At 68.9% G+C, this 54897-nt stretch carries 57 protein-coding genes and 1 tRNA gene (2 of these 58 only partly in view); 34 read left to right on the top strand and 24 right to left on the bottom strand.

Annotated features, from left to right (window positions below; genetic code table 11):
- On the top strand, positions 1 to 571 hold the 3' portion of the coding sequence (locus AB7E03_RS15075) for a glutamine amidotransferase (protein WP_489942155.1). 131 nt of this gene lie to the left of the window's left edge; only the last 571 of its 702 coding nucleotides appear in the window; its start codon lies off the left edge, out of view; its stop codon occupies positions 569 to 571.
- 28 nt (positions 572 to 599) lie between these two features.
- Here the strand turns inward: AB7E03_RS15075 and tadA are convergent, their stop codons facing one another.
- A complete protein-coding gene (tadA, locus tag AB7E03_RS15070; RefSeq protein ID WP_489942154.1) occupies positions 600 to 1067 on the bottom strand; it encodes a tRNA adenosine(34) deaminase TadA in 468 nt (155 codons plus the stop codon).
- A gap of 62 nt (positions 1068 to 1129) precedes the next feature.
- Here tadA and upp point away from each other — a divergent pair, with 62 nt between their 5' ends.
- Together upp and AB7E03_RS15060 are read left to right on the top strand one after the other, a co-directional pair.
- Entirely contained in the window at positions 1130 to 1762 is a 633-nt protein-coding gene (upp, locus tag AB7E03_RS15065) for a uracil phosphoribosyltransferase (protein ID WP_489942153.1), read from the top strand.
- Positions 1763 to 2139: 377 nt separating this feature from the next.
- The gene (locus AB7E03_RS15060) at positions 2140 to 2892 is read left to right on the top strand and encodes a winged helix-turn-helix domain-containing protein (RefSeq protein WP_489942152.1); all 753 of its coding nucleotides are present in this window, start codon (positions 2140 to 2142) and stop codon (positions 2890 to 2892) included.
- A gap of 125 nt (positions 2893 to 3017) precedes the next feature.
- Here AB7E03_RS15060 and AB7E03_RS15055 read toward each other — a convergent pair whose 3' ends face one another.
- The 4 genes from AB7E03_RS15055 to AB7E03_RS15040 form a co-directional block, all read right to left on the bottom strand.
- A complete protein-coding gene (locus AB7E03_RS15055) occupies positions 3018 to 3842 on the bottom strand; it encodes an ABC transporter permease (protein ID WP_489942151.1) in 825 nt (274 codons plus the stop codon).
- Positions 3839 to 4852 carry an ABC transporter ATP-binding protein gene (locus AB7E03_RS15050; protein WP_489942150.1) on the bottom strand — a complete coding sequence of 338 codons (1014 nt, stop codon included), beginning with the start codon at positions 4850 to 4852 and terminating at the stop codon, positions 3839 to 3841. The genes AB7E03_RS15055 and AB7E03_RS15050 overlap by 4 nt, the downstream gene beginning before the upstream one ends.
- Before the next feature lie 174 nt (positions 4853 to 5026).
- The gene (locus AB7E03_RS15045) at positions 5027 to 5701 is read right to left on the bottom strand and encodes a PadR family transcriptional regulator (RefSeq protein ID WP_489942149.1); all 675 of its coding nucleotides are present in this window, start codon (positions 5699 to 5701) and stop codon (positions 5027 to 5029) included.
- 105 nt (positions 5702 to 5806) lie between these two features.
- A complete protein-coding gene (locus AB7E03_RS15040) occupies positions 5807 to 6256 on the bottom strand; it encodes a MarR family winged helix-turn-helix transcriptional regulator (RefSeq protein WP_489942148.1) in 450 nt (149 codons plus the stop codon).
- An 80-nt stretch (positions 6257 to 6336) separates the two neighbouring features.
- On the opposite strand from AB7E03_RS15040, the gene AB7E03_RS15035 reads away from it, so the two are divergent.
- The 4 genes from AB7E03_RS15035 to AB7E03_RS15020 all read left to right on the top strand — a co-directional run bounded on the left by AB7E03_RS15035 (position 6337) and on the right by AB7E03_RS15020 (position 10999).
- On the top strand, positions 6337 to 7086 hold the full coding sequence (locus AB7E03_RS15035) for an SDR family NAD(P)-dependent oxidoreductase (protein ID WP_489942147.1): 750 nt from the start codon (positions 6337 to 6339) through the stop codon (positions 7084 to 7086).
- A 356-nt stretch (positions 7087 to 7442) separates the two neighbouring features.
- A complete protein-coding gene (locus AB7E03_RS15030) occupies positions 7443 to 7913 on the top strand; it encodes a MarR family winged helix-turn-helix transcriptional regulator (RefSeq protein ID WP_441783222.1) in 471 nt (156 codons plus the stop codon).
- A 130-nt stretch (positions 7914 to 8043) separates the two neighbouring features.
- The gene (locus AB7E03_RS15025; RefSeq protein WP_489942146.1) at positions 8044 to 10329 is read left to right on the top strand and encodes a transglycosylase domain-containing protein; all 2286 of its coding nucleotides are present in this window, start codon (positions 8044 to 8046) and stop codon (positions 10327 to 10329) included.
- A gap of 85 nt (positions 10330 to 10414) precedes the next feature.
- Positions 10415 to 10999, top strand: a complete 585-nt coding sequence (locus AB7E03_RS15020; protein ID WP_489942145.1) for a TetR/AcrR family transcriptional regulator — start codon at positions 10415 to 10417, stop codon at positions 10997 to 10999.
- A gap of 28 nt (positions 11000 to 11027) precedes the next feature.
- Here AB7E03_RS15020 and AB7E03_RS15015 read toward each other — a convergent pair whose 3' ends face one another.
- Genes AB7E03_RS15015 through AB7E03_RS15000 form a run of 4 tightly spaced genes read right to left on the bottom strand, consistent with a single transcriptional unit; the run spans position 11028 to position 15363 of the window.
- Positions 11028 to 11504: an SRPBCC family protein gene (locus tag AB7E03_RS15015; protein WP_489942144.1), complete on the bottom strand. Its 477-nt coding sequence runs from the start codon at positions 11502 to 11504 to the stop codon at positions 11028 to 11030.
- A 41-nt stretch (positions 11505 to 11545) separates the two neighbouring features.
- On the bottom strand, positions 11546 to 13249 hold the full coding sequence (locus AB7E03_RS15010) for an alpha-glucosidase (RefSeq protein WP_489942143.1): 1704 nt from the start codon (positions 13247 to 13249) through the stop codon (positions 11546 to 11548).
- A 9-nt stretch (positions 13250 to 13258) separates the two neighbouring features.
- Positions 13259 to 14179 carry a Gfo/Idh/MocA family protein gene (locus AB7E03_RS15005; RefSeq protein WP_489942142.1) on the bottom strand — a complete coding sequence of 307 codons (921 nt, stop codon included), beginning with the start codon at positions 14177 to 14179 and terminating at the stop codon, positions 13259 to 13261.
- The gene (locus AB7E03_RS15000) at positions 14176 to 15363 is read right to left on the bottom strand and encodes an ROK family transcriptional regulator (protein ID WP_489942141.1); all 1188 of its coding nucleotides are present in this window, start codon (positions 15361 to 15363) and stop codon (positions 14176 to 14178) included. The genes AB7E03_RS15005 and AB7E03_RS15000 overlap by 4 nt, the downstream gene beginning before the upstream one ends.
- A gap of 162 nt (positions 15364 to 15525) precedes the next feature.
- On the opposite strand from AB7E03_RS15000, the gene AB7E03_RS14995 reads away from it, so the two are divergent.
- From AB7E03_RS14995 to AB7E03_RS14935, 13 genes are all read left to right on the top strand, one after another.
- Positions 15526 to 16278 (top strand): amino acid ABC transporter ATP-binding protein, encoded by a 753-nt coding sequence (locus AB7E03_RS14995; RefSeq protein ID WP_489942140.1) that lies wholly within the window; start codon positions 15526 to 15528, stop codon positions 16276 to 16278.
- Between the two features lie 94 nt (positions 16279 to 16372).
- A complete protein-coding gene (locus tag AB7E03_RS14990) occupies positions 16373 to 17311 on the top strand; it encodes a glutamate ABC transporter substrate-binding protein (protein WP_441783214.1) in 939 nt (312 codons plus the stop codon).
- Between the two features lie 115 nt (positions 17312 to 17426).
- Positions 17427 to 18071, top strand: coding sequence for an amino acid ABC transporter permease (locus tag AB7E03_RS14985; protein ID WP_489942139.1), 645 nt, complete (start codon positions 17427 to 17429; stop codon positions 18069 to 18071).
- Positions 18068 to 19036, top strand: coding sequence for an amino acid ABC transporter permease (locus tag AB7E03_RS14980; protein WP_489942138.1), 969 nt, complete (start codon positions 18068 to 18070; stop codon positions 19034 to 19036). The genes AB7E03_RS14985 and AB7E03_RS14980 overlap by 4 nt, the downstream gene beginning before the upstream one ends.
- Entirely contained in the window at positions 19029 to 20045 is a 1017-nt protein-coding gene (locus AB7E03_RS14975; protein ID WP_489942137.1) for an asparaginase, read from the top strand. Before AB7E03_RS14980 ends, AB7E03_RS14975 begins: the two co-directional genes overlap by 8 nt.
- Positions 20042 to 20815: a copper homeostasis protein CutC gene (locus AB7E03_RS14970; protein WP_489942136.1), complete on the top strand. Its 774-nt coding sequence runs from the start codon at positions 20042 to 20044 to the stop codon at positions 20813 to 20815. The genes AB7E03_RS14975 and AB7E03_RS14970 overlap by 4 nt, the downstream gene beginning before the upstream one ends.
- Positions 20812 to 21714 (top strand): ROK family protein, encoded by a 903-nt coding sequence (locus AB7E03_RS14965; protein WP_489942135.1) that lies wholly within the window; start codon positions 20812 to 20814, stop codon positions 21712 to 21714. Before AB7E03_RS14970 ends, AB7E03_RS14965 begins: the two co-directional genes overlap by 4 nt.
- A 53-nt stretch (positions 21715 to 21767) precedes the next feature.
- Entirely contained in the window at positions 21768 to 23252 is a 1485-nt protein-coding gene (locus AB7E03_RS14960) for an FUSC family protein (RefSeq protein WP_489942134.1), read from the top strand.
- A 59-nt stretch (positions 23253 to 23311) separates the two neighbouring features.
- Positions 23312 to 23767, top strand: a complete 456-nt coding sequence (locus tag AB7E03_RS14955; protein ID WP_489942133.1) for a MarR family winged helix-turn-helix transcriptional regulator — start codon at positions 23312 to 23314, stop codon at positions 23765 to 23767.
- Positions 23768 to 23787: 20 nt separating this feature from the next.
- Entirely contained in the window at positions 23788 to 24210 is a 423-nt protein-coding gene (locus AB7E03_RS14950; RefSeq protein ID WP_489942132.1) for an organic hydroperoxide resistance protein, read from the top strand.
- Positions 24211 to 24213: 3 nt separating this feature from the next.
- Positions 24214 to 25191, top strand: coding sequence for a zinc-binding dehydrogenase (locus AB7E03_RS14945; RefSeq protein WP_489942131.1), 978 nt, complete (start codon positions 24214 to 24216; stop codon positions 25189 to 25191).
- Positions 25192 to 25229: 38 nt separating this feature from the next.
- The gene (locus AB7E03_RS14940) at positions 25230 to 27368 is read left to right on the top strand and encodes a S9 family peptidase (protein WP_489942130.1); all 2139 of its coding nucleotides are present in this window, start codon (positions 25230 to 25232) and stop codon (positions 27366 to 27368) included.
- Positions 27369 to 27379: 11 nt separating this feature from the next.
- Entirely contained in the window at positions 27380 to 27994 is a 615-nt protein-coding gene (locus AB7E03_RS14935) for a GyrI-like domain-containing protein (protein WP_489942129.1), read from the top strand.
- Between the two features lie 18 nt (positions 27995 to 28012).
- Here AB7E03_RS14935 and AB7E03_RS14930 read toward each other — a convergent pair whose 3' ends face one another.
- Entirely contained in the window at positions 28013 to 28837 is an 825-nt protein-coding gene (locus AB7E03_RS14930) for an aldo/keto reductase (RefSeq protein ID WP_489942128.1), read from the bottom strand.
- Between the two features lie 124 nt (positions 28838 to 28961).
- Between AB7E03_RS14930 and AB7E03_RS14925 the strand changes: the two genes are divergently transcribed.
- Entirely contained in the window at positions 28962 to 29243 is a 282-nt protein-coding gene (locus AB7E03_RS14925; protein ID WP_489942127.1) for a Fe-S cluster assembly protein HesB, read from the top strand.
- A 61-nt stretch (positions 29244 to 29304) separates the two neighbouring features.
- Here the strand turns inward: AB7E03_RS14925 and AB7E03_RS14920 are convergent, their stop codons facing one another.
- Complete coding sequence (locus AB7E03_RS14920) at positions 29305 to 29718, bottom strand: hypothetical protein (protein ID WP_489942126.1); 414 nt, start codon at positions 29716 to 29718, stop codon at positions 29305 to 29307.
- 158 nt (positions 29719 to 29876) lie between these two features.
- Between AB7E03_RS14920 and AB7E03_RS14915 the strand changes: the two genes are divergently transcribed.
- Entirely contained in the window at positions 29877 to 31025 is a 1149-nt protein-coding gene (locus AB7E03_RS14915) for a zinc-dependent alcohol dehydrogenase (RefSeq protein ID WP_489942125.1), read from the top strand.
- Between the two features lie 13 nt (positions 31026 to 31038).
- Positions 31039 to 31605, top strand: a complete 567-nt coding sequence (locus tag AB7E03_RS14910; RefSeq protein WP_489942124.1) for a hypothetical protein — start codon at positions 31039 to 31041, stop codon at positions 31603 to 31605.
- 15 nt (positions 31606 to 31620) lie between these two features.
- On the opposite strand, the gene AB7E03_RS14905 is transcribed toward AB7E03_RS14910, so the two are convergent.
- The 4 genes from AB7E03_RS14905 to AB7E03_RS14890 form a co-directional block, all read right to left on the bottom strand.
- Positions 31621 to 32325 carry a DUF4190 domain-containing protein gene (locus AB7E03_RS14905; RefSeq protein WP_489942923.1) on the bottom strand — a complete coding sequence of 235 codons (705 nt, stop codon included), beginning with the start codon at positions 32323 to 32325 and terminating at the stop codon, positions 31621 to 31623.
- A 239-nt stretch (positions 32326 to 32564) separates the two neighbouring features.
- Entirely contained in the window at positions 32565 to 34658 is a 2094-nt protein-coding gene (locus tag AB7E03_RS14900; protein ID WP_489942123.1) for an ABC transporter ATP-binding protein, read from the bottom strand.
- A gap of 1 nt (position 34659) precedes the next feature.
- The gene (locus tag AB7E03_RS14895) at positions 34660 to 36393 is read right to left on the bottom strand and encodes an ABC transporter ATP-binding protein (RefSeq protein WP_489942122.1); all 1734 of its coding nucleotides are present in this window, start codon (positions 36391 to 36393) and stop codon (positions 34660 to 34662) included.
- A gap of 119 nt (positions 36394 to 36512) precedes the next feature.
- Positions 36513 to 37070, bottom strand: a complete 558-nt coding sequence (locus AB7E03_RS14890; protein WP_489942121.1) for a dihydrofolate reductase family protein — start codon at positions 37068 to 37070, stop codon at positions 36513 to 36515.
- 303 nt (positions 37071 to 37373) lie between these two features.
- On the opposite strand from AB7E03_RS14890, the gene AB7E03_RS14885 reads away from it, so the two are divergent.
- On the top strand, positions 37374 to 38153 hold the full coding sequence (locus AB7E03_RS14885) for an MBL fold metallo-hydrolase (protein WP_489942120.1): 780 nt from the start codon (positions 37374 to 37376) through the stop codon (positions 38151 to 38153).
- Here the strand turns inward: AB7E03_RS14885 and AB7E03_RS14880 are convergent.
- The 3 genes from AB7E03_RS14880 to AB7E03_RS14870 form a co-directional block, all read right to left on the bottom strand.
- Positions 38150 to 39424, bottom strand: coding sequence for an MFS transporter (locus AB7E03_RS14880; RefSeq protein ID WP_489942119.1), 1275 nt, complete (start codon positions 39422 to 39424; stop codon positions 38150 to 38152). The genes AB7E03_RS14885 and AB7E03_RS14880 overlap by 4 nt on opposite strands.
- Positions 39425 to 39730: 306 nt before the next feature.
- Positions 39731 to 41359, bottom strand: coding sequence for a RecQ family ATP-dependent DNA helicase (locus tag AB7E03_RS14875; protein WP_489942118.1), 1629 nt, complete (start codon positions 41357 to 41359; stop codon positions 39731 to 39733).
- 23 nt (positions 41360 to 41382) lie between these two features.
- Positions 41383 to 41898 carry a DUF2231 domain-containing protein gene (locus AB7E03_RS14870; protein WP_489942117.1) on the bottom strand — a complete coding sequence of 172 codons (516 nt, stop codon included), beginning with the start codon at positions 41896 to 41898 and terminating at the stop codon, positions 41383 to 41385.
- Positions 41899 to 42056: 158 nt separating this feature from the next.
- Here AB7E03_RS14870 and AB7E03_RS14865 point away from each other — a divergent pair, with 158 nt between their 5' ends.
- Positions 42057 to 43031, top strand: coding sequence for an SDR family NAD(P)-dependent oxidoreductase (locus AB7E03_RS14865; protein WP_489942116.1), 975 nt, complete (start codon positions 42057 to 42059; stop codon positions 43029 to 43031).
- 28 nt (positions 43032 to 43059) lie between these two features.
- On the opposite strand, the gene AB7E03_RS14860 is transcribed toward AB7E03_RS14865, so the two are convergent.
- Entirely contained in the window at positions 43060 to 44070 is a 1011-nt protein-coding gene (locus AB7E03_RS14860) for an SDR family NAD(P)-dependent oxidoreductase (protein WP_489942115.1), read from the bottom strand.
- Between the two features lie 178 nt (positions 44071 to 44248).
- On the opposite strand from AB7E03_RS14860, the gene AB7E03_RS14855 reads away from it, so the two are divergent.
- The gene (locus AB7E03_RS14855) at positions 44249 to 44473 is read left to right on the top strand and encodes a hypothetical protein (RefSeq protein ID WP_489942114.1); all 225 of its coding nucleotides are present in this window, start codon (positions 44249 to 44251) and stop codon (positions 44471 to 44473) included.
- Between the two features lie 80 nt (positions 44474 to 44553).
- Entirely contained in the window at positions 44554 to 44919 is a 366-nt protein-coding gene (locus AB7E03_RS14850; protein ID WP_489942113.1) for a hypothetical protein, read from the top strand.
- 9 nt (positions 44920 to 44928) lie between these two features.
- On the opposite strand, the gene AB7E03_RS14845 is transcribed toward AB7E03_RS14850, so the two are convergent.
- A complete protein-coding gene (locus AB7E03_RS14845) occupies positions 44929 to 45927 on the bottom strand; it encodes a quinone oxidoreductase family protein (RefSeq protein ID WP_489942112.1) in 999 nt (332 codons plus the stop codon).
- Positions 45928 to 45934: 7 nt separating this feature from the next.
- A complete protein-coding gene (locus tag AB7E03_RS14840; protein ID WP_489942111.1) occupies positions 45935 to 46228 on the bottom strand; it encodes a GNAT family N-acetyltransferase in 294 nt (97 codons plus the stop codon).
- A gap of 171 nt (positions 46229 to 46399) precedes the next feature.
- On the opposite strand from AB7E03_RS14840, the gene AB7E03_RS14835 reads away from it, so the two are divergent.
- The 3 genes from AB7E03_RS14835 to AB7E03_RS14825 all read left to right on the top strand — a co-directional run bounded on the left by AB7E03_RS14835 (position 46400) and on the right by AB7E03_RS14825 (position 47682).
- Positions 46400 to 47179 (top strand): dienelactone hydrolase family protein, encoded by a 780-nt coding sequence (locus AB7E03_RS14835; protein ID WP_489942110.1) that lies wholly within the window; start codon positions 46400 to 46402, stop codon positions 47177 to 47179.
- A 6-nt stretch (positions 47180 to 47185) separates the two neighbouring features.
- The gene (locus tag AB7E03_RS14830; protein WP_489942109.1) at positions 47186 to 47581 is read left to right on the top strand and encodes an MmcQ/YjbR family DNA-binding protein; all 396 of its coding nucleotides are present in this window, start codon (positions 47186 to 47188) and stop codon (positions 47579 to 47581) included.
- A 28-nt stretch (positions 47582 to 47609) separates the two neighbouring features.
- Positions 47610 to 47682: transfer RNA gene (locus AB7E03_RS14825), tRNA-Arg, on the top strand.
- A 67-nt stretch (positions 47683 to 47749) separates the two neighbouring features.
- On the opposite strand, the gene AB7E03_RS14820 is transcribed toward AB7E03_RS14825, so the two are convergent.
- Entirely contained in the window at positions 47750 to 48823 is a 1074-nt protein-coding gene (locus tag AB7E03_RS14820; protein ID WP_489942108.1) for a LacI family DNA-binding transcriptional regulator, read from the bottom strand.
- Between the two features lie 116 nt (positions 48824 to 48939).
- On the opposite strand from AB7E03_RS14820, the gene AB7E03_RS14815 reads away from it, so the two are divergent.
- The 4 genes from AB7E03_RS14815 (at position 48940) to AB7E03_RS14800 (ending at position 54037) form a co-directional block, all read left to right on the top strand.
- Positions 48940 to 49863, top strand: a complete 924-nt coding sequence (locus AB7E03_RS14815) for a carbohydrate ABC transporter permease (protein ID WP_489942107.1) — start codon at positions 48940 to 48942, stop codon at positions 49861 to 49863.
- Complete coding sequence (locus AB7E03_RS14810) at positions 49863 to 50810, top strand: carbohydrate ABC transporter permease (RefSeq protein ID WP_489942106.1); 948 nt, start codon at positions 49863 to 49865, stop codon at positions 50808 to 50810. The genes AB7E03_RS14815 and AB7E03_RS14810 overlap by 1 nt, the downstream gene beginning before the upstream one ends.
- A 38-nt stretch (positions 50811 to 50848) precedes the next feature.
- The gene (locus tag AB7E03_RS14805) at positions 50849 to 52198 is read left to right on the top strand and encodes an ABC transporter substrate-binding protein (RefSeq protein ID WP_489942105.1); all 1350 of its coding nucleotides are present in this window, start codon (positions 50849 to 50851) and stop codon (positions 52196 to 52198) included.
- Positions 52199 to 52267: 69 nt separating this feature from the next.
- Positions 52268 to 54037: a glycoside hydrolase family 35 protein gene (locus AB7E03_RS14800; RefSeq protein ID WP_489942104.1), complete on the top strand. Its 1770-nt coding sequence runs from the start codon at positions 52268 to 52270 to the stop codon at positions 54035 to 54037.
- A gap of 4 nt (positions 54038 to 54041) precedes the next feature.
- Here AB7E03_RS14800 and AB7E03_RS14795 read toward each other — a convergent pair whose 3' ends face one another.
- Positions 54042 to 54800, bottom strand: coding sequence for a COG4705 family protein (locus AB7E03_RS14795; protein ID WP_489942103.1), 759 nt, complete (start codon positions 54798 to 54800; stop codon positions 54042 to 54044).
- Between the two features lie 64 nt (positions 54801 to 54864).
- Positions 54865 to 54897, bottom strand: partial view of a TetR/AcrR family transcriptional regulator gene (locus AB7E03_RS14790; RefSeq protein WP_489942102.1) — the 3' portion only. 585 nt of this gene lie beyond the right edge of the window; 33 of the gene's 618 nt are visible here — the last part of the coding sequence; its start codon lies beyond the right edge, outside the window — the gene reads right to left on this strand; its stop codon occupies positions 54865 to 54867.

Here is a 54897-nt window from a genome sequence, read left to right as displayed (position 1 = left end):
CCCCGCAGAGGCGGACCTCGTCGTCGTCCTGGGCGGCGAGATGGGCGCGTATCAGACGGACGAGTTCCCGTTCCTCGATCACGAGAAGTCGCTGCTGCGCGCCCGGCTCGAAGCCGAGCGGCCGACGCTCGGCGTGTGCCTGGGCGCCCAGTTGATGGCCGGGGCACTCGGCGAGCGCGTCTACAAGGGCGACACCATGCAGATCGGTTACAGCCCGGTGGAGGCGACCGAGGCGGGAGCCTCCTCGCCGATCCGGCACTTCGACGGGGTGCCGGTGGTGGAGTGGCACGGCGACACCTTCGAGCTGCCCGCGGAGGCGACCCTGCTGGCGTCGTCGAGTGCCTACTCGAACGAGGCGTTCGCGATCGGGGACTTCGCGCTCGCGGTCCAGTTCCATCCCGAGGTCACCGACGAGATGCACGAGACATGGGTCGCCGACGCCTACAACGAGCTGGACGAGTACGCCGTCGACCCGGATGCCCTGCGACGGGAGCGCGCGGCGCACTCGGCGCGGATGCAGGAGGCGTCGCGCGCGGCGTTCTCGGAGTGGCTGGAGAACCTGCCCGCCTGATCCCGGCCGCACCCCGACCCGAGGCGCCTCAGCGCTTGGCCCGGAAGAAGTCGAGCAGCACCTCGCCGCACTCCTCCGCGAGCACACCGGCGAACACCTCGACCGTGTGGTTGAGCCGCCGGTCGCGGAGGACGTCGTAGACCGACCCGCCGGCGCCCGCCTTCTCATCCCACGCACCGAACACGACCGTCGGGATGCGCGCCGCGAGCACCGCCCCCGCGCACATCACGCAGGGCTCCAGCGTGACGACGAGCGTGCAGCCCTCCAGGTGCCAGTCGTCGCGGGTGGCGGCGGCATCCTGGAGCGCGAGAACCTCAGCGTGGGCAGTGGGGTCGTGGCGTAGCTCGCGCTCGTTGCGGCCGTGCCCGATGACCTCGCCGTGCTCGTCGATGATCACCGCCGCGACCGGCACGTCGCCGGTGTCGAAGGCGAGCCGGGCGTCCTCGAGCGCGCGGCGCATCCACTGCTCGTAGGCGGCGGGCACGGGCAGGCTCACGGGGCGGTCCTCCGGACTGGGTCGGGGCTGGCGGCCGGGGATGTTCGGCTAGCCTTGAGCCTATGCGAGTGCACGTTGCGGACCACCCACTCATCACCCACAAGCTGACGGTGCTCCGCGACAAGCGCACCCCGTCGCCGGTGTTCCGCCAACTGACGGAAGAGCTCGTGACGCTGCTCGCCTACGAGGCGACGCGGGGCGTTCGGGTCGAGCCGGTCGAGATCCAGACGCCGGTGACAACCACGATGGGAGTCGCGCTGAGCGAGCCGCGCCCGCTGGTCGTGCCCATCCTGCGCGCGGGCCTCGGGATGCTCGAGGGGATGGTGCGGCTCATGCCCACCGCCGAGGTCGGTTTCTTGGGAATGGTGCGGAACGAGGAGACGCTCGAGCCGACCACGTACGCCGAGCGGCTGCCGATGGACCTCTCCGACCGGCAGTGCTTCGTGCTCGACCCCATGCTGGCGACCGGCGGGTCGCTGGGCGCCGCGATCGAGTTCCTGTTTGCACGCAACGCTGTGGATGTGACGGCCATCTGCCTCCTCGCAGCACCCGAGGGCCTGGAGGCGCTCGAGAAGGCGACCGAGGGCCGCAATGTCACCATCGTTCTGGGCTCGTTGGACGAGCGCCTGAACGAGAACGGCTACATCGTGCCGGGGCTCGGAGACGCCGGCGACCGCCTCTACGGCACGGTCTAGCAGCCTCGCAATATTACGTAATGATTTGACACGTCGAGTCATCGTCGGTTTTACTTTCCTCCATGACTGACAATTCGCGTACCCTGACCTCCTTCGAGGCCCTTGGGGATGCCGGCATGATGATGGCCGGCCGCGACTCCGTCATGTGTTGCCGAATGTGTCGCTGATCTGACGACCCTTCGCCGAGCAGCAGCCCTCCGACGTATCCCGTCGTGATCGGGCGCACGCTCCCCGGGAACGCCACACTCACGCTCCCGCGCACCAGGCCCATTCTCTAGGGCCACAACACAACACTTCCCGCAGAATCCCGCACCTCCGCCGTACCCGCGGAGGCTTCAGCAGGGATGCGGAACATCATCACTAAGGACTCGATTCCCATGTCTCTGGCCACCATCGACACCGCCTTCCCCCGCACTTCCGCCGTTTCGCCCGTCAGCCCCCTCCGTGCCGCCGCCCCCGCAGACGGGGCCCCGACACCGGCACCCGCCGAGTCGGCACCCCGCATCCGCGCCGTCCCCGAGGGGACCGAAGCGCGCGGCTTCGTCCTCTACGTCGGCATCGACGAGGCGAAGGCCGCCGAGGCGGGCACCGACCTCGGCCGCATCGTCGAAGCGCTGAAGCGTCTCACGGCCGAGATCGCGCCCTCCGCCGAGACCTACGCCGCCGTCGCCCTGGCCCCGGCCGGCGCCGGCGGACGCGACGTGGATGTGGTCCGCCTCGCTCTGCAGGACCCGGCCGCGATCGCCAAGCACCGGCACGCGGTCACCGTGGATGAGGACGAGGACCGTGCCGCCTCCGGCGTCGTGGTCGACATCTCCCGCAAGCGTCTCGTGCTCGACAACCAGACCGTCGCGCTGACTTACAAGGAGTTCGAGCTGCTGCAGTACCTGGTGCTGCGCGAGGGCCGCACGATCGAGCGCTCCGAACTGATCAGCTCGCTGTGGAGCGCGGCCGACGAGGACGAGATCCCGAACGAGCGGACCATCGACGTGCACGTCCGCCGCCTGCGGGCGAAGCTCGGCCGCTACGAGGACATCGTGCGCACCGTGCGCGGCGTCGGCTACCGCTTCGACCGCCACGCCGACGTCTCCATCCGCTACGCGAGCGCCCCCTCCCCCGACCTCTTCTAACCCGTCCCCCACCCTCGACTCCACCGTCGAGTACGCAAAGATTGCACGTTCTCAACAGCAGAACGTGCAATCTTCGCGGACTCGACGGCGGGCGTTAAGCCGTGAGGAGGCCGAGGCGCTGTCGGTCAGGCGGAGCGCTGGTAGACGCGGAAGGCGCTGGTCGCCCACGCGGCCATGACGACCGCGAGGGCCGCGAGCAGGCCGGCGTGGCCCCAGAGGGTCGCCCAGTCGGGATGCGCGCTGAGCGCCTCACGACCGACGATCACCGCCCACTCGAACGGGTTGTACGCCGACACGTTCTGCACCCACTCCGGCGACAGCTTCGTGTTCATGATCGCCGAGCTGAGGAACATCAGCGGCAGCGTGATCAGCTGCGAGATCCCGATCAGCGCCGTCTGCTCACGCGCCAGCAGTGCGACCGCATTGGAGAGCGAGCAGAACACCGCGGTCAGCAGCACGACGCCGAGGAGCAACAGCAGGATGCCGACCGGGCCGCCCTCGAACCGGGCCCCGGCCCAGAACGCGATCCCCACGACGACGAGCGACTGCACCACGGCGAGAACCGACTGGTACACCAGCGTCGACACGATCAGGGATGCGCGATTCGTCGGCGAGGTGAGGAACCGGTCCATCACGCCGCGGTCCATGTCCTGGATGTACACCGTCCCGGACCACGCGCTGCCGAAGAGCGCCAGCATCATCACGACGCCGGGCGTGAGGTACTCGAGGTACGTCTGCCCGGCCCCGCCGAAGCCGGGGATGTTGATCACCGACTTGAACAGCTCGCCGAACAGCAGCAGCCAGATCACCGGTTGAACCAGGTTCATCACCAGGAAGACCGGCATGCGCCAGGCCGCGCGCAGCTGACGCCCGGTCAGGAGCAGCGTGTGCGTGAGGAAGGTCGGGCCGCTCGTGCGGCGCCGGGGTGCGGTCAGTGCGGTCGTGGTCATGATGCGTTCTCCAGGACGAACTCGGCGGACTCCTGCGCCCGCGTGAAGGTGCGGCCGGTGTGCCGCAGGTAGACGTCGTCCAGGCTCGGCCGGGCGACCGTGGCGGAGGCGACCGGGATGCCGGCGGCGTCCAGGGCGGCGAGCGCGAGCGGAAGCGTCGCCGCGCCGCTGTCGGCGCGGGCGCGCAGGGTGCGGCCGTCCCCACCGACCTCGCGCAGCGCATCCACTCGTTGGAGAGCCGCCAGGCCGGCGAACGGGTCCGCGTCCGCCGCCAGTTCGACGATGACGGCGTCGCCGCGGAGGTCGTTCTTCAGCTCCTCGGGCGTTCCGCCTGCGACGACGCGACCGTGGTCGACGATCGCGAGCCGATCGGCGAGACGGTCGGCCTCGTCGAGGTAGTGCGTGGTGAGCAGCACGGTCAGGTTCTCGGCCGTCGTCATCCGCTCGAGCTCCAGCCAGAGCTCGGTGCGCGCCTCCGGGTCGAGCCCGGTCGTCGGCTCGTCGAGGAAGAGCACCTCCGGCCGGTGCATGAGACCGATCGCCACATCCAGCTTTCGGGCCATGCCGCCGGAGTACGTCTTCACCTGGCGGCGCGCGTGCTCGGTGAGCCCGAACCGGTCGAGGAGCTCGCGTGCGCGAGCGGCGGAATCCCGGCCGGACATCCCCTGTAGGCGGCCGGCGAGCACCAGGTTCTCGACGCCGGTGTCGGTGGGATCGGACACGGGCTTCTGCGCGACGAACCCGATGGCCCTCCGCACACGGGCCGGGTGCCGGGTCACGTCGATCCCGGCGACGAAGGCGGTACCGGAGTCCGCGCGGGTCAGCGTGGACAGGATCTTCATGGTGGTGGACTTGCCGGCTCCGTTCGGGCCGAGCAGCCCGAAGACGGTGCCCGCCTGGGCCTCGAATCCGAGGTCGTCGACGGCGCGGATGGGCGGCTTGCCCCTCCCGCCGCTGTACGTCTTCACGAGGTGGTCGGCGGCGAGCGCCGGAGATGTTGCGGATGCCATGGTGGCTTCTCTCTTTCTCATTCGGTCAGCCACCGGCGCGGGTATCCTTGAAGAAGCCCTCGGTGACTGTTGACGCAGGTTCCTTGACGGAACGACTGAAGGTGTGGATGGCCGGAGAGTTGCCGCTCTCCGGCCATCGTTCATGTTCGGCCATCGTTCATGTTCGGCCATCGTTCATGATCGGTACAGTTCGGCCGCCTCCTCCCCGAAGGCACCGGCGGCGATGCGCGCGCTCAGCTCCTCCATACCGATTCCGTCGGCGAGCAGCTGATGCAGCTGCTCCCACGAGTCGTAGCCGCCGATCGAGTGGTCGCGGATGCGGGAGGCCAGGTCGGCGACGAAGGCACGCTCCGCTTCGAGCACCGCCACGCGGTAGTGGAACTCGACCATGAACAGTTCTGGCAGCCCGGCCGCCTGCGCTTGCAGTTCTCTGCGCGCGGCAAGGTCGTCGTCGATCCGGTCGCGCCGGCTCTCGAGCAGCGCTGCGGCGATGTCAGGCGGCAGCATCGGAAGGAGCGACAGGCCGGTCTCGATCGCCGGGTACTCCTTCACCGGCACCTCGATCAGCTCGCGGAGCCATTCCTCGGCCTCGCGCCTCCCCGCAGGGGTGATCGTGTACACGACGCGTTCCGGCCGATTGCCTTCGCGCTCCGTCTGGGCGACCTCGATGAAGCCGTTCTTCTGCAGAGACTTGATGACCGCGTAGAGGGAGCCGAAGTTCAGCCGGATGCTGTCCTCCTTGCCGCGCTCCCTCATCGTCGTCGTCATCTCGTACGGGTACATCGGGCGCTCCCAGAGGCAGGCGAGCACCGCGAGCGCCAGCGGGTTCGAAACCGCACGTTTTGCCATGGCCGCTCCTCCGTCTGTCGCTGATGATCAACTACTCTGAGTAGAGTACTCTATTCAGAGTATTGCGTCCACCATAGATATCCGGGGCCGCCGAAGCCGGCCAGCTCAGGCAGGCAGGGCCGGGTGGCTCGCCAGGACCTTGTCGAGCAGCTGGACGAGTTGAGCACGCTCGGCACGCTCCAGACCCGCCAGAAGCTCGCCTTGGACGGCATCGGCGTGCCCTTGGAGCTCTGCAAGCCGCGCACGACCTGCCGGCGTGACGGTCACGACATTCCGACGCCGGTCGGCAGCATCCGCCTCCCGGACAACCAGAGCGTCCGCCTCCAGTCGCACGACGATGCCGTTCACGTTGTTGCGGTCGAGCCCCAGCAACCGTCCCAGTTCGGCCTGGCTGAGCGGTCCGTTCTCTTCCAGGCTGGCCAGCACGGCGAAGTCCGACCTTCCCTCGAGAGGCATGTGCTGCGCGGTCAGGCGCGCCCCGATCGTCGCGACCCGGCCGGCTTGCCAGCTGACCAGGTGGCGCAATGCGGCGGGCGGACGCGTGTCTTCTGTCATGACTTCAGGGTAACAGTTGGCTTAACCAACGAATGATGTATTGTTGGTGGTACCAACATTGGTTCGACCAAGGAGTTCACATGTCCGCCATCACCCCTACCCAGCCCCTCGCAGGGCGCCGTGTCCTCGTCCCCGGCGGAACCGGCGGCGTCGGGGAAGGCGTCGTCCGCGCCTACCTTCAGGCCGGCGCAGACGTCGTCGTGCCCACGCGTTCCGACGAGCGCGGCGCGGAGCTTCGCGCCGCGCTCGGCCCCATCGGCGACTCCCCCCTCCTCCACCTGCCCACCCACGACTACGCGTCCTTCGCCGGAGCGGAGGCACTCGCCGTCGAGATGACCCAACGTCTGGGCGGGATCGACGACGCGGTGGTGCCGGTCGGCGGCTGGTGGCAGGGCGGGCCACTCACCGGGATCGCCGAGGAGGACTGGTCGACGGCGTTCACATCTCTCGCCACGACGCACATGGCGCTGGCGCGGGCCGTCGTTCCGCGCCTGAGCGGGGTCGGTGTCTATGCGGTGATCGTCGGCCAGTCGGCCGAGTTCCCCGTCCCGGGCAGTGGGCTCGTCAGCATGGAGCAGGCCGCGGTGCTCATGATGCAGCGCGTCCTCGCGGCGGAAGAACCCTCCAAGCGCATCCACGCGATGATGCTCGGACCCGTGCGGACGCGGTTCATGGACGGAGACCACGCGTGGGTGTCGACCGACGAAGTCGGCGCAGCGGCCGTCGCGTCATCGCTCGCCACCGGCACCCCGAGCGGCACCATCCCGCTCGGAACGAGCTCCGAAGCGCAGGCCTTCATCCGCGGGTCCGCCCCGGCGCTGATCTCATGAGAACAGGATCCGGCACCGCCCGGTGGATCGATCGCATTCGGCCAGGGGAACCGAAAACCTGCGCATAGCGAATTCGCAGAAAAAATAACGACTTGATAACTAGATGCCGTTACCTCTTCGTTATATAGTTCAAGAGCAATGGTTGTTTGCTGTGGCAGCCATCGCGGAATGTGATTGCAGGACACTCTTGGTGCAAGGGAGAGGGCCGGCCGCTAGCCTCTGCGGTCGGCCCTCGATCTTTTCCCCGGGAGCCGCTCCCGATCACCCTCGACGCCGCCCGTGCTGGCACGGATGCCCGCCCCTCGCGCATGATGGGAAGATGCGAATGCATTGAGCTCGCTGAGGGAGGACGGGTCATGACGGAGAGCGCGGCAGCGGCGTCAACACCCACGAAGCGCGCGCGCGTCAGCGCGGTGACCGCCTGGGAGTCGCTCTTCCGGGCCCAGGTCGCGGTGATGCGGACGCTGGCCGCGGAGTTCCCGACGAGAGACATCTCGTTCAACGAGTACGACGTGCTCTTCAACCTCTCGCGGCAGCCGAACCGTGAACTGCGGCTGCGCGACCTCAACAAGCACGTGCTGCTGACCCAGCCGAGTGTGAGCCGGCTGATCGACCGCCTCGTCGCGCGCGGCCTGGTCGCGAAGTGCCCGGAGCCGTCGGATGCGCGCGGAACGGTCATCCGTCTCACGGACACCGGCTTTGACATGTTCCGGCGCGTGGCGGTGGATCATATGAGAACCATCACAGACCGCGTAGGCGGACGGCTGACCCCCGAAGAACTGGAAACCCTGGTCCGGCTCTGCGACAAGCTGCGCGACGCATCCTGACCATTCCGTCCACAGGCCCAGCGGGTCTTCGCTCATCCCACAAGCTGAGCGTCGACGTCCCGGAGCCGTCACACCGGCCGCGTATCATTGCCGCCACGGACGAATGGTTACTCGGCGAGGGAGAAGACGCATGAGATGGGGATGGGCGCCTGCCTTGGTCGGCTTCGTGGCACTGAGCGGGCTGGCCGGCGTGCTGGCAGCCGCGGCCGTGACGCCGGCCGTGGCCCTGACGGGCAGCGCGGCCGATTCGACCATCAGCGTCTTCGACGGCCTCCCCGAGTACATCAAGGTCGAGCCGCTCGCCCAGGCCTCCACCATGTACGCCCTCAGCAACGGGCAGCAGGTGCCGATCGCGACCTTCTACTCCCAGAACCGCATCGAGGTCGGCTGGGACGGCATCTCGCAGAACCTCAAGGACGCGGCGATCGCCACGGAGGACCCTCGGTTCTACGAGCACGGCGGCGTGGATGTGAGCGGCACCCTGCGCGGTGCCGTACTGACCGCGTTGCACAAGTCGGTTCAGGGCGGCTCGTCGATCACCCAGCAGTACGTCAAGAACATCCTGGTGCAGCAGTGCGAGAACAAGCAGCCTGACCCGACCGCGGCGGAGGCGGTGCAGAAGAAGCAGCTCGCCGCGTACGAGACCTGCTACGACGACGCGACGAAGGTCGACCCCTCCCGCAAGCTCAAGGAGATGCGCTACGCCATCGGGCTCGAGAAGGAGTACTCGAAGAACGACATCCTGCAGAGCTACCTGAACATCGCGCTCTTCGGCGGCCGCGTCTACGGCGTGCAGTCGGCCGCGGAGTACTACTTCGGCGTGGCGGCGAAGGATGTCAACGTGCAGCAGGCGGCGACGCTGATCGCCATCCTGAACAATCCAGACAACCTGCGCATCGACCGGCCGGCCAGCAAGGAGAACGGCGCAGCGAACGGATACAAGGAGACGCTCGACCGGCGCAATTACGTACTCGACCGGATGCTCGCCAACGGCAAGATCACGCCGGAGGAACACGCTGCAGCCCGCGCCACCAAGGTGGAGCCGAAGATCACGCCGACACAGAACGGCTGCATGACGGCGCAGCAGTACAACGCAGCGTTCTTCTGCGACTACGTCGAGCGGATCATCGAGCAGGACGGCATCTTCGGCAAGACCGACGACGACCGGAGGAACTTCCTCACCCGCGGCGGCCTGAAGATCTACACCTCGCTGAACCTGGACCTGCAGAACCAGGCGCAGGCCGCGGTGAGCGCATACATCCCGCCCGCTCACCCCAACCTCGACCTCGGGTCGTCGAACGTCTCCGTCGAGGTCGGCACCGGCCGGGTCGTGACGATGGTGCAGAACAGGCCCTACGACAATACGGCCGATCCGGCGCCGTCCACGACGGCGGTGAACTACAACACCGACTACGACTACGGCGGGTCCGAGGGCTTCCAGACCGGATCCGCGTACAAGGTGTTCGACCTCCTGGAGTGGCTGCAGGAAGGTCACTCGCTCTACCAGACGGTGAGCGGGACGCAGCACCTCTTCCCGCAGACGCAGTTCCACGAGAGCGACCCCTGCAACGACATCGGCGGCGCCCCATGGCCGGTCTCCAACGACGAGGGCGAGTCCGTGACCGCGACAACGGTCATGAACGCCACCGCTCAATCCATCAACACGATCTTCGCCAAGATGGCCACCCAGCTCGACCTCTGCGGCATCAAACAGCGTGCGAAGGATCTGCTGGTGCACGGCGCCGATGAAGCGTCCAACCCGTTCATGGCGAACCCCTCGGCGGTGCTCGGCACCAACTACATCGCCCCCATCACCATGGCGACGGCTTACGCGGGCCTCGCCAACAACGGTGTCGCGTGCAGCCCGATCGCGATTGACAAGATCGTGGACGCGAACGGAGCCGAGCACGCCGTGCCCAAGACGCAGTGCTCGACGACGCCCATCGACCCGCAGGTCGCGGCCGCGGCGATCTTCGCTCTGCAGGGAGTGCTCCGCGGCGGCGGGACGGCGGCCTCCGCCAATCCCGGCGACGGCATCCCGATCTTCGGCAAGACCGGAACGACCGACAACTCGGTCGAGAACTGGCTCGTCACCTCCACGACGAAGGTGGCCCAGGCCACGTGGGTCGGCAACGTCCAGGGAGGCGTGGCCCTGCGCAGTCAGAGCTTCCAGGGCATCGGCGGCGGCAACGTGAAGTTCGCGATCGCGAAACGCATCATCACCTCGCTCGACGCGGCGTACGGAGGCGGCGCATTCCCGTCACCGAGCGGCAAGTTCACAACAGCGCCTCCCGCGCCGAAGCCTGCCGCGCCGAAGCCCGGTGCGCCGGCCGCCCCGGCGCCAGGAGCGGGTGCGGGAAACGGAAACGGCAACGGCAACGGCAACGGCGGTCCGGGCAATCCCAAGAAGCCCTGACGTTCGCGACAGGGCCCGAAACCATTAGGTCATGGCGCCATAAGTGTCTATCCATCTGGACCGATATTCGGACTAGTGTTATGCCGTGGGACGCACTCCAGATCCGAACCGAAAGCCGGAGCTCCTCGGCCGCATCATGGACCACGTCGCGACCGAGCCGCTCTCACGCATGACCTTCCGTAGTCTCGCGAGCGCGCTGGGCGTGAGCACCTACTCCTTCGTCTACCACTTCGGGTCGCGTCAGGAGATGATCGACGCCATCCTCGAGGAGGGTGTCCGCCAGCAGTCCGACTCCCTGGCGGGCATCGATGTGACGGCCTTCGACCGCGAGCAGTTCCGCGACTGGTACAAGGAGGCCTTCCGGCACTCCCTCCGCGAGAACAACCGCACCGGCCTGCGCCTCCAGTTCGAAGCGGGCGCCCTGGAACCGATCGACCCGGACATCGGCAAGCGCGTCACCACCGCGTTCACGCAGTGGCGCGACACGGTCAAGTCGTGGCTCAAGAAGCAGGGCATCGAGTCCCGCCGCGCCGGAGTGCTCGCCCACTGGCTGGTCGACTCGGCGGCCGGTCTCCACTTCGGGTTCCTGATGACGGGCGACCGGACCGCGACCGTGCAAGCCTTCGACGTCTTCCTCGGCGCGTTCCTGCGCGAAGCGTTCGGCGACTGACCGCTTCCGACCGCTGCTGCGCGGCCCGCTACCGCAGCTCGCGGTCGCGCTCGGCCACCGTCTTCACGCCCTCCAGCATCTGGACCCAGTTGGCCCGGGAATGCTCCGCCGCCTCGCGCGTCGGGTTGTTGTCCTGATCGAGGGTGACGCGCGTGCCGCCCGGGATCTCATCCAGCTCGTAGCGCAGCGTGTGGTAGTTCTCGGGTACGTCGGGCTGCCCGCTGAGGGGACTGAAGTGGGTGAGGGCGATGCGCCACGGCTCCTGAAGGTCGTCCAGTTCGATCACGCGCCCGTGATCTTCGAACTGCTTGCCCTGCCATTCCCCGCGCCAAATCACCGCCGACCCGAGGCGCCAGTCGGAGACCAGCTCGGCGCCGAAGAGGATTTCCGGATGCGACCCGTTGCTGGTCAGCACCTCCCACACGGTGCGCCGGGGCGCCGCGATGTCGATTTCCGCCCGCGCCACGTAATTGCCCATCGTCGCCTCCCGTATCGTGTCGCCCATCCCACACCCCACGGGCTCCGCGCACAAGACGGCGTTTCAGCTCAGCTGCGGGAGTAGACGACCGCCTCCCAGGGACGCAATGTCCCGGATGCCGCGGCAGTCACGCCGTCGAGGTTGGCGAGCACGAGCGTGGCGCCCGCCCATCCGGGGAGGTCGCCCGGGTCGAAAGCGGCAGTCGACCCGCTCAGATTCGCGAGCACGAGGAGCGACTTGTCGCCGCCGCTGCGCGTGTACGCGAAGACCTGGGGATGCTCGGCCAGCACCAGCGTGTAGTCACCCGTCGCCACGACCTCCGACCGGTGGCGCAGGTCGATGAGGGCACGGTAGTGCGCGAAGACCGAGTCGTCATCGGAGACCTCCGCTTCGGCGTTGATCTCGGCGGCATTCGGATTGACCGTGATCCACGGGGTCCCGGTGGTGAACCCGGCATGCACTCCGGACGTCCACTGCATCGGCGTTCGCGCGTTGTCGCGGCTGGTCCGGCGGAGCGCCGCGAGCACCGTCTCCGCGGGCTCTCCGAGGATGTCGACCGCTTCGGCGTAGTGATTGAGCGACTCGATGTCGCGGTAGTCGTCGATGGACGCGAACGGCACGTTCGTCATCCCGAGCTCCTCGCCCTGGTACACGTACGGCGTCCCGCGCATCAGGTGCAGCACGGTCCCGAGTGCTTTCGCCGAGGGGATGCGGTACTCGCCGTCGTCGCCGAAACGGCTGACGACTCGCGGCTGGTCGTGGTTGTTCCAGTACAGGCTGTTCCAGCCGACCTCGCTCAGGCCTTCCTGCCATTTCGACAGGTTGCGTTTGAGGTCGAGCACGGTGACGGGGCGGTAGTCCCACTTGCCGCCGGGGCCGTGGTCGAGGTCCACGTGCTCGAACTGGAACACCATGTCGAGCTCGCGGTTGCGCGGGTCCGTGAACCGCTGGGCCTGCTGGATGTCGACCCCCGGCATCTCGCCGACGGTGAGGTAGCGGTCGCCGCGGCCGGCGAACACCCGCTGGTGCATCTCGTGGATGAACTCGTGGATGCGCGGGCCGTCCACGAAGAACGGGAAGGCGTCGCCGTACAAGCCGCCGGCCGGGATCTCGCCGTCGGGCAGGTCGGTGACCTTCGAGATGAAGTTGATGACATCCATCCGGAAACCGTCGACGCCGCGGTCGAGCCACCAGTTCATCATGTCGTAGACGGCGTCGCGCACCTCCGGGTTCTCCCAGTTGAGGTCGGGCTGCTTGCGCGAGAACAGGTGCAGGTAGTACTCGCCGGTCTGCGGATCGAGCTGCCAGGCGGGCCCGGAGAAGAAGGAGCCCCAGTTGTTCGGCTCGGCACCGTGCTCACCCGGCTGCAGGCCGTCGCGCGGGGGACGCCACCAGTACCAGTCGCGTTTCGGGTTGTCGATCGAGGAGGCGGACTCGATGAACCACGGGTGCTCGTCGGAGGTGTGGTTGACGACGAGGTCCATCACCAGCTTCATCCCGCGCGCGTGCGCGCCGGAGAGCAGCTCGTCGAAGTCGTCGAACGTGCCGAAGAGCGGGTCGATCGCGCGGTAGTCGCTGATGTCGTAGCCGTTGTCGTCATGCGGCGACGCGTAGATCGGCGACAGCCAGATCACGTCGACGCCGAGCTCTTTCAGGTAGTCGAGGTGCTGGATGATGCCCTGCAGGTCACCGATACCGTCGCCGTCGCTGTCCGCGAAGCTGCGCGGGTAGACCTGATAGACGACCGCCGACTGCCACCACTTGTCGCTCACGCGCCCACCCTACCGGGCGATGTGGACCCGCCGTCCGCTGCGCGCCGACTCGCGGGCGGCCAGCGCGACGCGCAGCGCCTCGACCGCGGCGGAGACGGGAGCACGGGAGGGTGCGGTGCCGTATTCGATGCACTCCAGCAGGTACCGTGCCTGCTCAGCGAACGCGTTCCCGACCGCAGGCGACGCCTCATCCACTCCGGTATCGCCGATCACCTCGAAGCCGGTTCGGAACGGCTCGCCCTCCGGCAGGTCCGAGACGCTGAGCAGCTGGGCGATCCCGCCCCCGGCGTACTCGATCGTCGTCGCGACCGGCGACCCGAAACCGACGCCGTCGCCGGCGCCGTCGAGCGCCACGCTCGTCACAGCAACCGCTTCGCCCAGATAGCCGGCCGCCTGGTCGATGTCGTGGATGGCGAAGTCGACGAGCATTCCGCCGGAGCGGTCCTCATCGGTCAGCCAGTCGTATCCGACCGGCGCTGCCGAGATCCGCGACGCACGGACTACGCGCGGCCGTCCGACCGACCCGGCTGCGACGCGTTCGGCGAGCGCCGCGTACCCCGGGAAGAACCGCACGACGTGTGCGACCAGGAGGATGCCCGGGGCGCGGGATGCCGTTTCCTCGACGCGCGCGGCGTCCTCCAGTGTCAACGCAATCGGCTTCTCGAGCAGCACGCTGCGTCCCGCCTCCAGCGCCTGGATCGCGAGCTGGGCATGCGAGGCCGTCGGCGTGCATATGGAGACTATGGTGACGGCGGGATCGGCGAGCACCTCGTCGATCCGCGTGGCCCAGCGGGCCGCGGGCGCATCCACCAGGGACGGCTCGCGCCGCGGCGACACCGCCCAGAGCACCGGGACGCCGTTAGCCGCCCATGCGGACGCGTGCGCCTGCCCCATCCGCCCCGCGCCGACGATGGCGACCCCGTGGGTCATCGCACGACGAGGTCGACCCGCGACGGGTCGAACACCGAGTCGAGGATGAGCCTGCCCGCGCCGCGGATGCCCGCCTGCTCCTTGGCGACGCTCACGGCGATGTCCAGCTGGTCGGTGATCATCGGCAGGCAGTCGGAGTAGATCGCCGACCGCACTCCGGCGACGAACGCTTCGGCCTCGCCGAGGATGCCGCCGAGGACGAGCCGCTGCGGGTTGAAGAAGTTCATGATGGTCGCGAGGACCGCGCCGGTGCGCAGGCCCGCCTCCCGCAGCTCCTGCGTGGCACGGGGATGCGCGTCCCGCGCCAGCGCCAGCACCTCGCGGGTGTCGGAGATGTCGAAGCCGGATGAGCGGAGTGCCTGAACGATCGCGGCGCCGCCGGCCACCGCATCCAGGCACCCGATGCGGCCGCACGAGCAGAGCACGGCCGGGGCGCCGGGAACGGTGACGTGGCTGATGTCGCCGGCCATGCCGTGGTGGCCGTGGTAGACGCCGCCGAAGGCGACGATCCCGCAGCCGATGCTCGATCCGGCTTTGACGAAGACGAGCTCGCCGACGTCGGCGCCGAGGGTGTCGTACTCGCCGAGCGCCATGAGGTTGGCGTCGTTGTCGGCGGCGGCCGGCAGCCCGGTGATCGCCGTCAGCTCGGCGGCGACGTCGACGCCGTTCCAGCCCGGCATACGGGAGGGCGACACCATTCGACCGGTCGTGGAGTCCACCGGTCCGGGAAGGCCGATGCCGAAACCGCGGAGCGTCTGGCCCGGCTGCGCGTGCGCCTCCGTCAGTTCGGCGGCGACCTCCGCGATCCACCCGAGGACGGCCGCCGGGCCGGTGGCGATGTCCATCGGCTCGGTCCGGGACGCGAGCACGCGCCCGCTCAGGTCGATGAGCCCGAAGGTGGCGTGGTGCGAGCCGAGATCGGCGGCGCACACCACTCCGGTGGACGCATCCACCTCGAGGGCGCGCGGACGGCGGCCGCCGTGGGAGACGCCTGCGCCGGCCTCGCGGAGATAGCCCGCCGCGATCAGCGCATCAACCCGCTGGGAGACGGTGGACGGCGACAGTCCGGTGCTGCGGGCGAGATCGGCGCGGGAGCGGGAGCGGCCGGAACGCACGAGGTCGAGGATGCCGCCCGGCGTTCCGGGGCCGGCAAGCGCCGACGTCCCCTCGATCGTGCTCGTCATCGCGGCGTCCCCTCCGGGCGGCGGGCTCCGTGCCCCCCGCTGCGTTGAGGATACTGTACCGACTTCGTTCGATATCGCATTAACTAAATTCGATATTGCGGTCAACGTGCATCACTTAGTACGCTCATCGAAACCTGCCCGACAACGATGCGAGGACCCCCGATGACAGCAACGGACGCCCGGCCGATGGTGAGCCTGCGCGCGGTCGACAAGCACTTCGGCGACCTCCACGTGCTGCAGAACATCGACCTCGACGTCGCCGAGCGCGAAGTCGTCGTCGTGGTCGGGCCCTCAGGATCCGGCAAGTCGACGCTCTGCCGCTCCATCAACCGGCTCGAGACCATCGACTCCGGCGAGATCCGGGTCGACGGCGAACTGCTGCCGGAGGAAGGGGCTCCCCTCGCGAAGCTGCGCGCAGAGGTCGGGATGGTGTTCCAGTCGTTCAACCTCTTCGCGCACCGCACCATCCTCGAGAACGTCACCCTCGCTCCCCTGAAGGTGCGCAAGGTCGGCAAGGATGCGGCGCGAGCCCAGGCCATGCAGTTGCTCGACCGCGTCGGGATCGCCGACAAGGCGGACAGCCACCCGGCCCAGCTCTCCGGCGGACAGCAGCAGCGCGCCGCCATCGCCCGTGCGCTCGCCATGCAGCCGAAGGTCATGCTGTTCGACGAGCCCACCAGCGCACTCGACCCCGAGATGGTCGGCGAAGTGCTCGACGTCATGACGTCCCTCGCCAAAGAGGGGATGACGATGATCGTGGTCACGCACGAGATGGGCTTCGCCCGCCGCGCAGCAGACCGGGTCGTCTTCATGGACCGCGGGCAGATCGTCGAACAGGCGCCTCCCGCACAATTCTTCGACTCGCCGGCTACCGCTCGTGCGCAGTCGTTCCTGGCCTCCGTGCTGTCGCACTGACACGCGCCCGCACGAGGACGCGCACCACCTGCTCCACATCACACCCCATCACACCCCCGCCCCACCGAAGTCCAATCAGAAAGGGATGCATCCCATGACCCGCAGCATCCGCAGGAAAGGCGCCGTCGCCGGCGTCCTGCTCGCGGCCGTGACGCTCGCCGTCACCGCCTGCTCCGGAAACACGGCACTGCCCGGCAACGACGCCAGCTCCACCGCGTCCGGTGACTCCGTGCTCTCCGGCGCCCCCGTCGCGAAGGCCGACCTCATCCTCTCCGGCTCCACCATGGAGAAGATCAAGAAGCGCGGCAAGCTGATCGTCGCCGAGGCCCTCGACGCCCCGCTGCTGTCGCAGCAGGACCCGACCGACCCGTCGCAGGTCAACGGCTTCGACGCCCAGCTGGCCAAGCTGCTCGCGACCTACATCATCGGCAAGCCGAACGTGGAAATCGTGCCGCCGGCGTCCGAGACCCGCGAGGCGATGCTGCAGAACGACACCGTCGACGTCGTCTTCAACACCTACACGATCACGGAGGAGCGGGCCAAGCAGGTCGACTTCGCCGGACCGTACTTCGAGTCGGGCCTGGCCGTCGCGGTCAAGAGCGACAACAAGGACATCAAGAGCTACAAGGACCTCGACGGCAAGAACGTGATCGTCGGCGCCAACACGCCGGCCGTCACCGAGGTGCCGAAGATCGCCCCGAAGGCGACCGTCACCGCGTTCGGCACCGACCCGGCCGCCGTGCAGGCGCTCATCCAGGGCCGCGGCGACGCCTACGTGCAGGACTACACCCTGCTCGCCAGCGACGCGGCCAGCGAGAAGCAGATCAAGGTCGTCGGCCAGCCGTTCACGAAGGAGCCGTACGGCATCGGGCTCAAGCACGGTGACGACGACTTCAAGAAGTTCGTCAACGAGTGGCTGAAGACCATCCAGAAGGGCGGCCAGTGGGGCAAGGCGTGGAAGACCACGCTCGGCACCGTGACCGACTCCGATGTGCCCACGCCGCCGGAGATCGGGTCGGTCCCCGGCTCCTGAGCTGCGGGCTCCCAGACCTTCTGCACCAGACCGGTCGGATGCGCGTGGAGGCGACCCCCACGCCCGCGCGCATCCGGCCTTTCCACCCGTCTTCGGACCGTCGGACGAGAGAACGATGAACCCCCTGATCGACAACCTGGGACCGTTGCTCCAGGCGCTCGGCACCACCCTGCTGATGGCCGTCGTGGCCGGCATCGGGTCCATCGTGCTCGGCGTCCTGGTGACGATCGCGCGCGTCAGCCCCATCCCGGTGCTGCGCGCCGCGGCATTCCTCTACGTCCAGTTCTTCATCAACGTGCCGCTGCTGGCGCTGCTCCTGCTGGCGGTGTTCGCGCTCCCGGATGCCGGCATCCTGCTCCCGCTCACGCCGACCGCCATCATCGTGCTCACCGTCTACGAGGCGGCGTACGTCGCCGAAGCCGTCCGCTCGGGCGTCAACACGGTCGCCGTCGGTCAGGTCGAAGCCTCCCGTGCCCTCGGGCTGACCCTGTGGCAGTCGCTGCGGTACGTCGTCGTTCCGCAGGCGCTCCGCGCGGTCGTCCAGCCGATCGGCAACGTGATGATCGCTCTCGCTATGAACACCGCCCTCGCCGCGGCCGTCGGCGTCGTCGAACTCACCGCCGAGGTCAACAAGGTCAATCTCGTCGCGGCCCAGCCCATCCTGATCTTCTCCAGCGCGGGCCTTATCTACATGGCCATCGCCCTCGCCGTCGGCCTCACCGCCGGCTGGGTCGAGCGAAAGGTGGCGATCGCCCGATGACCGCACAACTCATCCCCGATGTTCCTCCGCCCGTCCGGGCGAAGCGCACCAAGCCCCGATACGACGCCGCCTTCATCTACGACGCACCCGGCCCGCGCGGCCGTCGCCGCATCCTGCTCGGCTCGATCGTCAGCGTCGTGCTCTTCGCCGTGATCATCGGGCTGGGGCTCTGGCAGTTCGCCGCCCACGGCCAGTTGGATCCTGCGCGCTGGGCGCCGTTCACCGAGTGGGCGATCTGGCAGTACCTGCTCGTCGGCCTGCTCGGCACGCTGGAGGCTGCGGCGATCGTCGCCGTCCTGGGCGCCGCGCTCGGCGTCCTCCTCGCGCTCGGTCGTGTCAGCCACGTGCGCTGGGTGCGGTTCGTGTGCGGGCTGTACATCGAGATCGCACGGACCGTGCCGGTGCTGCTCGTCATCTACCTCATGCTGTTCGGCCTGCCGCAGATCGGGATCAACCTCCCGACACTGTGGAAGCTCGTCGTGCCGCTGACCATCGCCAACGCCGCCGTCTTCGCCGAGATCATCCGCGCCGGCATCCTGAGCCTGCCGCGCGGCCAGCGCGAGGCGGCTCTGAGCCTCGGGATGCGGCCGGTCCAGGCGATGACGTACGTTGTGCTCCCGCAGGCGTTCCGCAACGTCACGCCGTCGCTCGTGACCCAGTTCGTCAGCCTCCTGAAGGACACCTCCCTCGGCTACATCGTCGCGTTCACCGAGCTGCTGTACCGCGGCCAGGTGCTCGCCTCCTACCTGCACCTCCTCATCCCCACCTATGTCGCGGTGACCGTGATCTACCTGATCGTCAACGGCAGCCTGTCGGCGTTCGCGTCGCGGCTGCAGCGCGGATCGCGGCGGCGGTCGTCGCCGCAGCCGACTCTCCCGACCCTCCCCGCCGTCGCCGCGGTCGAGCATGAGCGCGACGTGCCCGACATCGACTCCACGGACTCCACGAAAGCCGACCATGCCTGACGCCGCTCCCACCGTCTCCCTGCCGACCTCCGACCACTCCCAGCTGGCCGAGCTCGCGATCGTGCGCCGCTCCGGCCTCATCGAGAGCCGTCACTTCGGCAGCCTGGTCGCGCTGGAACCCTCCGGCTCGCCGATCATCGAACTGGGCCAGCCGGATGCGGTGATCCTGCCGCGCAGCACGGTCAAGCCGCTGCAGGCGCTCGGTTGCCTGACGGCCGGCGCACCGCTCGCGGGCCCGGAGCTCGCGATCGCGGCGGGCAGCCACACCGGCGAGGACGAGCACGTCCGCCTGGTGCGCGAGCTGCTCTCACGCGCGGGCGTCGACGAGTCCGCGCTCGGCTGCCCGGTCGACAGGCCGGAGGACGAGGCGACCTTCGAAAGGATGCTGCGCGCCGGCGAGGGCCGCTCCCGCGTCCGCATGAACTGTTCGGGCAAGCACGCCGCGATGCTGCTCGCCGCGGCGACGAACGGGTGGCCGACCGACGGATACCTGGACCCGGCGCATCCGCTTCAGCAGCACATCCGCGACACCATGGCGGAGCTGACCGGTGTAGCCGTCGACCACGACGCGATCGACGGCTGCGGCGCACCGCTCTTCGGCACGAGCGTCCGTGGGATCGCCCGCGCCTTCGGCCGCCTGGTGCAGGCGGAGACCGGTACTCCGTCGCGCGAGGTGGCGGACGCGATGCGCGAGCACCCCTACTACGTGGGCGGATCGGGCCACCCGAACACGACGCTCATGGAGACCGTTCCTGGCGCTCTTGCCAAGGGCGGCGCCGAGGGCGTCATCGGCGTCGCGGCCGCTGACGGCACCGCGGTCGCCATGAAGATCGTGGACGGCAGTCCCCGGGCCACGACCCTCATCGCGCTGCGCGTGCTCGAAGCGCTCGGCACCCCCATCGCCGACGCCCGCTCCCTGGTGGACCTCCCGGTGCTCGGCGGTGGCGCGCCGGTCGGCGCGATCGAGCTCGGCGCAGACCTGACGGCCGCGCTGGAGCGCCTCGCGTGACCCTCGTCGAGATCTGCCTGGACGACCTCGCCGGTGTCCGGGTCGCGGAAGACGCCGGCGCCGATCGCATCGAGTTGTGCGCCGCGCTCGGCGAAGGCGGCATCACTCCGTCGATCGGCACGGTGCGAGCTGCGCTCCGTGCGGCGAGCCGCATCGGCATCCAGGTGCTCATCCGCCAGCGGCCCGGCGACTTCGTGTACACGGAGGACGAGCTGCAGGCGATGGTCGACGACATCCACTCGATCAGGGCCCTCCCCAACCCGTCGGGTGTGACGCTCGGCTTCGTGATCGGTGCGCTGCGCAGCGACGACCGGATCAACGTGGATGCGACCCGCCGGCTCGTCGCCGCGTGTGGCGATGCGCCGGTGACGTTCCACAAGGCGTTCGACCAGGTGGTTGACCGCGCGGAGGCCCTCGAGCAGCTGGTGGACCTGGGCGTCGCGCGGGTGCTCACCTCGGGCGGCTCCGCGACGGCGCTCGAGGGCGCGGACGCGCTGCGGCAGTTGGTGGAGCTCGGCGGCGAGCGGATCAGCGTCCTGGCCGGCGGCGGCGTGCGACCCGCCAACGCAGCCGAGGTCGTCGAACGGTCGGGGGTGTGCGAAGTGCACCTGCGGGCGGCGCGCCCCGTGGCGACCGCGTGTGCGGGGGCGCCGACGGCGTACGACTCCGGCGAGCGCGACGTCACCTCCGGCGACGTGGTGCAGGCTGTCGTGGCGGCGGTGCGCGGCGCCGGCGCTGTCGTCGACGCGGATCGCGAGCCCGTCGCATGAGCGGCCTCCCCGTCGTCCTGGCCGTCGACCTCGGCGGCACCGCCATGAAGGGCGCTGTCGTCGCTGAGGATGGCGTGACGGTCGCCGAATCGACCCTCGCTACCCCCGCCGACGGCATCCTGACCGCCCTCGTGGCCCTGTTCGCCGACCTGCGCCGAACGGCATCCGAAGACGGGCACGACGTGGTGGGTGCCGGCGTCGCGACGCCCGGGATGCTCGACGAACAGCGCGGGCTGGTGCACTACGCGTCCAACCTGGGTTGGCGCGACGTGCCGCTGCTCGACATCCTGCGGTCAGAGCTGAGCCTGCCGGTCGCCGTCGGGCACGACGTGCGCGCGGCCGGACTGGCGGAGCGCAACACCGGAGCTGCGCGCGGGTTCGGCGACTTCGCGCTGGTCCCCATCGGCACGGGGGTCGCCGCTGCACTGGTCTCGTCCGGCGGCGCCGTCACCGGCGCGACCGGCGCCGCCGGCGAGTTCGGCCACATCCCCGTCGTCCCCGGAGGGGAGCCCTGCACCTGCGGGCAGCGCGGCTGCCTCGAGGTGTACATGTCCGGGGCGGGCGTCTCGCGGCGCTACCGCGCGGCGGGTGGCGAAGCCCTCAGCACGCGCCACATCGTCTCGCGGTTGGGGCAGGACCCGCTCGCCGACCGGATCTGGTCGGAGGCGCTGGATGTGCTCGCACAGGGGCTCAACATCCTGACCCTGCTGCTCGACCCTGGACTCATCGTGCTCGGCGGCGGAGTCTCGCACGCGGGCGACGCGCTGTTCGGTCCTCTCGGCGAGCGCATGACAGCCGGGCTGGCCTGGCGGGAGCGGCCGCCCGTGGTGCGCAGCGCCTTGGGCGGCGACGCCGGGCGGGCGGGCGCGGCCCTGCTGGCTTTCGACGCCGCGCGCTAGCCGCATCCGGCTTTTTCCCATCGAGGGCGACCAGGCGGTGAGAGGATGTGGCGGTGAACACGCCAGGCGCCGCATCCCTCGCGCGCGACGGCGTGGCCGCCCTGATCGTGACCCTCGCGGCGGCCGGGGCCTGCGCGACGACGTGGTGGATCGGGACGGCGGTCGCCTCGACCGGCTCGGCGGCGGTCCTCGCCACGGTGGTGGCCCTGTCGCTCGGCAGGCGGACGTTCGCCTCGCGCGCCGAGTTCGCCCGCTCGGCAGTTCTCCTCCCGGTGATCGGCCTGGCCGCCGGGGCCGTCGGCTTGCTGCTCCTCGTCGCACCGCCGGTCGGGGCGGCGCTCTTCGTCGCGGGGATGAGCGTGCCGATCTGGATGCGCCGGTTCGGCCCGCGCGCAGCACGTCTCGGCGGGCTGATCGCCCTCCCGCTGACGGCCGTCCTCGTCGCGCCGGTCCCGCCGTCCCCGGGTGTCCCGGTGTGGCTGTCCGCCGTCCTCGTGCTGATCGCCGGCGTCGTCGCCACGCTGTGGGTGGCCGTCGCCCGCGAGATGCTCCGGCTCCTCCCTGCGGAGCGCGGTCGCATCGAACCGCCGGGCGCCGCCCCTCCCGCCGCCCCAGCTGCCGCTCCGGCGGGCGTCCGCACCCGCCTCCCGGCCAGCACCCGCATGGCGCTGCAGATGGCGGTCGCCCTGACGGCGGCGTTCATCGTCGGCTGGATGGTGTTCCCGGAACATTTCATGTGGGTCGTGCTCACCGCCTTCCTGGTCTGCTCGGGCAACCGCGGCCGCGCCGACGTGCTGCACAAGAGCGCCCTCCGCGTCCTGGGTGCGCTGGGCGGAACGCTCGGCGCCGTTGCGCTGGTCGCCATCCTCCCTCGGGCGACCGGCCCGGGCGTCGTGGTGGCGATCTTCGTCGCGTTGTTCGTCGGCACCTGGCTCCGCCCGGTGAGTTACGCCTTCTGGGCGGTCGCCGTCACCCTCGTGCTGTCGCTGCTGCAGGAGCTGACCGGAGTGGCGACGCTCACCGGGGAAGCGGGTCTGCTCGCCGAACGCCTCATCGCGATCGTCGTCGGCGCCGCCCTCGGGGTCGCCTCCAGCTGGTTCGTCCTGCCCGTCCGGAGCACAGACGTCCTGCGGCGGAGGCTGTCACAGATGCTGGTCGCTCTCGGTGCTGTGTTCAGCGTCCCAGCCGGGGCCGGTGCAGAGGCGGATCGGGACGAACTCGTGGCGGAGTTCCGAGCCGCCGCCGCGCGCGTCGAGCAGCTGGCGCCCGCTCATCGGGCGGCCCGGTTCGTTCGCCGTCTCGGTCGCCGACGACGTAGCCCGATGGCGATCGACTGCATCGAACGGGCCGGCGAGCTGCCTGCCGCCCTCGAACTCCGTCTCGCCCGCGAGGCGGAGGCGCCTCGGGAAACGACCGGCCGGCTCCGCGCGGCCATCGGCGAGGCACGACGCAGTCTCGCCGCACCGACGGATTTCGGGCGGATCCACGGCGCGCTGTCGGCCCTCGTCGTCGTGCTGGGCGGCACGGCCGAGTCCTGAATACAGGACCTGTCCGGCGATAAGTTGTGCACAATCTAATTGCGTGCAATGATCGAACCATGCCGGTGACCGATGAGATGGTGTGCTTCTCCCTCTATGCCGCCACGCGCGCCACGACGCAGGCGTACCGCACGCTCCTCGAACCGTGGGGGCTCACGTATCCGCAGTACCTGGTGCTGGTGACGCTCTGGGTCGAGGGCGAGCAGACCGTCGGATCGCTGGGTGAGCATCTCCAGCTCGACTCGGGCACGCTCTCGCCGCTGCTGCGCCGTATGGAGCAGGCCGGGCTCGTCCGGCGCGAACGCCGCTCCGGCGACGAGCGCGTCGTGACCGTCACCACCGGCGAGCGCGGCCAGGAGCTACGCCCGCGGTTGGCGCACATCCCGGGCCGGATCGCCGCAGGCACCGGCCTGCCGGACGAACAGGCCGCCGCCGCCCTCATCGACACACTCCACCGGCTCACGGAGACCATGCACGCCGCTTCGGCACAGCAGCCGGCCCCCGCGACCAATTGACACACCCTCGAAAGGCACCGATGAACGTCCTCTACACCGCAGAAGCACTCTCCACGGGGGCGGGCCGCGACGGCCGCGTCGCCACCAGCGACGGCTCGTTCGCGCTCGACCTCGGCATCCCCCGTGAGATGGGCGGCTCCGGAGCGGGCACGAACCCCGAGCAGCTGTTCGCCGCCGGCTACGCGGCGTGCTTCCACTCGGCGCTGCAGGCGGTCGCCCGCAGCCAGAAGGTGAAGCTGGAGGACTCCTCGGTCGGCGGCCGTGTCCAGATCGGCCCGAACGGCGAGGGCGGCTTCCAGCTGTCCGTGCTGCTCGAGGTCGTCCTGCCCGGCATCGAGAAGGCGCAGGCGGAGGCCCTCGCCGAGGCGGCGCACCACGTGTGCCCCTACTCCAACGCCACGCGGGGCAACATCGACGTCACCATCACCGTCTCGGAGGACTGAGCCATGAAAGCACTCGTCCACAAGACGTTCGGCGACCCCGCCCAGGTTCTCGCCGTCGAGGAGCGCCCGCTTCCCGAGCCCGGACCGGGCGAGGTCCGCGTGCGGACCCTGCTCTCCCCCATCCACAACCACGACCTCTGGACCGTCCGCGGCACCTACGGCTTCAAGCCCGAGCTGCCCGCCCAGGCCGGGACCGAGGCGGTCGGAGTGGTGGATGCGCTCGGCGAGGGCGTCGAACAGCTAGCAGTCGGCCAGCGGGTCGTCACCGGTGGAACGTTCGGCGTCTGGTCCGAGTATTTCGTCGCCCGCGCCGGCGCGCTCGTCCCTGTCCCGGATGGACTGCCGGACGAGTCCGCCGCCCAACTGGTGTCGATGCCGTTCAGCGCGATCAGCCTGCTCGACTCGCTCGACTTGAGCGAGGGCGACTGGCTCATCCAGAACGCGGCGAACGGCGCGGTCGGGCGGATGGTCGCCCAGCTCGGCGCCGCACGTGGCCTGAACGTCGTAGGCCTGGTCCGCCGGGCGGCGGGCGTCGAGGAGCTGCGTGCGCAGGGGATCGACCAGGTCGTCGCCACCGACGACGAGGGCTGGCGCGAGCGTCTCGCCGAGATCACCCGCGACGCCCCGATCACCGCGGGCGTGGACTCCGTCGGCGGTTCGTCCGCGGGCGACGTGCTCTCGACCCTGGCGGAGAACGGGACGCTCGTGGTCTTCGGCGCCATGGCATCCCCGACGCTGGAGCTCGCCTCGGGCGACATCATCTTCAAGCAGGTCACCGTGAAGGGATTCTGGGGCAGCGTCGTCAGCCGCGAGATGCCCGCCGACCAGCGCGGCCGGCTCTTCCAGGAGCTGTTCGCCCGCCTGCTCGACGGCACGCTGACGCTGCCGGTCGCGGGCATCCACGACCTCGACGACATCGCTGCCGCGGTCGCCGCCAGCAGCGAGGCAGGACGCGTCGGCAAGGTGCTGCTGCGTCCGTGACCCGGCCCGGGGTGGGCGGCTCCCGGTAGCCTGAGGGCATGCTCACCCCGCCGGTCACGCCGAAGAAGCCTGTCGAACGCATCCACCACGGCGACGTCTACGTCGACGACTACGAGTGGCTGCGCGAGAAGGACGACCCGGCGGTGGTCGCCCACCTCCACGAGGAGAACGCGTTCACGAATGCGCGCACCGAGCACCTCGCGGTGCTGCGTGAGCAGCTCTTCGACGAGATCAAGGCACGCACCCGCGAGACCGACATGAGCGTGCCCGTGCGCGAGGGCGACTGGTGGTACTACACCCGCACGGTCGAGGGGAAGCAGTACGGCATCCACTGCCGCGCCCCCATCGCCTCGGCCGACGACTGGGTGCCCCCGGAGCTCGATGAGGAGGCGCAGCGGAGCGGCCTGCCCGGCGAGCAGGTGCTGCTCGACGACAACGCCGAAGCCGAGGGTCACGACTTCTACTCGCTCGGCAGCTTCGACGTGAGCGCCGACGGCACGCGCCTGCTATGGGCGGTCGACACGGAAGGCGACGAGCGGTACACGATCCGGGTGCGGTCTCTGGTGGATGACGGCGTCACGTTCCCCGACGAGATCGAGGGAACCGGAGGCGGTGCCCTCTTCGACCAGACGGGCGCGTACGTCTTCTACACGACCGTGGATGAGTCGTGGCGGCCCGACACCGTATGGCGGCACCGGGTCGGCGACGCCCCGGGGACGGCCGACGTCGAGGTGTTCCACGAGCCCGACGAGCGGTACTGGATCGGCGTGGGCCTCACCCGCAGCCGCCGGTTCCTGGTGATCGAGGCCGGCTCCAACATCACGAGCGAGACCTGGATGCTGCGCTCCGACGACCCGACCGGCGACTTCACCGTCGTCTGGCCGCGCGCAGAGGGCGTCGAGTACGACGTCGAGCACGCCGTCGTCGGCGGCCACGACCGCCTCCTCATCGTGCACAACGACGGCGCGGTCAACTTCGAGCTGGTGAGCGTCGCTGCCGAGGACCCGCAGGGCCCACGCCGGATGCTCCTCCCCCACGACCCGGCCGTCCGGCTGGAAGGAGTGGATGCGTTCCGCGACTTCGTCAGCGTCGAGTACCGCCGTGACGGGATGACGCGCGTCGCCGTCGCGCACGTCCCCGACCCGCACAGCGACCGGCCCCGCGACGACACCCCGCACGAGCTGCACTTCGACGAGGAGCTGTTCACCGTGGGCGTCGGCGGCAACCCCGAGTGGATCCAGCCGTTCCTGCGCCTCGGCTACGGAAGCTTCGTCACGCCGTCGACCGTGTACGACTACGACGTCCACACCGGCGAGCTCGCCCTCCGCAAGCAGCAGCCCGTGCTCGGCGGGTTCGACCCGTCGCTGTTCGAGCAGCGCCGGGAGTGGGCGACCGCGGTCGACGGCGCGCGCATCCCGATCTCGCTGGTCTACCGCCGCGACCTGGTAACCCCCGGCGAGCCGGCGCCTCTCGTGCTGTACGGCTACGGATCGTACGAGGCGAGCATGGACCCGTCGTTCGGCATCCCGCGCCTGAGCCTGCTCGACCGCGGCGTCGTGTTCGCGATCGCGCACGTCCGCGGCGGCGGCGAACTCGGCCGGCTCTGGTACGAGAACGGCAAGAAGCTGCACAAGAAGAACACGTTCACCGACTTCGTCGCCTCCGCCCGGCACCTCGTCGACCGGGGCTGGACCGAGCCGGCCCGGATGGCCGCGCAGGGCGGCAGCGCCGGCGGCCTGCTGATGGGCGCGGTGGCGAACCTGGCTCCGCGCGACTTCGCGGGCATCCTCGCCGAGGTGCCGTTCGTGGACCCGCTGACGAGCATCCTCGACCCGTCCCTCCCCCTCACCGTGATCGAGTGGGACGAGTGGGGCGACCCGCTGCACGACCCGGAGGTCTACGACTACATGAAGTCGTACTCCCCGGTCGAGAACGTGCACTCGACGCACTACCCGCGCATCCTGGCAGTCACGAGCCTCAACGACACCCGGGTGCTCTACGTCGAGCCGGCCAAGTGGGTGGCGAAGCTGCGCGAAGTGGATGCGGACGCCCTGCTCAAGATCGAGATGGCCGCCGGTCACGGGGGCGTCTCCGGCCGGTACGCCGCCTGGCGCGAGAGGGCGTTCACGCTGGCGTGGCTGCTCGACGTGGTCGGGGCCCACCCGTCGGGAGAGTGAACGGGGAGCCGGTGAAGGTCGACCTGAAGAAGGAGCTCGCGAGCTATCGCGCGAAGCACGGGCGCTTCGACGTCGTGACCGTGCCGCCGCTGCGCTACCTCGCGATCGACGGCGAAGGCGACCCGAACACGGCCGAGGCCTATCGGGATGCGCTGCAGACGATCTTTCCCGTCGCCTACGGCCTCAAGTTCCTCAGCAAGCGCGTCCTCGAACGGGACTACACGGTCATGCCGCTGGAGGCGCTGTGGTGGGCGGACGACCTGGAGTCGTTCACGAGCGCACGCGACAAGTCCCGATGGCACTGGACCGCGCTGAACCTGGTGCCCGACTGGATCGATGACGAACACATCGCCTCCGCCCGCGACACCGTCGCACGCAAGGGCCAGGCGCCTGCGCTCGATCGCCTACGGGTCGAGACCCTCGATGAAGGGCTCTGCGTCCAGACGCTGCACATCGGTTCGTACGACGACGAGGCGCCGGTGCTGGAGGCGATGCACGGCACCGTCATCCCCGAGTCAGGCCTGCGGATGACCGGACGCCACCACGAGATCTACCTCAGCGACGCCCGCCGAACCGCGCCCGAGAAGCTGCGCACCATCCTGCGCCAGCCGGTCGAGCGCGCCTGACCTCGGCGGCAGTCGCGCTCAGCCCAGGTCGTCGGGGTCCTTGCCCGTCCGCTCCCCCGACTCCAGGGAGGCGATGGCGGCGAGGTCGTCCGCATCCAGCTCGAACCCGAACACGTCGATGTTGGCGCGGATGCGCTCCGGCGACGTCGACTTCGGGATGACCACGTTGCCGAGCTGCAACTGCCAGCGGATGACGACCTGCGCCGGGCTGACCCGATGCTTGGCCGCCAGCCGGTCGAGCGTGGGATCGCCCAGAATGCGTCCCCGCGCCAGCGGCGACCACGCCTCCGTCACGATCCCGTGCGCCGCGTCGTACGCGCGCACCTCCCTCTGCGGCAGCCACGGATGCAGCTCCACCTGGTTGACGGCGGGCACCGTCTCCGTCTCGCGCGCCAGCCGGTCGAGGTGGTGCGTATGGAAGTTGGCGACCCCGATCGAGAGCGCCCGACCCTCATCGCGCACCCGTTCGAGCGCGCGCCAGGTCTCCACATATTTGTCGCTCTGCGGAGCGGGCCAGTGGATGAGGAACAGGTCGACGGCGTCGAAGCCCAACCGCTCGAGGCTCGCGCCGAACGAGCGCAGCGTCGAATCGTACCCGTTCTCCGTCCACCACACCTTGCTGGTGACGAACACCTCGGAGCGGTCCAGGCCGCTTTGGCGGACGCCGTCGCCCACCCCGCGCTCGTTCGCATAGAAGGCGGCCGTGTCGATGTGGCGGTACCCCGCATCCAGTGCTGCCAGGACCGCATCCGCCGTGTCGGCCTCGGGAATCTTGTAGACGCCGAAACCCAGCTGCGGGATGGTGCGGCCGTCGTTGAGGGTGCACTGCGGGATGCTCGTCATGGCTTCATTCTGCCGCGCAGAGGGTGGTGAGCGTTCCCTGGCAATGGCCTCCACGGCGGTTGCGCCCGGGCGGGGTACGCGGGAACGTAGGCGACTCCTGGAACATCGAGAGGAAGGAGAGCGCATGCTCACCCTCACTGAGAACGCCAGCACGATCGTCAAGACCCTGACAGAGCAGTCCCCGGACGAGTCCGCCGGACTGCGCATCAGCAGCAACAACCCCGACAACACCGCCTTCGCGGCGGCCGTCGCTCCGGAGCCGGAGGCCTCCGACCAGGTGGTCGAGTCGGGAGGCGCCCGGATCTTCCTCGAGACGCAGGCGGCCGAAGTGCTCGACGACAAGGTGCTCGACGCCCAGGTCGACGACCAGGGTGCCGTCAGCTTCGCGATCGGCGTGACCGCGTAGCGGACGCCGTTCGCCGAAATGTGAGAAGGGCCCGGAGCTATCGGCTCCGGGCCCTTCTACGTCAGACCGCCCGTGTCGAATCGGTTGGGCTGTCCCGTCCCTCGCGGGCGGGTGCCGGCCCGACCTCAGGATCCGGCAGCGCGTCCGCGACGATGGGCTGCGGAGCAGTGCGCTGCTCCGGGAGTCCCCACAGCGCTTCCCCCTGGCCCGCATCCAGCAGGAATTCGACCGCGAGCGTCCACAGCGGCACGATCTTCATCGGAGGAATCTCCTCCTCACCCGGGAAGTGCGCCGCGAAGTGCACCTCCGGCTCCCCGTGGATGGGCTCGGCCGCCGTCACGAGGCCGTAGTAGTTGTCGTCATCCACCACCCGCCAGCGCCCGGTGCGTCCGTGCTCCGGCTCCAGCCGCACGTTGTACCCGCCGTACGAGAACTCGGGTCCGGGTGGCAGCGAGGCGCGCGCGTCGTTCGTCATGCTCCCGTTGTACGACCGAACTCCTCCGGAGACAACTCGTTCACTTGCCTAGCGAAACGGTGTACGGCTACACCCGCCCGGGCGGCTGTCAACGCCTCGACTGCCGGCATCGTTCGGCATCGACTGGTCGGAGCGAAAAGGCGAAGGGAAGGATCCACATGCTGGCGATGACGTACCGCGGGCCGTACAAGATCCGCGTCGAGGAGAAGGACAGGCCCACGATCGAGCATCCCGGCGATGCGATCGTCCGGGTGACCCTGGCCGCGATCTGCGGCTCGGACCTGCACCTGTATCACGGGATGATGCCGGACACCCGGATCGGCCACACGTTCGGTCACGAGTTCATCGGTGTGGTGGACGAGGTCGGCCCGGACGTCCAGAACCTCAAGGTCGGCGACCGGGTCATGGTGCCGTTCAACATCTTCTGCGGAAGCTGCTATTTCTGCGTGCGTGGCCTGTACTCGAACTGCCACAACGTCAACCCGAACGCGACCGCCGTCGGCGGGATCTACGGCTACTCGCACACCACCGGCGGCTACGACGGCGGACAGGCGGAGTACGTGCGCGTGCCTCTGGCGGACGTCGGCCCGACGATCATCCCCGACTGGATGTCCGACGAGGATGCGGTGCTGCTCACCGACGCCTTGCCCACCGGGTATTTCGGCGCCCAGCTCGGCGAGATCGCCGAGGGTGACACGGTCGTGGTGTTCGGCGCCGGCCCGATCGGATTGTATGCGGCGAAGTCGTCGTGGCTCATGGGCGCCGGGCGGGTCATCGTGGTCGACCACCTCGACTACCGGCTGGAGAAGGCGCGGCAGTTCGCCCAGGCCGAGACCTACAACTTCATCGAGGTGGGCGACGTGGTGCGCACGCTCAAGTACGCCACCGACGGTCTCGGCGCGGACGTCGTGATCGACGCGGTCGGCGCGGAAGCCGATGGCTCGGCGCTTCAGCACATCACGGCCTCCAAGCTGAAGCTGCAGGGCGGGTCGCCCGTCGCGCTCAACTGGGCGATCGACTCGGTCCGCAAGGGCGGGACGATCTCGGTGATGGGCGCCTACGGGCCGCTCTTCAGCGCCGTGAAGTTCGGCGACGCGATGAACAAGGGCTTGAGGATCAACACCAATCAGTGCCCGGTGAAGCGGCAGTGGCCGCGCCTGTTCGAGCACGTCAGGAACGGGTACCTGAAGCCGAGCGAGATCGTCACCCATCGCATCCCGTTGGAGCACATCCAGGACGGCTACCACCTGTTCTCGACGAAGCTCGACGGGATCATCAAGCCGCTCGTCGTGCCGAGCGCAGCGTAGAGAGGACGCCGTCATGCCGTACGTCGCAAGCGACCACAGGAAGAATCTGGACCGGGAGGCGCTCCGCCAGCGCATCCCCGGTTGGGGCGTCGACAGCGACCCCGCCGACCGCCCCTCCCATCCGCGGGAGCGGACCGTGCCGGAGGACACGGGCGCCCACTGGACCCTCCCGGTGCTCCAGGAGCCACGGGAGGGCAGGGAGAAGTCGGTCGAGCACACGATGCTGACGCCGGTGTTCGGAACGGCCCAGCCGCTCCACGGCGTCTCGGGCGCGATCCGCCGGTACGCCTACGACCGGTACAGCGAAGGTCAGACCGCCCACTGGCTGCTGCTGGTGGTCGGTGACCGAGTGGATGCCATCGGCGCCCATGTGAAATCGCTCGCCAGCCGCAGACCCGACGACCCGATCACCGAGTCCGGCGTGCTGTCGGAGCTGGGACACCGTCCACTGTCTTCCCGGTTCGGCAATCAGCGGGCAGACGTCAAGCACACCTGGCTCGATCCGATCATCGTGCTCGGGCCGTGGGTGCTCGCCGGCGTGGTCGCTGTCCGTGTCGTGGCGAAGGCGGTCAGGCGCTGACCCGTGTTGGCCGCCTCAGGCGCACGCCTTTTGGAGCCCGTCGAAGGCTTGGGCGACGTCCGTGAAGTGCTGAAGGAATCTGTACTCCACGTCCGGACCCTGGGGGGTCGAGGTCACCTCGATGAGTTTGAGGTATGCCAGCATGTCGTCCATTTCATCCGCTACGTCGTCGGCGGCGACGGCTACGGCGCTGTCCGTCGTCTGCGCCGCAGATGCCTCGAACTGAGCGACTGCGTCAGAGACGGCCGCGACGGCTCCCTTGGGGTCGCTGGCGTAGGTGGAAGAGACGTCCTTCATCACGGCAACAGCTGCTGCGAAGTCGTCCCCCAACTGAGCGCATTGGGACGACGTAGTCTCGTTCAGTTCGTCGCCGAACCGGCCGGAGGATTCAGCCGCCGAGGTCACGGCACCGAGAGCGGCTGCCGCAACCATGACGAAGGAGACGAGCACGGCGGTCACCATCTGAACACCGCCTATCACGATGCCCGCGATCGCGAACCCGCGGCCCTTCTGCCCGGTGCGCTTGAGCTGCGTCAATGAGATGATGCCGCAGATCACGCCGGCGAGACCCACGAAGAAGGCGGCGGCGAAGGCGACGATGGCGAGGACGCTCGTAGTGTTCACCGGAGGTACCGGCGGGGCGGGCGTTGCCGCACCGTCGGCGTAGGTTGTGGGCGCCCCCGTGTGCTGCTGCTGCGTCGGGTCGTTTTCGAAGGTCATCGGCACTCCATGGCGGGTCAGATCGCCAGGCGCGATTCGCCTGATCCCCTGCATATGAAGACGAGCGATGCGTGCATTCGTGACGCCGGATTGACCGGCGACGCGGACCCATCGTTCTAGCCGCACCCCGCGGCGCCGGTGTCAATCGACTGGCGCCGGCGCCGGCGGGGTCGTTCGATGGTTTGCAGTGCGCGGGCCGTCTCAACCCCGCTAGGCGGCTCGCGCACCACTCTTCGCGTTTACGGTGCCGCGACCTCTTCCGGGACACCCGGGTTCTGCTGCTGCCCGGCCTCGTGCTCGGCCTCCGCCTCGGCGTCGTCCCCGCGGAACTGCGTCATGTAGAGGTCGTAGTACGCACCGCGCCGCTCCAGCAGCGTGGCGTGGTCGCCCTGCTCGACGATCCGCCCCTGCTCCATCACCAGGATGGTGTGCGCATCCCGAATGGTGGAGAGCCGGTGCGCGATCACGAACGACGTCCGGTCGGTGCGCAGGGCCGCCATCGCGTGCTGCACCAGCAGTTCGGTACGCGTGTCGACGGACGACGTCGCCTCATCGAGGATGAGCAGCGACGGGTTCGCGATGAAGGCACGCGCGATCGTGAGGAGTTGCCGCTCGCCGGCCGAGACGTTGCCGCCTTCGGCGTCGATGACGGTGTCGTAGCCGTCAGGCAGCTGGCGCACGAAACGGTCGACCATGGTCGCCTTCGCTGCGGCGATCACCTCGTCGTCGGTCGCGTCGAGCCGGCCGTAGCGGATGTTCTCGCGGATGGTGCCGGAGAACAGCCAGGCGTCCTGCAGCACCATCCCGACCTGGCCGCGCAGTTCGTCGCGCGACAGGTGCGTGGTGTCGATCCCGTCGAGCCGGATCGTGCCGCCTGTCAGTTCGTAGAACCGCATGATCAGGTTCACGAGGGTGGTCTTGCCCGCGCCCGTCGGCCCGACGATCGCGACAGTGCTGCCCGGCTGGACGCTGAGCGACAGGTCGCGGATGAGCTCCACCTCGGGGTCGTACGAGAAGTCGACGTGGTCGAGCTCGACGCGGCCATCCGCCCGCTCCGGCAGGTGCTCGGTCGCGGTGTCGGCCGTCTGCTCCTCGGAGTCGAGGAACTCGAACGTCCGCTCGGCGGAGGCGACACCCGACTGCAGCATGTTCGCCATACCGGCGATCTGCCCGATGGGCTGCGAGAACTCGCGAGAGTACTGGATGAAGGCGGTCGCATCGCCGATGGTCAGCTGACCGGCCGCGACCTTGAGCCCTCCGACGACCGCGATGAGCACATAGGAGAGGTACGACACGAAGTTCATCGCCGGCATGATGCTGCCGGACACGAACTGCGCGCCGACCTGCGCCTGGTGCAGCTTCGAGTTGCGGGCGTCGAACTCGTCGAGCATCACCGCGTCGCGGCCGAAGGCCCGGACCAGGTCGAGCCCGGAGTACGACTCCTCGATGTGGCCGTTCAGCGACCCAGTGGAGGCCCACTGAGTCGTGAACAGCTTCTGGGAGCGCGAGCCGATGACGCCGGCGATCACGCCGGATAGCGGGATCGAGACCAGCGCGATCAGGGCGAGTTGCCACGACACGATGAACATCATGATCCCGATGCCGATGACCGTCAGGACGGACTGGATGAGCTGCGAGAACGCCTGCTGCAGTGCCGTCTGGATGTTGTCGACGTCGTTGGTCACCCGCGACATGAGGTCGCCGCGCTGGCGGGTGTCGAAGTAGCTGAGCGGCAGGCGGTTGAGCTTGTCCTCGACGTCCTTGCGCAGCCCGTAGACGACCCGCATCACGAGGGCGTTGAGCAGGAAGCCCTGCCACCACTGCAGCAGGGAGGCCACCAGATACATCGTCAGCACGATCAAGAGCAACCGGCCGAGCTCGGTGAAGTCGATACCCTGCCCGGTGGTCACGCCGGAGCCGGCGATGACGTCGGCGAGCTGGCCCTGTCCGCTGTCGCGGAGCTGCTGGACGACCTGGTCGACAGGCACACCCGGGGGCAGCTGCGAAGAGATGACGCCCTGGAAGATCACGTTCGTCGCGTCACCCAGGATCTTCGGTGCGATCACGACGAGCGTGACCGACACCACGGTCAGCAGCGTCACCCAGGCCATCCCGAGCCACTCGGGCTTGAGCAGGCCCAGCAGGCGCTTGAAGGAGGGCCAGAAGTTCTTGGCCTTCTTCGCGGGGGCGCCGCCGAACATGTCGCCGTCGGCCTCGCCGGGCGTGAAGTCGTACTCCTCCTCGAGTTCGTCGAGGACGATGTCCTTCGCGGTCGGGTTCTGCCCCTCCTCGGGGCGTCCGCCGCGCTTCTTGCGGTCCGTGGTGCGTGCCATCTCAGGCCACCTCCAAGCTCAGCTGCGACTCGACGATCTCGCGGTACGTCTCGTTCGTCTCCAGCAGTTCGTCGTGCGTGCCGCGGCCGACCACCCGTCCGTCGTCCATGACGATGATCGTGTCGGCCTCGCGGATCGTAGAGACGCGCTGGGCGACGACGATCATCGCGGCGTCCCCGGTGGAGTCGGCCAGCGCACGGCGGAGGCGGGCGTCGGTTGCTACGTCCAGCGCCGAGAACGAGTCGTCGAACAGGAACACCTTCGGGTCGGCGACCAGCGCCCGGGCGATGCAGAGCCGTTGCCTCTGCCCACCGGACACGTTGGTGCCGCCCTGGGCGATCCGCTCGTCGAGCCCATGCTCTTTGGCACGGACGAAGTCTTCCGCCTGGGCGATGCGCAGCGCCTGCCACAGCTCTTCGTCCGTGGCGTCCGGCCGCCCGAACCGCAGGTTCGATGCGATGGTGCCGGAGAAGAGGTACGGCCGCTGCGGCACGAGGCCGAGCACTCCGGCGATCTGCTGCCGGGTGAGCGCGTCGACGGCCACTCCCCCGATGAGGACGTGTCCGCTCTGCGGGGTGAACAGGTTGGCGATCACCGACACCAGGGTGGTCTTCCCGGACCCGGTGGATCCGACGATCGCGGTCACTCGACCCGGTTCCGCCGTGAAGGACACATCGCTCAGCACCGGCTTCTCGGCGCCGGGGTAGCCGAAGGTCACATTCTGAACCTCGACGCGCCCGTCAGCGGGCACCGTGATTGGCGTGCCATCGGCCTGCTGGGTGCTGGGCTCGGCGCCGAGCACCTCCTGGATGCGCTCGGCACAGACCATCGCGCGCGGGATCATCATGGCCATGAAGACACCCATCATCACCGCGACGAGGATCTGCAGCAGGTACTGCAGGAACGCCGTCAGGGCTCCGATCTGGATGTCGCCGGCATCCACCCGGTGACCGCCGAACCACAGCACGGCCACGGTCGCGACATTGAGGATCAGCATGATGATCGGGAACATCAGCACGAAGACGTTTCCGACCTTGACCGAGATGCGGGTCAGGGCCGCGTTGGCGTCGTCGTATCGCTTGGTCTCGAAGCGCTCGCGGACGAAGGCGCGGATCACGCGGATACCCACGATCTGCTCGCGGATGACGCCGTTCACCCCGTCGATGCGCTCCTGCATGATGCGGAACATCGGGAGCAGCACCGCCACGAGGATGCCGACGACGATGAAGAGGATGGCCACCGACACCCAGATCAGCCAGGAGAGTCCGGCATCCACTCGCACTGCGAAGATGATTCCCGCGATGCACATGATCGGCGTCGACACCATGAAGTTGAACGTCATCAGCAGGAGCATCTGCACCTGCTGCACGTCGTTCGTGTTCCGGGTGATCAGGGTCGGAGTGCCCCAGCGGGCGAGGTCGAGCGAGGGCAGCGCATCCACCTTGCGGTAGAAGGAGCGCCGGATGTCCCTGCCGGCCGTCATGGAGGCCCGCGCACCGAAATAGGTGGCGGCGACCGCCGCGATCACCTGGACGAAGCAGACGATCAGCATTATGCCGCCCGTGCGCCAGATGAAGTCGGTGTCGCCCTTGACCACGCCCTTGTCGATGATGTCGGCGTTGAGCGTCGGGAGGTAGAGAGCGGCCATGGTGGCGATCAGTTGCAGGATCACGACCGCCGTGACCGCACGCCAGTAGGGGCGCACGAAGCGAAGAGAAAGACGAAGCAGAGTCACAAGAGTTCCCCGGTGTGCTGTGTTGTGTGGATGCCGACGCGAGCAACGAGCGGCACGATCGACGTTATCGAGTAATGAGGACAGGAAACGTCCTCAATGAAGGACGTCGGGGCCGGTGGTCAGGCGGCCGTGTAGTGAAGGTGCACCACGCCGTTGTCGTACGCGTCGTGGTGGCGCAGCCGCAGTTTAGCGGGCGCGCTCCCCTCCGGGAACAGTCGCGCCCCCGTCCCGCGGACCACCGGATAGACGAAGAGGTGCAGTGAGCCGACCAGCCCGTCAGCGAGCAGAGAGCGAACCAGGGAGCCGGACCCGCTCACGTACACACCGCCGCTGAACCCGTCGGCGAACTCGCGGATGCGGTCCGCGTCGTACGCACCGAGGGCACGCGAGTTGTGCCAGATGTTCTCCGCCGTGGCGTCGTCGAGCGAACTGCTGACGACGCCCTTGGGACTGTCGTTGAAGAACGGCGCTCCTGGGTCGTCTTCCGCAGTGCGCTGGGACCAGGCGGGGGCGAACATCTCGAAAGTGCGTCGGCCCAGCAGGATCGCATCGGAGGAACGCGTGATGCGCCCGATGTCGTCACCCATCTCGGGATCGAACCCGAACTCGGCCGTCCAGCTCGGATCTTCGTAGACACCATCCAGCGACACGAACTCGTGCACAGCGATCGCGCCCATGAGATTCCCCTTTCCCCCGCAACAGCATAGGGGCTGGCGCGCGCTCACGGAACGGTCGCGGCGCAGCCTGAAATTCCGTCTCGGCAGCGTGGCGGCGGTGTGACGGGCTTTACCCGTACTACCCGCCACACCGCCTGAAGCAGTCCGGCCGTTCATCCAAACCCTTCATCCATGAAGACGCGCGTCGAGGGCATTCGTGACGCGACTCCGGCCAACCACATCCTGCTGTCAACCCCTGACCGTCGCAGAAGCCGCAGCGTAGACACGGAGCAGAGTGACGGGAGGGCTTTCGTGAACCGGTCCATGACTCTCAGCGGCGAGCGCCGGATGGGCGCGCCCCGGCTGACCCCGGAGGTGGTGCCCGGCGTCCACCGGCTGGAGCACGCATCCACCAACTGCTATCTGCTGGTCGACGGGGACGCGTGGACCCTGGTGGATGCCGCGTTCCCGAACACCTGGGGTGCCCTGGTCAAGGCAGCCCACGAACTGGACCTTCGGATGCGGGAGCTGCAAGGCATCGTGCTCACGCACGGGCACTTCGATCATGTGGGCTTCGCCGAGCGCGCCGTGGAGGAGCTCGGGGTCCCGGTCTTCGTGCATCCGGGCGACCGCCGGCTCGCCGCTCATCCGTATCGCTACCAGCGCGAGCACACTCCCTTCGTCTATCCCTTCCTCTACCCCCGCTCGCTCGGGCCGGTGGCCGGAATGCTGCGGGCGGGCGCCCTCAACGTGAAGGGAGTGGAGGAGGTGTCTGACCTTCCGGAATCCGGCACCGTGGATCTTCCCGGTCGACCCGAGGTCGTGTTCACGCCCGGGCACACCTTCGGGCACTGCGGGCTGCTGCTCCGAGACCGGGAGACGCTGCTCAGCGGCGACGCCATCGTGACGCTGGACCCGTACAAGGGCATCCCGGGGGCTCAGATCATCGCCGGCGCTGCGACCGCGGACTCCGATCAGGCCCTGGCGTCGCTGAACGTGATCGCGGCGACCGGCGCACGGGTGCTTCTTCCGGGGCACGGCGAGCCGTGGCGCGACGGTGCAGAAGCGGCTGTCGCGTCGGCGCGCGCCATCGGGCGGAGCTAGTTGCCGCCCGCTTTCGCCAGCAACGGAAGTGCGCGGACCGCTGTGGAGCCTAAGATCCACACCGGGGACAGGGCGACTCCGACGGCCGCGATCGCGAGCACCGCGCCCGTGGGCAAGAAGTACGCAAGAGCACCGGCGAGCGCGGCGCCGATCGGATCCACCCCCCAGGTCATGATGCGGCTTGCCGCCGAGAACGAACCCAAGGACTCCGATGGAATGAAGATCTGCTTGAGGGTCTCGGTACCGGTGATGTTCACCATCACGCTTGATGCCCAGAGACCCAATGACAACCCGAGGAGTGCGACGTTCAGGACGGGTCTGCCTGGGCTCAGGAGGAGCATGCCCAGTGCGGCGATCGACGGAAGCGCGAATGTGAAGCTCAGAACCAGCGCCGGCTTTGCCCAGTTCCAGGCACGCGGCGCAATGAGAGTCGACAGCAGCCCGAGCACGCCCCCCAAAGCCCCGGCGATGCCGATCTCCGCGGCGGTCAGGCTTTCGGTTGTGAGCGCGTGGGCGATGTAGACGGCTTGAATGGTCGCAGTGAAGAGATTGAAGTGGGCGATCGCCAGGTTGACGGGCCACATGATCGCGCTTCCATACAGGCTCCGGAAGCCGCTCCCGAGGGAAGCAACGTACGCCCGTACCGATAGAGGCGTCGGCGGCTCAGGTTTGGGCTCGCGGATGCTCGCTACAGCCACCGCGGACACGACGTACGTTACTGCGTCCGCGATGAAGAGGGCGAACGGGCTGAAGAGCTGGAGGAGGATGCCGGCCGTGGCTCCGGCCCCGATATCTCCTGCGGAGCGGATGCCTGCAATCCAAGAGTTCGCCGAGGTTAGCTTTGAGCGATGCGTGATTCCAGGGATGAGAGCCGCGAACGCGCTGTCATACAGCCCGGTGATTCCCGCGATGACGGCAGCAGCGACCACCAGACCCGGCAGGCTTGACTGTCCGGCGAGGAACGAGATCGCGATGGCGGTCATGAGCACGGCACGAACTCCGGAGAGGATCGCCATGAATCGGGTGCGTCGACCGCGATCGGTCCACGGACCCAGTAGTCCGAGAAAGATCAGAGTTCCGACCCCTGCCGCCGTGTTGATCCAAGCCACGTCAGAAGTCGAGGCATGCAGGTTCTCAAGCGCAACGATCGGCAGTGCGAACAACGTCAGCTGGCTGCCGAAGAATGAAACGGCTTCGCTCCACCACAACCGGCTGAAGCCACGATTCCATAGCCGCGGGGCCGCCGAAGCCTGAGCAATCCGGTTGGTCATGCGCTGGCCAGCTCCCGGGCATCAACGACGCCGCGTCCGTGAACGACGACGGTGTCGATGTCGATCGACGCCTCTTCGATCTCGAATGAAGTGGTCTCCATGGTTTGCACCTCCCCCCAAAGCACATGTGCGCGCTGTTGCGCATTGCGAAGCTAGCCGAAGGGTGACGCCGTAGAACAATCGTTCTACGTAGACGTGGGGCCGGTCGTACAGGAGGCTCGCGTATCTATTGGCAGCGGAGCACGGCATCCTGCCTGGATTCAGCTCTCGAACCTGTCCAACAGCTATTTCCGGCTGCGGCCGAATTCAGGACGGGCTCAGTACCTCGAGCAGTCCGCCGTCGGTGACGGCGGCGAGCGACAGCACCTTGTATCCGGCCTCGTCGAAGAACACCGTGAGGCGGTCGGCTTCCGTGTGCATCACGATCCCCGGACCCCACGTCTCGTGCCTCACCCGGGCCGACAGCGGGAAGGCCTCCTCGATGCCGACGTCATGCTCGTCAGCCCACCGCTGCGCGCTGCCGGAGGAGCAGGTGTCGCAGTTGCCGCACGGATCGGGGAGCTCTTCGCCGAAGTAGCCGAGGAGGAACTGCCGACGGCACATTCCCGTTTCGGCATACTCCTGCATGAGCTGGGCACGGGAGTGCTCGATGCGCTGACGGGCCTCGGCTTCTGCGACCGCACGCGATGCGGCTTCGGCAGGCTTGAGGTCGGCCGCACGCAGGTCGTCGTCGCTGCCGGACAGCACGTCCGCATCCCGCAGCAGCCCGAGAAGTCTGCCGAGGGATCGCACGCTGATCTCGACGCGTTCTGACAGCTCAGCGCGGGTGATGCCCGGGGAGGATCGGACGGCGGCGAACACCCGGGAGAGCTCCTCCGCGTCGGGCCCGCCACCGGAGAAGAACTTGGTGAGGGCGAAGTCCTCCGGGCGGTAGTGGAGCGTGACCAACGCAGGAGCACCGTCACGCCCCGCGCGTCCCGCCTCCTGGTAGTAGCTGTCGAGGGAGTCGGTGACCGAGGCATGGACGACCGAGCGCACGTCGTGCTTGTCGATGCCCATCCCGAACGCGCTGGTCGCCGTGACGACGCGCGCGCGGCCGTCCATGAACCGCTCGTAGACGTCTTCCCGCTCGGCGCGGCGCAGGCCCGCATGGTACGCCGCCGCCGGGACACCCGCCTTCTCGAGTTCCTCCGCGTACAGCTCGGCGTCCTTCCGCGTCGCGACGTACACCAGGCCAGAGCCGTCGATCCCGAGCACCTGCCCGACGACGGCGCTGCGCTTCGCGGCGTCCTCTTCGTGCCGGACCACCTCGAGGCGCAGGTTCGGCCGGTCGAACCCGGTCGCGAAGAGCCGCGGTTTCCGCAAGCCCAGCCGTTCGCCGATCTCTGCGCGGACGGGCGGAGCGCCCGTCGCGGTCATCGCGACGACCGGCGGGTGCCCGAGCTCGTCGATGACGTCGCCCAGCAGGAGATAGTCGGGCCTGAAGTCGTGGCCCCAGGAGGAGACGCAGTGCGCCTCATCCACAGCGAACAGGGTGACGTCGATACCGCGCAGACGCTCGCGGACTTCCGGGTTCGCCAGCTGCTCCGGAGCGAGAAAGGCGAAACCGGCCTCGCCGGACTCGAGTGCCTCCCAGTCCCGTTCCCGCTCGCGCTGTCCCGCCGACGAGTTGATGGCCACCGCCCGAGGGACGCCCTCCGCCTCGGTGAGGGCGCGCACCTGGTCCTCCTGCAGGGAGATCAAGGGCGAGACCACGATGGTGACACCCTCCAGGATCGTGCCGGTCACCTGGTACAGCGACGACTTGCCGTACCCCGTCGGCATGACGGCGAGGACGTCGCCGCCCGCGAGCAGCACCTCCATCGCCTCGGTCAGACGCGGGCGCAGCTCGTCCCAGCCGAACGACGTGCGGGCGACCTCCTGGATGCGCGACATGGCGCTACCGTAGCCGCTCACGCTCACCGGGTGTACGCGCGCTCTTGGTCCTGCTCGTCCGCGACCCGGACGCCGTGACGGTAGGCGAGCTCGCCGCCGAGGAAGCCGGAGACGCCGACGACGAGGATGCCGATCAGCGCCAGCACGAAGCCGGCGACACTCGGTTCGTCGGGGTCGCCCGCCCGCACGATCGCGCTGACGATGAAGAGCACGAGCGCGGTGGAGTTGAAGGCGAGATGGTAGACCGCGGTGCGGCGCACCTTCGTGCCGGAGGGAAGCTGTGAGAAGTCGAGCAGGCCGAACACGGCGGCGATGAGCCCTCCGATCACGCCGATGACGACCAGCCAGAGGGCGCCGACCGACAGCGCGTCGGGTGCGGCACCGAGCAGGGCGGCGATGTCGAACACGACGGCCGCTGTCCATGCGCCGATGGGAATGGTGACGACGGTGGCGTGGAAGGGGTGGCCGTACGGGCCGGCGATCACGGAACGCGGCCGCTTGGCCCGCCGGAACCCGGGCTCGATGTCGGGGGTGGTCATGGAGTGCTCCTTTCCTCCCCAGCATCGTCGGACGATACCGGGTGGTACGGGAGGCCTTCCCCGGCGAGCGGGGGGCGCGTATGGTCGCGGCCCGCGCGTACCCTCGAACGACTGTCAAGGCCTGAATTCAGGACCGACGCACGCCTACCGTGCCGCGCATGAGCGCATCCCCTGTCGTCGTCATCACCGGAGCCTCCAGCGGCCTCGGCCGCGGTACCGCCCTCGCCTTCGCGAAGAGGCACGCCAGACTCGTCCTGGTCGCGCGAGGCGCATCATCCCTGAAGGAGGTCGCTGCCGAATGCGCCGCGCACGGCGCTCGGGATGTGGCGACCGTCGTCGGCGACACGACCGACGAATCCACCGCCGACCGCGCTGCGGACACCGCCATCGCCCGGCACGGGCGGCTCGACGTCTGGATCAACGACGCCGCGGTCAGCAGCTACGGCGCGTTCTGGGAGCAGTCGTCCGACGACTTCCGGCGCATCCTCGACGTGAACATCACGGGCTACGCGAACGGCAGCCGCAGCGCACTCCGGGTGATGATCCCGCAGCGGTCGGGGCTGATCGTCAACGTCGCCTCCATCTTGGGCGAGGTGCCCCAGCCGTACTCGGCCGCCTACTCGATGTCGAAGGCGGCCGTCATCGCGTTCGGTCGCAGCGTCCGCTCCGAGCTGTCGTTGGCGAAGTCGCCCGTGCACGTCGTCACGGTGCTGCCGCCGACGCTCGATACGCCCTTCTTCCACCACGCCGGCAACCGGACCGGACGCGCACTCCAGGCGCTGCCCCCCGTCTACCCGCCGGCGGAGGCGGTGGACGAGATCCTCGCCGCCTGGAAGAACCCGCGGAAGCCGGAGCGCACGGTCACCGCGTCGGGAAGGACGCTGGTGCGGCAGCACCGGCGGCGGCCGACGGTCGTGGAGGCGGCGATCGCCGCGCAGACCGAACGGGGGCAGTTCACCAAAGGGTCGGCTGCGGTGACGACCGGCAACCTTTACGAGCCCTCCACCCCACCGCTCGGCGTGACCGGCGGCTGGGGCGGGCGAAGCAAGCAGACGGGTCGGCTGCTTACCGTCGCAGCACTCGCCGGCGCGGCGGCCTACGCCGTCCGCGCCGTGCGAGCGAAACGCGATTGACCCGACTGCTCGCTCCCGTCCTACAGGTTTACTGAACCGACCATCCACCGTCGCTCGGCAGCACGGCGCCATTGATGTTGACGCCGTCGTCGCTCAACAGGAACGTGATGGATGCGGCCAGCTGCTCCGCCGTCGCGATCGTCGGGATCTGCTGCTGGAACGGGGTGAGCCGCGCTGTTCCGGACTCCGACGGGTGAGCGGGCATGGGGATGCCGGTGGCCACGCCACCCGGTGCCACGGCGTTGACGCGGATGCCCTGCGGCCCGTACATGAAGGCCGTGCTCCGGGTCAGGCCGACCACACCGTGCTTGGAGACCGTGTAGGCGGTGCCCGAGGCGTTGCCGCGGAGGCCTGCCTCCGACGCCACATTCACGATGGATCCGGTCCCGGCCTGGAGCATCGCAGGCAGCACGGCGCGGGTGAGCTTGAACCCGCCGGTCAGGTTGATCCCGATGGTGCGGTCCCAGACCGCGTCGGAGGTCTCGTGCGCCGGCGAGAAGTCGTCGTTCACCCCGGCGATGTTGGCGAGGGCGTCGATGCGGTCGCCAGCGGCCGCGACGATGCTGTCGATATCGTCCTGCTTGGTGATGTCGCCCACCACGGTGGTGACGGAGCCGTCGGGGAGGGATGCGGCGAGCTCGGCCAGGCGATCGGCCGAGATGTCCACGGCGACGACGCGGCCGCCTTCGCGCGCGATCCGGGATGCGGTGGCGCGCCCGATGCCTGAGGCGGCACCGGTGACGATCACCGTGCGGCCGTCGAACCGGCCGGGCGTGACCTTCTCGACCCATCCCGTCTCCACGTCCTCCGGCATCACGCCGTCGTTGACCTGGAGCACGAGGCCGTCGACGACGGACTGGGGCATCTGGCCCTGACTGAGCGCCACCAGCTGCTGCAGTGGGAGCCCGCGCACCGGCGCCAGCATCTCCTCCCCGACGCCGGACTGGGCGAGCAGCCCTTGGATCAGAGGTGCGCCCTTCGGGTGCTCCAGCCATTCGCCGATGGTGCTGTGTGCGGTCAGCGGCTTCGGATCGGTCATCGTCGTCCTTCTCTCTGTGTGGAGTCGTCCTGTGGAGTCGTCCTGCCGATTATGGCACTTAGTGCCTTAAAGCCGCCTGTCGAATGCCCGAGTGTGCGCAAGCACCGCAAGGGGTTGTCACCGTGCCATTCGGGCGTAACCGTGGTCGGTACACGATGCCGCAGGAAAGGGGGCCGCGATGGATACGGTGCTCGCTGTGCTGGAACGCGACGACGACGCGTTCGAGATCGAGTTCGAGCGGACCAGCGAGCCGCCGTTCGAGCTGCGCCTCCCCTCCAACATCGGCGGGGCGGCCGTCATGGACGTCTTCGACCTGTGCGATTCGACCCTCTGGCCGGAGATCATCCGCTACCGGTTCTCGGAGTGCGTGCCGGTCGTGATCGGCTCGGTCGACGACTTCTGAGTTTCGCCCCGCCGCGCCGGCTGTCTGACGTTTCGCCGCTGCATTCCCCGCGAAGCACCGCGCTGGCTATGCTGTGCCGCATGAGCACCAAGAGCCGTCAGGCCCCGCACCAAGAAGAGACGCTGCACGTCGGCGGGAGCAGGGGACTGTGGGGCGCCTTCGCGGGTCTCATCACCGCCGTGCTCATCGCCTACCCGCTGTCGGCGTGCATCGCGTTCGCCACGCACCCGACGACGCAGAAGCTCTTCGGCGGCCGCCTCGAGTCCGCCTCCGCCGGCGGCTACGCGGCGTTCTGGTGGGTGCTGGCGCTCGGCTGCCTGGCGCTCCCGTTCCTGGTCGGCTTCGGCATCGCCAAGCTCTCGTCGCGCGCCGTCGTCACCATCGGCGGCATCGTCGTGCTGTTCATCATCGCCGTGCTCGTGCTCGGCCAGATGTTCGCGTTCTGACGGGTCGTCTCAGCGGAGGGCGAGGACGACCTTCCGCCCCGGCGGGGACGCTTCGGCAGCCCGGTGCGCATCCCACACGTCGGCGAGCGGGATGACATCCGGCTGGGCCGTACGGAGTGCGCCCGACGCCGCGTCGGCAAGCAAGGAGGCGAGCGCCCGGCGGTAGTCGTTGCGGCGCGTGGCGATGAGGAACGGTGTGCTGCACACGCGCTCGGACCGGCTGCGGGCCGTCCGAGCGGCGCCCGCCAGTGCGTCGACCTGCTCGTGCCCGTGCCGCCCGGGGAACGCAGTGCGCACCACGACTCCGTCGGGGGCCAGCGCCTCGTGCACGCGCTGCGACCCCGTGTGGTCGATCGCCGCATCCATCGGTCCCCCAGCTGCCGCGCGAACCTGCTGCGGCCAGTCCCGCGCCGAGTAGTCGACGACGGGGATGCCGAGCTCCGCCACTCTGTCGCGGCTCCGCGCGGAGGCCGTGCCGACGACGGTCCGGCCCGAGCGCTGAGCGAGTTGCACGGCGAGCATCCCGACCGCTCCTGCCGCCCCCTGCACAAGGATGCGCGGGGCCGCACCGGCGAGTTCCAGCGCATACGCGGCGGTCACGCCGTCGAGTGGAAGGACGGCCGCGTGTGCCGGATCCATCCCGTCGGGGACGCCGACGAGCAGCGTTGGCGCGACGGTCAGGACGGTGGTGTGGGAGCCCATCCGTGGCAGCGCCCCGGCGACAAGGGCACCCGCACGCAAGCCGAGCGCGACCGAGACCGCCGACTCGGTCATCAGCTCGCCGACGAAGTCGTAACCCGTGACGAAGCCGGGCAGCGGCTGGAACACGTAGCCGCCCGCACGTGCGAGAACGTCCGTCGCGCCCAGCGACGCATGGGTCACCCGCACGAGCACCTCGTTCCCGCGCGGCTGTCTCACCGCTTCGCGCGCGAGCACCATCGCCGTCGGGTCCCCGAACCGGGAGACCCGGGCGACGAGGCGCGAAGGGACGTCCCCCAGCCGACCCATCGGCCGCTCAGCCGGCGCGGCGCTGCAGCAGCGCGGCACGCTCGGGGTGGGCCTCGAACCAGTCGCCGACGTACCAGCACATCGGCACGATGTGCCGCGCGCCGTTCTTCTCGATGTCGTCGACGGCGTACTCGACCAGCTGCGCGGCGTACCCCTTGCCGCGATGCTGAGGCACGGTGAAGGCCCTGGTCAGCGAGATGGAGTCGCCCAGGATGCGGTAGTCGAGCACGCCGACGAGCTCGCCGTCGATGTGCATCGTGTAACGGCTGGCATCCTTCTGATCGCTGAACTCGGTGGCCATGCGCCCATGGTACGTCCGTCGTCCCCGCGCGTAACCCGCGGTAGGGTGAAGACGTGGGATCCCGACCCGCACCCGAGGGCTCCCGCGCGCATTCCGCGACCACGTCACAGCAGACCCGGCCGCCGGCGGCACCCGCCGACCGTGCGACGTGACGACCCTGGAGCACCCACCGTGACGTTCGACACCCCGTCGCCCGCACTCGCCCCCGCCTTTCAGGCCCTGCTCGAGCAGGTGCCGATCGGTGAGCACTCGGTCATCGAGGGCGAGGTGATCTCATACGAGCACGAAGGCCTGCCGATGGAGGGATACCTCGCGCGCGACGTGCAGGCGGACGAGCGCCGGCCGGGCGTGCTGGTGCTGCACGACTGGGGCGGCGTCGGCGACAACGTCCGGATGCGGGCGCAGATGCTGGCACGGAGGGGCTACGTCGCCTTCGCCGCGGATCTCTACGGCGCCGGCATTCGGCCGACCGGTGACGCGGCGCCCGCGGAGGCGGGGAAGTACTACCGCGACCTCGGCCTGCTGCGCGCCCGGGTCGCGGCGGGGTTCAGCTGGCTGCAGCAGCATCCCGCCGTCGACCCGGCACGCCTCGCCGTGATCGGCTACTGCTTCGGCGGGACCGCCGCCCTCGAGTTCGCCCGCACGGGTGCGCCGGCGCGCGCGGTCGCGTCCTTCCACGGCGGCTTGATCGCGCACGACCCGTCGGACGCGTCGCAGATCGCGGCATCGCTGCTGATCCAGACCGGCGGCGACGACCCGGTCGTGCCAGACGAGGCGGTGGTCGCGTTCGAGCAGGAATTGCGCGGCGCGCCCCACGTGGACTGGCAGGTCACGACGTATGCCGGCGCACCCCATGCGTTCACGATTCCCGGCACCGACCGCTACCGGCCCGTGGCGGATGCGCGGAGCTGGCGTGCGCTGGTCTGCTTCCTGGATGAGATGTTCCGCTGAGGAGGGATGAGGACGATGGAGCATCCACTGCTGTTCGAGGAGGGCGACACGCTCGTCGCCCGGGTGCGCTCCCTCTGCCTGGCGCTTCCCGAGGCCGTCGAGACGCTCAACCACGGCCGTCCGTCGTGGAAGGCGGGCGAGAAGGGACGCGCGTTCGCCGTGCTCGGGGCCTCGATGGACCGCCCGGACACGCTCGTCTTCAAGCCCGATCCGGCCGAGGCACCGGCGTGGCGAGAGGACGCCCGCGTCTTCGTCCCGAAGTATTGGGGACCGAGCGGATGGCTGGCGATCGACCTCGACCGGACGGTCCCTGACTGGACGGAAACGGCCGAACTGATCGAGACTTCGTACCGCCAGGTCGCGCTCCGCCGCCAATTGGCGGTCCTGGATGCGGTCATGTAAGCTCGTATCCGGTCCGCGTGCGGATCATGCGCCACTAGCTCAACGGATAGAGCATCTGACTACGGATCAGAAGGTTGGGGGTTCGAATCCCTCGTGGCGCACACTGGTTGAGACAGTAGGAAAGCCCCGCCCGGCGTGACGCCGAGCGGGGCTTTTCGTTTCGGCTCTTCACTCCGAGCGCGGGCCGTCCGCGGCGGTCGGCGGCGGCGCCGTGCTCGCCCGGACCACCAGGCGGGTGTCCATCACCGAGGAGCGGACGGGTTCCGGGCGGCCCTCGATCTCGGCGATCAGGAGCTCCAGGGCGCGGCGGCCGATCGCCTCGAACTGCTGGTGGATGGTCGTCAGCGGCGGCCAGAAGGAGTCGGACTCGGCCATGTCGTCGAACCCGACCACGCTGACGTCCTCCGGCACGCGGCGGCCCGCCTCGTGCAGCGCGCGGAGCACGCCGAGCGCCATCTGGTCGTTGCCCGCGAAGACCGCCGTGATCTCGGGCCGTGAGGCTATCTCCTGGCCGTGCCGGTATCCGGCGGCCGTGGACCAGTCGCCGGGGAAGACCTCGGGCACAGACGCTCCGGCCTCCTCGAGCGTGCGCCGCCAGGACGCCTCGCGGCGCGCGGCGGAGTACGAGTCCTCCGGACCCGAGATGTGCCACACGGTGCGGTGGCCGAGTTCGAGGAGGTGCTGCGTCGCCTGGCGCGCTCCTTCCGCCTGGTCGGTGTCGACCTGCGGGTAGTCGGAGCGCTCCGTCGAGTCGACGACGACGACCGACAGCCCCGAGGGGAGCTCGACGTCGGCACGGTCGACGATGTGGGCCTCGATGACGACGATGATCCCGTCGACCGCCTGTTCCAGCAGGCGGCCGAGCGCGACGCTCACATCCTGCTGGGTCGGGCGTTCGACCGGGACGACCGTGATCGAGTAGCCGGCCGTCGCGGCGGAGACGGCGATGGCATCCAGCGTGCGCATGTTGCCGTACGAGGAGAGGGTGAACATGACGACGCCGATGTTGCGGAACTGCCCGGAGCGGAGCGCACGGGCCGCGCGGTTGGGCCGGTAGCCGAGCGCCTGCATCGATGCAAGGACCCGCTGCTTGGTGGACTCCTCCACATTGGTGAGCCCGTTCGCGACGCGGGACACGGTCTGCGTGGAGACGCCGGCGTGGAGCGCCACGTCGCCCAGCGACGGGCCACGCTTGCGCGTCGCCGATCGAGCGGGCGGCGTATCGGCGAGCGACTCGGTCATGGTCTTCACATTCTCCGGGGGAACACGGCCTTGCGCCATGTTGACGTCAACATGTTAGAGTAGCCGACACGATGTTGACGTAAACATCGACGCTCGATCTCCAACACGAGGAAGACATGACAACGACGTCTCTTACGCAGGCGACCACGTCCGCCGCAGCACGCGGCACCCGTCGCACCCGCCGCGACTGGCGCGGCTGGGCCTTCGTGGCACCCTTCATGGTCGTCTTCGCGGCGATGATCATCGCACCAGTGGTCTACGCCATCTACCTCAGCCTGTTCCGTCAGCAGCTGATCGGAGGCAACGCCTTCGTCGGCCTCGGTAACTATGTGGCCGTGCTCCAGGACGACAAGTTCTGGGCATCCCTCGGGCGCGTCTCCCTCTTCCTGGTCGTCCAGGTGCCCGTCATGCTGGCCCTGTCGCTGACCGCCGCCCTCGCCCTCGACAGCGCTCGCCTCCACGGCACTGGGTTCTTCCGGATCGCGCTCTTCCTCCCCTACGCCGTGCCAGGAGTCGTCGCCGCCCTGATCTGGGGATTCATCTACGGCGATCAGTTCGGCCTCACCGCGAGCCTCAACCAGCTCCTCGGAACGGGGCTCGCGCCGCTCAGCGGCCAATGGGTGCTCGCCTCCATCGGCAACATCGTCACCTGGGAGTTCATGGGCTACAACATGCTCATCTTCTACGCGGCGCTGCGCGTCATCCCCGGCGAGCTCTACGAGGCCGCCGAGATCGACGGGGCCGGCGCGTTCCGGACGGTGTTCAGCATCAAGCTCCCCGCCATCCGCGGCGCGCTGGTGATCGCCACGATCTTCTCGATCATTGGCAGCTTCCAGCTCTTCAACGAGCCGAACCTGCTCAAGCAGCTGGCGCCGAATGCCATCAGCAGCTACTTCACCCCGAACATGTACGCCTACAACCTGTCGTTCGCGGGCCAGCAGTTCAACTACGCCGCGACCGTCGCGATCGTGATGGGCGTCCTCACTGCGGTCATCGCCTACGTGGTGCAACTGCGGGGCACCAGGAAGGAGGTCCGCTGATGGCCGCGGTCACCGACACCAGAAGCACAGCGACCCGCAAGTCGACCCGCAAACCGCCTTCGAGGGCCGCCGCGCGCCTCCGCGCGGGAGCCTCCTCCGACCGTCGGGTGCGCAAGTCGCCCGTCCTGACGGCCGTGATGGTGCTGTTCGTCATCTACTCGTTCGTCCCCCTGATCTGGCTCCTGGTGAACGCGACGAAGAGCCAGCCGGACCTCTACTCGTCCTTCGGGCTCTGGTTCGGCAAGGACTTCAACCTCTTCCAGAACATCGCGGACCTGTTCACCTACCGCGGCGGCATCTTCGTGCAGTGGCTGGGCAACACCCTCCTCTACGTCGTGGTCGGTGCGGGCGGGGCGACACTGCTCGCGACCGTGGCGGGCTACGGACTCGCTAAGTACAACTTCCCGGGCAAGCGGGCCGTGTTCGCGGTCGTGCTCGGTGCGATCGCCGTCCCGGGGACGGCGCTGGCGGTGCCGACGTTCCTGATGTTCAGCCAGGCAGGGCTCACGAACACGCCGTGGGCGATCATCCTGCCGTCGCTGATCAGCCCGTTCGGCCTGTACCTGATCTGGACCTACACGACCGAAGCCGTCCCGACCGAGCTGCTGGAGGCGGCGCGGATGGATGGGGCCGGCGAGTTCCGCACGTTCTTCACGATCTCGCTGCGACTCCTCGCACCCGGGATCGTGACGGTCGCCCTGTTCGCGATCGTCGCCACCTGGAACAACTACTTCCTGCCGCTCATCATGCTCAGCGATCCGACCTGGTACCCCCTCACGGTCGGACTGAGCCAGTGGAGCGCGCAGGCGACAGGGGTCGGCGCCCAGCCGATCTTCAACCTCGTGATCACCGGATCGCTCGTCACGATCGTCCCGATCGTGGCCGCGTTCCTGGTGCTCCAGCGCTACTGGCAGTCGGGCCTGGCCGCCGGAAGCGTCAAGCAGTAACCCGCAATCGCACTCCACAAAGAAGTGAAAGGAAGCTCATGAAGAGCACACTCGTGTCCCGGCGGATCGGCCGGATCGTCACGGCCGCGGTGGTCGGCGTCGTCGCCGCAGCCACGCTCGCCGCCTGCTCCGGCGGCGGCACCTCGTCGGGCGGCGGAAGCGCCAGCGACATCGACGCAGCCCTCAAGCAGGGCGGGACGATCACCTACTGGTCGTGGACGCCGTCGGCGGAGGCGCAGGTCGCCGCGTTCGAGAAGCAGTACCCGAAGGTGAAGGTGAAGCTGGTCAACGCCGGCACCAACACCACCGAGTACACCAAGCTGCAAAACGCGATCAAAGCCGGATCCGGCGCACCGGATGTTGCCCAGGTCGAGTACTACGCCATCCCGCAGTTCGCGCTCTCCGACTCGCTCGTCGACCTGACGCAGTACGGCTTCGACAAGCTGAAGGGCGACTACACGCCCGGCCCCTGGGGTTCGGTGAACGTCGGCGGCAAGCTCGTCGGCCTCCCGCAGGACTCCGGCCCCATGGCGATGTTCTACAACAAGACGCTCTTCGACAAGTACGGCATCGCCGTCCCGAAGACGTGGGACGAGTACGTCGCGGCCGCGCAGAAGCTGCACGCCGCCGACCCGAACGCCTACATCACCAGCGACTCGGGCGACTCCGGCTTCACCACCTCGATGATCTGGCAGGCCGGCGGCCGGCCGTTCTCGGTCGACGGCACCAAGGCGACCATCAACCTCCAGGACGAGGGCACCAAGAAGTGGACCGCCACCTGGGACAAGCTGGTCGAAGGCAAGCTGCTCTCCACCGTCCCCGGCTGGAGCGATGACTGGTTCAAGGCGCTGGGCAACGGCTCCATCGCGACCCTGGTGACCGGCGCGTGGATGCCGGGCGTGCTGGAGTCGTCGGTGAAGGACGGCGCCGGACAGTGGCGCGTGGCGCCCATCCCGACGTACGACGGCACCCCGACCAACGCCGAGAACGGCGGAGGCGGTCAGGTCGTGCTCAAGCAGAGCAAGAACCAGGCGCTCGCGGCCGGCTTCCTGAAGTGGCTGAACAACGACGAGGACAGCATCAAGGTCTTCCTGCAGTCCGGCGGCTTCCCGTCGACCACGAAGGACCTGAACTCGTCCGACTTCCTTGCAACGGCCCCCGACTACTTCGGCGGCCAGAAGATCAACGAGGTGCTGGTGGATGGTGCCAAGAACGTCTCCACCGGGTGGCAGTACCTGCCGTTCCAGGTCTACGCGAACAGCATCTACGGCGACACCGTCGGGCAGTCGTACACCTCGAACACCAGCCTGAACCCGGGCCTGCAGGCCTGGCAGAAGGCGCTGGTCGACTACGGCAACCAGCAGGGCTTCACCGTCACCGGCAAGTAGCACGGCCGTGGCCGGCCGCGTATCACGCGGCCGGCCACGCTGTCCCTTCACCCTTTTTTACGGAGAACCATGACCACGTTCGAGATCGCGGGAGACGACTTCGTCCTCGACGGCGAGCCCCACCGAATCCTCTCGGGAGCACTCCACTACTTCCGGGTGCACCCGGACGACTGGGCGGACCGCATCCACAAGGCGCGCCTGATGGGACTCAACACGATCGAGACGTACGTGCCGTGGAACGCTCACGAACCGCAGCCCGGTCAGTGGCGCGCGGACGGGTGGCTGGACCTCGACCGGTTCCTGCGGGCGGTAGCGGACGAGGGGATGCACGCCATCGTCCGCCCCGGCCCCTACATCTGCGCCGAGTGGGACAACGGCGGTCTTCCTGCCTGGCTGTTCACCGACCCGGAGGTCGGCATCCGGCGCTCGGAGCCGCACTTCGTCGCGGCGGTGACGCAGTATCTGCAAAACGTGCTCGACATCGTCCGGCCGCTGCAGGTCACCCAGGGCGGACCGGTGATCCTGGTGCAGGTCGAGAACGAGTACGGCGCGTACGGCGACGACAAGGCGTACCTGCAGCACCTGGTCGACGTGATCCGGGATGCGGGGATCGACGTCCCCCTCACCACCGTCGACCAGCCGCAAGACGACATGCTCGAGAACGGGTCGCTCCCGGGCCTGCTGAAGACCGCATCCTTCGGGTCCCGCTCGCGCGAGCGCCTGGCGACGCTCCGCCGCCACCAGGCGACCGGGCCGCTGATGTGCTCGGAGTTCTGGGACGGCTGGTTCGACAGCTGGGGCGGCCACCACCACACGACGTCGGTGGAGGAGTCGGCGGCCGACCTGGATGCCCTGCTGGCGCTCGGCGCCTCGGTCAACCTCTACATGTTCCACGGCGGCACCAACTTCGGCTTCACGAATGGGGCCAACGACAAGGGCGTCTACCAGCCGATCGTGACCAGCTACGACTACGACGCACCTTTGGATGAGGCGGGCGAACCCACCGAGAAGTTCTGGGCGTTCCGCGACGTGATCGCGAAGTATGCACCCGTGCCGTCGCTGGAGCCGGTGGCCGTGGCCGCCGCCCCCGCCTTCACGGTGCCGTTCGACGCTGCGGTCCCGCTGTGGGCGGTCGCCGACCGGCTGGGCGAGTGGTCGCACACCGACTCCCTCCCGAGCTTCGACCAGCTGGGCCACTACAGCGGCCTGGGCCTCTACCGCACGGAGATCGACACGACCGAACCGGCGGTGCTCGAATTCGGCGAGGTACGCGACCGCGCCTACGTCTCGGTCGGCATGAGCCGCCTCGGCGTACTCGCCCGCGACCACCACGACTCCGCGATCGCGCTCTCGCCCAGCCGCGGCACGCTCACCGTCCTGGTCGAGGACCAGGGCCGCGTCGACTACGGGCCCCGCATCGGCGAGCCGAAGGGCCTGATCGGCCCGGTGCAGCTGAACGGCGAGGAGTTGCGCCGGTGGAGCGTCCTGCCGTTGGAGCTCTCCTCGATCGAGCCGGTGCGGGATGCGCTGGCCGCGGCCGCCTCGACCGGCCCGGCCCCGGAGCGGCTGGCGGGACCGGTGTTCGCGCGCGCTGTCTTCGACCTCGACGAGCCGGGGGTGCTGTTCCTCGACACGACGAGCTGGGGCAAGGGCGTCGCCTGGATCAACGGCTTCAACCTCGGCCGGTACTGGACCCGTGGGCCGCAGGAGACCCTGTTCGTGCCGCGCGGAGTGCTGAAGGCCGGACGCAACGAGCTCATCGTGCTCGAACTCGAATCCGCCGCCGAGGCGATCGCCGCGTTCGTGCCGGAGCCGCGGCTCGGCCACACGGAGGTCTAGGCGCTCAGGATGCCGGCTCGGCCGCCTGCGCGAGCACGGCGGCCGAGCGATCACGCCTGCTGAGGACGGCGACGCACACGACGATCGCCGCCAGCAGCACCAGGCTGACCGGACCCGTGCCCAGGGCGAGGCCGCCGCGCTCATGCGACACCGCGAGGCCGTCGGCGACCGACGCGCCGAACGGCCGGGTGAGGACGTACGAGGTCCAGAAGGCAGCCGTGGCGCCGAAACCCCACCACCGGTACGCGACGCCAGGGAGGGCGAAGAGGATGCCGAAGACCAGCGCCGACGCGAAGTAGCCGAGCCCGAAGGTCACGGCGGTCAGGTCGCCCAGCGCCGTGCCCAGCGCGAACGTCCCCAGCACGGCGCACCAGTAGAACACCTGCCTGGGCCGCGTGTCGATGCGGTGCACCGACAGGGTGCGCTGCGTCGCGTACCAGAGCACGAAGACCGCGGCGAGCGCCACCGCGAAGACGGCGGTGGACACCAGGTACGGGACGCCGAGCTCGACATGCAGCACGTCGGCCACCATCGTCCCGAACACCGCCACCATCAGCACCGCGAACCAGTACACCCACGGCACGTACCGGCGCACGGCAAACTGGAGCGCGAGCGCGACCACGAGCAGCAGGAAGGCTCCGCCGACCGCCACGAAGGGGTCGATCGTCTTCACCAGGAAATCGGAGGCCGTCTCACCCATCGCCGTCGTCAGCAGCTTCGTCACCCAGAAGAGGGCGGTGACCGCCGGCACCGTGTTGCGCATCCCCTCAGCATCCCGGACGACCGGGCCGCCACCCTGTGCGGTGGGGTCGAATACATGAGAGCCCTCAGAGGAACAGCCGCTGGTGCAGGATCACCCG

The sequence above is a fragment of the Leifsonia sp. RCC_180 genome (assembly GCF_058138205.1).
This window is presented reverse-complemented; position numbering and strand designations above follow the sequence as displayed.

Bases quoted from the DNA above. Each gene is read 5' to 3' on its own strand.
- upp (WP_489942153.1), top strand. From the start codon at position 1,130: ATGCGAGTGCACGTTGCGGACCACCCACTCATCACCCACAAGCTGACG.
- AB7E03_RS15060 (WP_489942152.1), top strand. From the start codon at position 2,140: ATGTCTCTGGCCACCATCGACACCGCCTTCCCCCGCACTTCCGCCGTT.
- AB7E03_RS15055 (WP_489942151.1), bottom strand. From the start codon at position 3,842: ATGACCACGACCGCACTGACCGCACCCCGGCGCCGCACGAGCGGCCCG.
- AB7E03_RS15050 (WP_489942150.1), bottom strand. From the start codon at position 4,852: ATGGCATCCGCAACATCTCCGGCGCTCGCCGCCGACCACCTCGTGAAG.
- AB7E03_RS15045 (WP_489942149.1), bottom strand. From the start codon at position 5,701: ATGGCAAAACGTGCGGTTTCGAACCCGCTGGCGCTCGCGGTGCTCGCC.
- AB7E03_RS15040 (WP_489942148.1), bottom strand. From the start codon at position 6,256: ATGACAGAAGACACGCGTCCGCCCGCCGCATTGCGCCACCTGGTCAGC.
- AB7E03_RS15035 (WP_489942147.1), top strand. From the start codon at position 6,337: ATGTCCGCCATCACCCCTACCCAGCCCCTCGCAGGGCGCCGTGTCCTC.
- AB7E03_RS15030 (WP_441783222.1), top strand. From the start codon at position 7,443: ATGACGGAGAGCGCGGCAGCGGCGTCAACACCCACGAAGCGCGCGCGC.
- AB7E03_RS15025 (WP_489942146.1), top strand. From the start codon at position 8,044: ATGAGATGGGGATGGGCGCCTGCCTTGGTCGGCTTCGTGGCACTGAGC.
- AB7E03_RS15015 (WP_489942144.1), bottom strand. From the start codon at position 11,504: ATGGGCGACACGATACGGGAGGCGACGATGGGCAATTACGTGGCGCGG.
- AB7E03_RS15005 (WP_489942142.1), bottom strand. From the start codon at position 14,179: ATGACCCACGGGGTCGCCATCGTCGGCGCGGGGCGGATGGGGCAGGCG.
- AB7E03_RS15000 (WP_489942141.1), bottom strand. From the start codon at position 15,363: ATGACGAGCACGATCGAGGGGACGTCGGCGCTTGCCGGCCCCGGAACG.
- AB7E03_RS14995 (WP_489942140.1), top strand. From the start codon at position 15,526: ATGACAGCAACGGACGCCCGGCCGATGGTGAGCCTGCGCGCGGTCGAC.
- AB7E03_RS14990 (WP_441783214.1), top strand. From the start codon at position 16,373: ATGACCCGCAGCATCCGCAGGAAAGGCGCCGTCGCCGGCGTCCTGCTC.
- AB7E03_RS14985 (WP_489942139.1), top strand. From the start codon at position 17,427: ATGAACCCCCTGATCGACAACCTGGGACCGTTGCTCCAGGCGCTCGGC.
- AB7E03_RS14980 (WP_489942138.1), top strand. From the start codon at position 18,068: ATGACCGCACAACTCATCCCCGATGTTCCTCCGCCCGTCCGGGCGAAG.
- AB7E03_RS14975 (WP_489942137.1), top strand. From the start codon at position 19,029: ATGCCTGACGCCGCTCCCACCGTCTCCCTGCCGACCTCCGACCACTCC.
- AB7E03_RS14965 (WP_489942135.1), top strand. From the start codon at position 20,812: ATGAGCGGCCTCCCCGTCGTCCTGGCCGTCGACCTCGGCGGCACCGCC.
- AB7E03_RS14955 (WP_489942133.1), top strand. From the start codon at position 23,312: ATGCCGGTGACCGATGAGATGGTGTGCTTCTCCCTCTATGCCGCCACG.
- AB7E03_RS14950 (WP_489942132.1), top strand. From the start codon at position 23,788: ATGAACGTCCTCTACACCGCAGAAGCACTCTCCACGGGGGCGGGCCGC.
- AB7E03_RS14945 (WP_489942131.1), top strand. From the start codon at position 24,214: ATGAAAGCACTCGTCCACAAGACGTTCGGCGACCCCGCCCAGGTTCTC.
- AB7E03_RS14940 (WP_489942130.1), top strand. From the start codon at position 25,230: ATGCTCACCCCGCCGGTCACGCCGAAGAAGCCTGTCGAACGCATCCAC.
- AB7E03_RS14930 (WP_489942128.1), bottom strand. From the start codon at position 28,837: ATGACGAGCATCCCGCAGTGCACCCTCAACGACGGCCGCACCATCCCG.
- AB7E03_RS14925 (WP_489942127.1), top strand. From the start codon at position 28,962: ATGCTCACCCTCACTGAGAACGCCAGCACGATCGTCAAGACCCTGACA.
- AB7E03_RS14920 (WP_489942126.1), bottom strand. From the start codon at position 29,718: ATGACGAACGACGCGCGCGCCTCGCTGCCACCCGGACCCGAGTTCTCG.
- AB7E03_RS14915 (WP_489942125.1), top strand. From the start codon at position 29,877: ATGCTGGCGATGACGTACCGCGGGCCGTACAAGATCCGCGTCGAGGAG.
- AB7E03_RS14910 (WP_489942124.1), top strand. From the start codon at position 31,039: ATGCCGTACGTCGCAAGCGACCACAGGAAGAATCTGGACCGGGAGGCG.
- AB7E03_RS14905 (WP_489942923.1), bottom strand. From the start codon at position 32,325: ATGACCTTCGAAAACGACCCGACGCAGCAGCAGCACACGGGGGCGCCC.
- AB7E03_RS14900 (WP_489942123.1), bottom strand. From the start codon at position 34,658: ATGGCACGCACCACGGACCGCAAGAAGCGCGGCGGACGCCCCGAGGAG.
- AB7E03_RS14890 (WP_489942121.1), bottom strand. From the start codon at position 37,070: ATGGGCGCGATCGCTGTGCACGAGTTCGTGTCGCTGGATGGTGTCTAC.
- AB7E03_RS14885 (WP_489942120.1), top strand. From the start codon at position 37,374: ATGACTCTCAGCGGCGAGCGCCGGATGGGCGCGCCCCGGCTGACCCCG.
- AB7E03_RS14880 (WP_489942119.1), bottom strand. From the start codon at position 39,424: ATGACCAACCGGATTGCTCAGGCTTCGGCGGCCCCGCGGCTATGGAAT.
- AB7E03_RS14875 (WP_489942118.1), bottom strand. From the start codon at position 41,359: ATGTCGCGCATCCAGGAGGTCGCCCGCACGTCGTTCGGCTGGGACGAG.
- AB7E03_RS14870 (WP_489942117.1), bottom strand. From the start codon at position 41,898: ATGACCACCCCCGACATCGAGCCCGGGTTCCGGCGGGCCAAGCGGCCG.
- AB7E03_RS14865 (WP_489942116.1), top strand. From the start codon at position 42,057: ATGAGCGCATCCCCTGTCGTCGTCATCACCGGAGCCTCCAGCGGCCTC.
- AB7E03_RS14860 (WP_489942115.1), bottom strand. From the start codon at position 44,070: ATGACCGATCCGAAGCCGCTGACCGCACACAGCACCATCGGCGAATGG.
- AB7E03_RS14855 (WP_489942114.1), top strand. From the start codon at position 44,249: ATGGATACGGTGCTCGCTGTGCTGGAACGCGACGACGACGCGTTCGAG.
- AB7E03_RS14850 (WP_489942113.1), top strand. From the start codon at position 44,554: ATGAGCACCAAGAGCCGTCAGGCCCCGCACCAAGAAGAGACGCTGCAC.
- AB7E03_RS14845 (WP_489942112.1), bottom strand. From the start codon at position 45,927: ATGGGTCGGCTGGGGGACGTCCCTTCGCGCCTCGTCGCCCGGGTCTCC.
- AB7E03_RS14840 (WP_489942111.1), bottom strand. From the start codon at position 46,228: ATGGCCACCGAGTTCAGCGATCAGAAGGATGCCAGCCGTTACACGATG.
- AB7E03_RS14830 (WP_489942109.1), top strand. From the start codon at position 47,186: ATGAGGACGATGGAGCATCCACTGCTGTTCGAGGAGGGCGACACGCTC.
- AB7E03_RS14820 (WP_489942108.1), bottom strand. From the start codon at position 48,823: ATGACCGAGTCGCTCGCCGATACGCCGCCCGCTCGATCGGCGACGCGC.
- AB7E03_RS14815 (WP_489942107.1), top strand. From the start codon at position 48,940: ATGACAACGACGTCTCTTACGCAGGCGACCACGTCCGCCGCAGCACGC.
- AB7E03_RS14810 (WP_489942106.1), top strand. From the start codon at position 49,863: ATGGCCGCGGTCACCGACACCAGAAGCACAGCGACCCGCAAGTCGACC.
- AB7E03_RS14805 (WP_489942105.1), top strand. From the start codon at position 50,849: ATGAAGAGCACACTCGTGTCCCGGCGGATCGGCCGGATCGTCACGGCC.
- AB7E03_RS14800 (WP_489942104.1), top strand. From the start codon at position 52,268: ATGACCACGTTCGAGATCGCGGGAGACGACTTCGTCCTCGACGGCGAG.
- AB7E03_RS14795 (WP_489942103.1), bottom strand. From the start codon at position 54,800: ATGCGCAACACGGTGCCGGCGGTCACCGCCCTCTTCTGGGTGACGAAG.